At 65.5% G+C, this 54,807-nt stretch carries 58 protein-coding genes and 1 tRNA gene (2 of these 59 running past the window's edge); 49 read left to right on the plus strand and 10 right to left on the minus strand.

The genetic code is table 11. From position 1 onward, the window contains the following. Positions 1 to 34 carry the 5' portion of a DUF1266 domain-containing protein gene (locus tag ACSFA7_RS27585; RefSeq protein ID WP_435502305.1) on the minus strand. 674 nt of this gene lie to the left of the window's left edge, so 34 of the gene's 708 nt are visible here — the first part of the coding sequence; its start codon is at positions 32 to 34; its stop codon lies beyond the left edge, outside the window. Between the two features lie 68 nt (positions 35 to 102). On the opposite strand from ACSFA7_RS27585, the gene ACSFA7_RS27590 reads away from it, so the two are divergent. The 23 genes from ACSFA7_RS27590 (at position 103) to ACSFA7_RS27700 (ending at position 22,984) form a co-directional block, all read left to right on the plus strand. Next, complete coding sequence (locus tag ACSFA7_RS27590; protein WP_435502306.1) at positions 103 to 798, plus strand: transposase; 696 nt, start codon at positions 103 to 105, stop codon at positions 796 to 798. Between the two features lie 184 nt (positions 799 to 982). Continuing rightward, on the plus strand, positions 983 to 5,731 hold the full coding sequence (locus ACSFA7_RS27595) for a glutamate synthase-related protein (protein WP_435502307.1): 4,749 nt from the start codon (positions 983 to 985) through the stop codon (positions 5,729 to 5,731). Positions 5,732 to 5,765: 34 nt separating this feature from the next. After that, positions 5,766 to 7,244: a glutamate synthase subunit beta gene (locus tag ACSFA7_RS27600; RefSeq protein ID WP_435502308.1), complete on the plus strand. Its 1,479-nt coding sequence runs from the start codon at positions 5,766 to 5,768 to the stop codon at positions 7,242 to 7,244. Positions 7,245 to 7,342: 98 nt separating this feature from the next. Then, entirely contained in the window at positions 7,343 to 8,170 is an 828-nt protein-coding gene (locus ACSFA7_RS27605; protein WP_435502309.1) for an ABC transporter ATP-binding protein, read from the plus strand. Further along, on the plus strand, positions 8,167 to 8,949 hold the full coding sequence (gene mlaE, locus ACSFA7_RS27610) for a lipid asymmetry maintenance ABC transporter permease subunit MlaE (RefSeq protein WP_435502310.1): 783 nt from the start codon (positions 8,167 to 8,169) through the stop codon (positions 8,947 to 8,949). Before ACSFA7_RS27605 ends, mlaE begins: the two co-directional genes overlap by 4 nt. Positions 8,950 to 8,986: 37 nt before the next feature. Next, a complete protein-coding gene (mlaD, locus tag ACSFA7_RS27615) occupies positions 8,987 to 9,481 on the plus strand; it encodes an outer membrane lipid asymmetry maintenance protein MlaD (protein ID WP_307650271.1) in 495 nt (164 codons plus the stop codon). 26 nt (positions 9,482 to 9,507) lie between these two features. Beyond that, positions 9,508 to 10,251, plus strand: a complete 744-nt coding sequence (locus ACSFA7_RS27620) for an MlaA family lipoprotein (RefSeq protein ID WP_435502311.1) — start codon at positions 9,508 to 9,510, stop codon at positions 10,249 to 10,251. Between the two features lie 170 nt (positions 10,252 to 10,421). Beyond that, entirely contained in the window at positions 10,422 to 11,081 is a 660-nt protein-coding gene (locus ACSFA7_RS27625; RefSeq protein ID WP_435502312.1) for an MlaC/ttg2D family ABC transporter substrate-binding protein, read from the plus strand. 15 nt (positions 11,082 to 11,096) lie between these two features. Further along, the gene (locus ACSFA7_RS27630) at positions 11,097 to 11,372 is read left to right on the plus strand and encodes an STAS domain-containing protein (RefSeq protein ID WP_435502313.1); all 276 of its coding nucleotides are present in this window, start codon (positions 11,097 to 11,099) and stop codon (positions 11,370 to 11,372) included. 33 nt (positions 11,373 to 11,405) lie between these two features. Then, complete coding sequence (locus ACSFA7_RS27635) at positions 11,406 to 12,353, plus strand: ABC transporter ATP-binding protein (RefSeq protein WP_435502314.1); 948 nt, start codon at positions 11,406 to 11,408, stop codon at positions 12,351 to 12,353. A 5-nt stretch (positions 12,354 to 12,358) separates the two neighbouring features. Then, the gene (locus ACSFA7_RS27640) at positions 12,359 to 13,114 is read left to right on the plus strand and encodes an ABC transporter permease (RefSeq protein ID WP_435502357.1); all 756 of its coding nucleotides are present in this window, start codon (positions 12,359 to 12,361) and stop codon (positions 13,112 to 13,114) included. A gap of 17 nt (positions 13,115 to 13,131) precedes the next feature. Further along, on the plus strand, positions 13,132 to 13,374 hold the full coding sequence (locus tag ACSFA7_RS27645) for a BolA family protein (protein WP_013539709.1): 243 nt from the start codon (positions 13,132 to 13,134) through the stop codon (positions 13,372 to 13,374). Positions 13,375 to 13,413: 39 nt separating this feature from the next. Then, the gene (murA, locus tag ACSFA7_RS27650; RefSeq protein WP_435502315.1) at positions 13,414 to 14,703 is read left to right on the plus strand and encodes a UDP-N-acetylglucosamine 1-carboxyvinyltransferase; all 1,290 of its coding nucleotides are present in this window, start codon (positions 13,414 to 13,416) and stop codon (positions 14,701 to 14,703) included. Beyond that, positions 14,700 to 15,344 (plus strand): ATP phosphoribosyltransferase, encoded by a 645-nt coding sequence (hisG, locus tag ACSFA7_RS27655; protein WP_176660395.1) that lies wholly within the window; start codon positions 14,700 to 14,702, stop codon positions 15,342 to 15,344. Before murA ends, hisG begins: the two co-directional genes overlap by 4 nt. Further along, a complete protein-coding gene (hisD, locus tag ACSFA7_RS27660; protein ID WP_435502316.1) occupies positions 15,341 to 16,711 on the plus strand; it encodes a histidinol dehydrogenase in 1,371 nt (456 codons plus the stop codon). Before hisG ends, hisD begins: the two co-directional genes overlap by 4 nt. A 37-nt stretch (positions 16,712 to 16,748) precedes the next feature. Beyond that, complete coding sequence (locus tag ACSFA7_RS27665; protein ID WP_435502317.1) at positions 16,749 to 17,573, plus strand: hypothetical protein; 825 nt, start codon at positions 16,749 to 16,751, stop codon at positions 17,571 to 17,573. Between the two features lie 5 nt (positions 17,574 to 17,578). Then, positions 17,579 to 17,938, plus strand: coding sequence for a hypothetical protein (locus tag ACSFA7_RS27670; RefSeq protein ID WP_435502318.1), 360 nt, complete (start codon positions 17,579 to 17,581; stop codon positions 17,936 to 17,938). A gap of 7 nt (positions 17,939 to 17,945) precedes the next feature. Then, the gene (locus ACSFA7_RS27675; protein WP_435502319.1) at positions 17,946 to 18,617 is read left to right on the plus strand and encodes a suppressor of fused domain protein; all 672 of its coding nucleotides are present in this window, start codon (positions 17,946 to 17,948) and stop codon (positions 18,615 to 18,617) included. After that, positions 18,610 to 19,692 carry a histidinol-phosphate transaminase gene (gene hisC, locus ACSFA7_RS27680; RefSeq protein ID WP_435502320.1) on the plus strand — a complete coding sequence of 361 codons (1,083 nt, stop codon included), beginning with the start codon at positions 18,610 to 18,612 and terminating at the stop codon, positions 19,690 to 19,692. The genes ACSFA7_RS27675 and hisC overlap by 8 nt, the downstream gene beginning before the upstream one ends. Then, a complete protein-coding gene (gene hisB, locus ACSFA7_RS27685; RefSeq protein WP_013539717.1) occupies positions 19,689 to 20,297 on the plus strand; it encodes an imidazoleglycerol-phosphate dehydratase HisB in 609 nt (202 codons plus the stop codon). The genes hisC and hisB overlap by 4 nt, the downstream gene beginning before the upstream one ends. A 19-nt stretch (positions 20,298 to 20,316) precedes the next feature. After that, the gene (hisH, locus tag ACSFA7_RS27690) at positions 20,317 to 20,976 is read left to right on the plus strand and encodes an imidazole glycerol phosphate synthase subunit HisH (RefSeq protein WP_435502321.1); all 660 of its coding nucleotides are present in this window, start codon (positions 20,317 to 20,319) and stop codon (positions 20,974 to 20,976) included. A 63-nt stretch (positions 20,977 to 21,039) separates the two neighbouring features. After that, entirely contained in the window at positions 21,040 to 21,783 is a 744-nt protein-coding gene (hisA, locus tag ACSFA7_RS27695) for a 1-(5-phosphoribosyl)-5-[(5-phosphoribosylamino)methylideneamino]imidazole-4-carboxamide isomerase (RefSeq protein ID WP_435502322.1), read from the plus strand. 19 nt (positions 21,784 to 21,802) lie between these two features. Beyond that, positions 21,803 to 22,984 (plus strand): AAA family ATPase, encoded by a 1,182-nt coding sequence (locus ACSFA7_RS27700; protein ID WP_435502323.1) that lies wholly within the window; start codon positions 21,803 to 21,805, stop codon positions 22,982 to 22,984. 13 nt (positions 22,985 to 22,997) lie between these two features. Here ACSFA7_RS27700 and ACSFA7_RS27705 read toward each other — a convergent pair whose 3' ends face one another. Together ACSFA7_RS27705 and ACSFA7_RS27710 are read right to left on the minus strand one after the other, a co-directional pair. Further along, positions 22,998 to 23,903 (minus strand): amino acid ABC transporter substrate-binding protein, encoded by a 906-nt coding sequence (locus tag ACSFA7_RS27705; protein ID WP_435502324.1) that lies wholly within the window; start codon positions 23,901 to 23,903, stop codon positions 22,998 to 23,000. 8 nt (positions 23,904 to 23,911) lie between these two features. Continuing rightward, positions 23,912 to 25,219 carry a dicarboxylate/amino acid:cation symporter gene (locus ACSFA7_RS27710; RefSeq protein WP_435502325.1) on the minus strand — a complete coding sequence of 436 codons (1,308 nt, stop codon included), beginning with the start codon at positions 25,217 to 25,219 and terminating at the stop codon, positions 23,912 to 23,914. Between the two features lie 128 nt (positions 25,220 to 25,347). On the opposite strand from ACSFA7_RS27710, the gene ACSFA7_RS27715 reads away from it, so the two are divergent. The 9 genes from ACSFA7_RS27715 (at position 25,348) to tatC (ending at position 30,221) form a co-directional block, all read left to right on the plus strand. Next, the gene (locus tag ACSFA7_RS27715) at positions 25,348 to 26,184 is read left to right on the plus strand and encodes a D-hexose-6-phosphate mutarotase (RefSeq protein ID WP_435502326.1); all 837 of its coding nucleotides are present in this window, start codon (positions 25,348 to 25,350) and stop codon (positions 26,182 to 26,184) included. A 22-nt stretch (positions 26,185 to 26,206) separates the two neighbouring features. Then, a complete protein-coding gene (gene hisF / locus ACSFA7_RS27720) occupies positions 26,207 to 26,992 on the plus strand; it encodes an imidazole glycerol phosphate synthase subunit HisF (RefSeq protein ID WP_093439779.1) in 786 nt (261 codons plus the stop codon). Between the two features lie 32 nt (positions 26,993 to 27,024). Further along, positions 27,025 to 27,414 (plus strand): phosphoribosyl-AMP cyclohydrolase, encoded by a 390-nt coding sequence (hisI, locus tag ACSFA7_RS27725; protein ID WP_435502327.1) that lies wholly within the window; start codon positions 27,025 to 27,027, stop codon positions 27,412 to 27,414. Between the two features lie 8 nt (positions 27,415 to 27,422). Next, positions 27,423 to 27,803, plus strand: coding sequence for a phosphoribosyl-ATP diphosphatase (locus tag ACSFA7_RS27730; protein ID WP_176660566.1), 381 nt, complete (start codon positions 27,423 to 27,425; stop codon positions 27,801 to 27,803). Positions 27,804 to 27,814: 11 nt separating this feature from the next. After that, complete coding sequence (locus ACSFA7_RS27735) at positions 27,815 to 28,204, plus strand: DUF4870 family protein (RefSeq protein ID WP_206177525.1); 390 nt, start codon at positions 27,815 to 27,817, stop codon at positions 28,202 to 28,204. Next, positions 28,194 to 28,553 carry a histidine triad nucleotide-binding protein gene (locus tag ACSFA7_RS27740; RefSeq protein ID WP_206177526.1) on the plus strand — a complete coding sequence of 120 codons (360 nt, stop codon included), beginning with the start codon at positions 28,194 to 28,196 and terminating at the stop codon, positions 28,551 to 28,553. The genes ACSFA7_RS27735 and ACSFA7_RS27740 overlap by 11 nt, the downstream gene beginning before the upstream one ends. A 65-nt stretch (positions 28,554 to 28,618) precedes the next feature. Then, positions 28,619 to 28,870, plus strand: coding sequence for a Sec-independent protein translocase subunit TatA (gene tatA, locus ACSFA7_RS27745; RefSeq protein WP_042579106.1), 252 nt, complete (start codon positions 28,619 to 28,621; stop codon positions 28,868 to 28,870). A gap of 13 nt (positions 28,871 to 28,883) precedes the next feature. Further along, positions 28,884 to 29,342: a Sec-independent protein translocase protein TatB gene (tatB, locus tag ACSFA7_RS27750; protein WP_198788828.1), complete on the plus strand. Its 459-nt coding sequence runs from the start codon at positions 28,884 to 28,886 to the stop codon at positions 29,340 to 29,342. Between the two features lie 66 nt (positions 29,343 to 29,408). Beyond that, complete coding sequence (gene tatC, locus ACSFA7_RS27755; RefSeq protein WP_435502328.1) at positions 29,409 to 30,221, plus strand: twin-arginine translocase subunit TatC; 813 nt, start codon at positions 29,409 to 29,411, stop codon at positions 30,219 to 30,221. A gap of 6 nt (positions 30,222 to 30,227) precedes the next feature. Here the strand turns inward: tatC and ACSFA7_RS27760 are convergent, their stop codons facing one another. Next, positions 30,228 to 31,388 carry a S1C family serine protease gene (locus ACSFA7_RS27760; RefSeq protein WP_435502329.1) on the minus strand — a complete coding sequence of 387 codons (1,161 nt, stop codon included), beginning with the start codon at positions 31,386 to 31,388 and terminating at the stop codon, positions 30,228 to 30,230. A 294-nt stretch (positions 31,389 to 31,682) separates the two neighbouring features. Between ACSFA7_RS27760 and ACSFA7_RS27765 the strand changes: the two genes are divergently transcribed. Genes ACSFA7_RS27765 through pdxA form a run of 3 tightly spaced genes read left to right on the plus strand, consistent with a single transcriptional unit; the run spans position 31,683 to position 34,842 of the window. After that, positions 31,683 to 33,035 (plus strand): MFS transporter, encoded by a 1,353-nt coding sequence (locus ACSFA7_RS27765; protein WP_435502330.1) that lies wholly within the window; start codon positions 31,683 to 31,685, stop codon positions 33,033 to 33,035. After that, positions 33,032 to 33,805, plus strand: a complete 774-nt coding sequence (locus tag ACSFA7_RS27770) for a Nif3-like dinuclear metal center hexameric protein (RefSeq protein WP_435502331.1) — start codon at positions 33,032 to 33,034, stop codon at positions 33,803 to 33,805. The genes ACSFA7_RS27765 and ACSFA7_RS27770 overlap by 4 nt, the downstream gene beginning before the upstream one ends. Then, positions 33,802 to 34,842, plus strand: a complete 1,041-nt coding sequence (gene pdxA, locus ACSFA7_RS27775; protein WP_435502332.1) for a 4-hydroxythreonine-4-phosphate dehydrogenase PdxA — start codon at positions 33,802 to 33,804, stop codon at positions 34,840 to 34,842. The genes ACSFA7_RS27770 and pdxA overlap by 4 nt, the downstream gene beginning before the upstream one ends. Here pdxA and mscL read toward each other — a convergent pair. Further along, complete coding sequence (gene mscL, locus ACSFA7_RS27780) at positions 34,839 to 35,270, minus strand: large conductance mechanosensitive channel protein MscL (RefSeq protein ID WP_435502333.1); 432 nt, start codon at positions 35,268 to 35,270, stop codon at positions 34,839 to 34,841. The two genes, pdxA and mscL, sit on opposite strands and share 4 nt — an antisense overlap. A gap of 536 nt (positions 35,271 to 35,806) precedes the next feature. Between mscL and ACSFA7_RS27785 the strand changes: the two genes are divergently transcribed. The 9 genes from ACSFA7_RS27785 (at position 35,807) to ACSFA7_RS27825 (ending at position 43,374) form a co-directional block, all read left to right on the plus strand. Further along, entirely contained in the window at positions 35,807 to 36,526 is a 720-nt protein-coding gene (locus ACSFA7_RS27785; RefSeq protein WP_435502334.1) for a response regulator transcription factor, read from the plus strand. Positions 36,527 to 36,706: 180 nt separating this feature from the next. Further along, positions 36,707 to 37,324, plus strand: coding sequence for a ubiquinol-cytochrome c reductase iron-sulfur subunit (petA, locus tag ACSFA7_RS27790; protein WP_435502335.1), 618 nt, complete (start codon positions 36,707 to 36,709; stop codon positions 37,322 to 37,324). 14 nt (positions 37,325 to 37,338) lie between these two features. Continuing rightward, complete coding sequence (locus tag ACSFA7_RS27795) at positions 37,339 to 38,775, plus strand: cytochrome b (protein ID WP_280810220.1); 1,437 nt, start codon at positions 37,339 to 37,341, stop codon at positions 38,773 to 38,775. Positions 38,776 to 38,812: 37 nt separating this feature from the next. Next, positions 38,813 to 39,598 (plus strand): cytochrome c1, encoded by a 786-nt coding sequence (locus ACSFA7_RS27800; protein WP_435502336.1) that lies wholly within the window; start codon positions 38,813 to 38,815, stop codon positions 39,596 to 39,598. Between the two features lie 97 nt (positions 39,599 to 39,695). Then, complete coding sequence (locus ACSFA7_RS27805; RefSeq protein WP_042579119.1) at positions 39,696 to 40,307, plus strand: glutathione S-transferase N-terminal domain-containing protein; 612 nt, start codon at positions 39,696 to 39,698, stop codon at positions 40,305 to 40,307. Positions 40,308 to 40,346: 39 nt separating this feature from the next. After that, positions 40,347 to 40,910, plus strand: a complete 564-nt coding sequence (locus ACSFA7_RS27810) for a ClpXP protease specificity-enhancing factor (RefSeq protein WP_435502337.1) — start codon at positions 40,347 to 40,349, stop codon at positions 40,908 to 40,910. 45 nt (positions 40,911 to 40,955) lie between these two features. Continuing rightward, positions 40,956 to 41,031: transfer RNA gene (locus tag ACSFA7_RS27815), tRNA-Thr, on the plus strand. 257 nt (positions 41,032 to 41,288) lie between these two features. Next, on the plus strand, positions 41,289 to 41,933 hold the full coding sequence (locus tag ACSFA7_RS27820; protein ID WP_435502338.1) for a response regulator transcription factor: 645 nt from the start codon (positions 41,289 to 41,291) through the stop codon (positions 41,931 to 41,933). After that, a complete protein-coding gene (locus tag ACSFA7_RS27825; protein WP_435502339.1) occupies positions 41,920 to 43,374 on the plus strand; it encodes a sensor histidine kinase in 1,455 nt (484 codons plus the stop codon). The genes ACSFA7_RS27820 and ACSFA7_RS27825 overlap by 14 nt, the downstream gene beginning before the upstream one ends. A 762-nt stretch (positions 43,375 to 44,136) precedes the next feature. On the opposite strand, the gene recJ is transcribed toward ACSFA7_RS27825, so the two are convergent. Continuing rightward, on the minus strand, positions 44,137 to 45,858 hold the full coding sequence (gene recJ / locus ACSFA7_RS27830) for a single-stranded-DNA-specific exonuclease RecJ (protein WP_435502340.1): 1,722 nt from the start codon (positions 45,856 to 45,858) through the stop codon (positions 44,137 to 44,139). Further along, a complete protein-coding gene (locus ACSFA7_RS27835; RefSeq protein WP_435502341.1) occupies positions 45,855 to 46,820 on the minus strand; it encodes a hypothetical protein in 966 nt (321 codons plus the stop codon). The genes recJ and ACSFA7_RS27835 overlap by 4 nt, the downstream gene beginning before the upstream one ends. A 145-nt stretch (positions 46,821 to 46,965) precedes the next feature. Here ACSFA7_RS27835 and ACSFA7_RS27840 point away from each other — a divergent pair, with 145 nt between their 5' ends. Continuing rightward, positions 46,966 to 48,222, plus strand: a complete 1,257-nt coding sequence (locus ACSFA7_RS27840; protein WP_042581755.1) for a lipoprotein-releasing ABC transporter permease subunit — start codon at positions 46,966 to 46,968, stop codon at positions 48,220 to 48,222. Continuing rightward, complete coding sequence (lolD, locus tag ACSFA7_RS27845) at positions 48,215 to 48,892, plus strand: lipoprotein-releasing ABC transporter ATP-binding protein LolD (protein ID WP_435502342.1); 678 nt, start codon at positions 48,215 to 48,217, stop codon at positions 48,890 to 48,892. The genes ACSFA7_RS27840 and lolD overlap by 8 nt, the downstream gene beginning before the upstream one ends. Before the next feature lie 126 nt (positions 48,893 to 49,018). On the opposite strand, the gene ACSFA7_RS27850 is transcribed toward lolD, so the two are convergent. After that, complete coding sequence (locus ACSFA7_RS27850) at positions 49,019 to 49,792, minus strand: sigma-70 family RNA polymerase sigma factor (RefSeq protein ID WP_435502343.1); 774 nt, start codon at positions 49,790 to 49,792, stop codon at positions 49,019 to 49,021. Positions 49,793 to 49,877: 85 nt separating this feature from the next. Between ACSFA7_RS27850 and ACSFA7_RS27855 the strand changes: the two genes are divergently transcribed. After that, the gene (locus tag ACSFA7_RS27855; protein WP_435502344.1) at positions 49,878 to 50,471 is read left to right on the plus strand and encodes an ATP-dependent Clp protease proteolytic subunit; all 594 of its coding nucleotides are present in this window, start codon (positions 49,878 to 49,880) and stop codon (positions 50,469 to 50,471) included. A 12-nt stretch (positions 50,472 to 50,483) separates the two neighbouring features. On the opposite strand, the gene ACSFA7_RS27860 is transcribed toward ACSFA7_RS27855, so the two are convergent. Then, entirely contained in the window at positions 50,484 to 52,316 is a 1,833-nt protein-coding gene (locus ACSFA7_RS27860) for an amidase (protein WP_435502345.1), read from the minus strand. A 141-nt stretch (positions 52,317 to 52,457) separates the two neighbouring features. On the opposite strand from ACSFA7_RS27860, the gene ACSFA7_RS27865 reads away from it, so the two are divergent. Next, entirely contained in the window at positions 52,458 to 52,832 is a 375-nt protein-coding gene (locus ACSFA7_RS27865) for an ankyrin repeat domain-containing protein (RefSeq protein WP_435502346.1), read from the plus strand. Here the strand turns inward: ACSFA7_RS27865 and ACSFA7_RS27870 are convergent, their stop codons facing one another. Then, on the minus strand, positions 52,833 to 53,222 hold the full coding sequence (locus tag ACSFA7_RS27870; protein WP_176660431.1) for a RidA family protein: 390 nt from the start codon (positions 53,220 to 53,222) through the stop codon (positions 52,833 to 52,835). A 192-nt stretch (positions 53,223 to 53,414) separates the two neighbouring features. On the opposite strand from ACSFA7_RS27870, the gene ACSFA7_RS27875 reads away from it, so the two are divergent. Then, on the plus strand, positions 53,415 to 54,807 hold the 5' portion of the coding sequence (locus ACSFA7_RS27875; RefSeq protein WP_435502347.1) for an ABC transporter substrate-binding protein. The gene runs 191 nt beyond the window's last position; only the first 1,393 of its 1,584 coding nucleotides appear in the window; the start codon lies at positions 53,415 to 53,417; its stop codon lies beyond the right edge, outside the window.

Genomic DNA, 54,807 nt, shown 5'->3' on the forward strand with positions numbered 1-54,807 from the left:
CCGAGTCGACCAGTTCCTTGAAAAACTTGAACATTCATCCCTCCCTGGGTGCGTTGGTAAACGGGCCGCTTAGGATACAAGCCTCGCGCGTCACTTCATTCCATGGCCCGACTCCCCCGTCTCACGCTGGCCGACATGCCGCACCACGTGATCCAGCGCGGCAACAACCGCCAGCCGATCTTTGTCGATCGCGCGGACCACGAGAAGCTGCTCGGCCTCCTGGCCGACAACGCCACGCGCTTCGGCATCGCGCTGCACGCCTATGTGCTGATGGACAACCATTTCCACCTGCTGGCCACGCCCAACAGCACGACCGGCCTGCCGCAGTTCATGCAGTCGGTGGGGCGCAGCTATGTGCGCTACTTCAATGACCGCCACGGCCGCAGCGGCACATTGTGGGAGGGGCGCTACAGGTCGACGTTGATCCAGACCGATCGCTATCTGATGACCTGCATGGCCTACATCGACCTCAACCCGGTGCGCGCCGGCATGGCGGTGGATGCCCGCGACTACCGGTGGTCGAGCCACGGACATTACGCAGGCCTGCGGCACGACAAGCTGCTGACGCCGCATCCGCTGTACTGGGAGCTCGGCAACACGCCGTTCGCGCGCGAGGCGGCATATGTCGAGTTGGTGCGCGCCGGGGTCCGGGCGGCTGATCAGAACGCGCTGACCGAGGCCACCTTGCGGGGCTGGGCGGCGGGCGACGGGGATTTTTTGGACTCGTTGCAGAAATCGACCGAGCGTCGCGTGGTCAAGGCCAAGGCTGGCCGACCCCCTTCCACCTCCAATTCCTGAGCTGAAAGCGCCGGCGCTCCCTTATGCCGTCTGCCGCTTTTGCTACATTTTTTGATATGTCCCTAATTTAATTCCGATAAGAAAACTCGACTTTTAATAAGAATCTGACCCCTATTAAAGTGTTTGGCATTCTTTGTGCATCGCAATATGCTCCCTTTCCCTGCGAAAACTGAAGGAGTGCGCCATGACGACGGCTGCCGAGATCAAACATCTCCAAAAACACGGTCTGTATTCCGGTGCCGATGAGCACGATGCCTGCGGCGTCGGCTTCGTGGCCCACATCAAGGGCGAAAAAAGCCACGCCATCGTGCTGCAGGGCTTGAAGATCCTCGAAAACCTTGACCATCGCGGCGCAGTGGGCGCTGACAAGCTGATGGGCGACGGCGCCGGCATCCTGATCCAGCTGCCCGATCACCTCTACCGCGAAGAGATGGCCAAGCAGGGCGTCACGCTGCCCCCGCCGGGCGAATACGGCGTCGGCATGATCTTCCTGCCCAAGGAACACGCTTCCCGCGAAGCCTGCGAACAGGAAATGGAACGCGCCATCAAGGCCGAAGGCCAGGTGCTGCTGGGCTGGCGCGACGTGCCGGTCAACCGCGACATGCCCATGTCGCCCACCGTCCGCGAAAAGGAACCGCTGCTGCGCCAGGTCTTCATCGGCCGCGGCAACGACGTGATCGTGCAGGACGCGCTGGAACGCAAGCTCTATGTGATCCGCAAGACCGCCAGCGCCAACATCCAGCGCCTGAAGCTCAAGCACAGCAAGGAATACTACGTTCCGAGCATGTCCAGCCGCACCGTGGTCTACAAGGGCCTGCTGCTGGCCGATCAAGTCGGCACCTACTACCTGGACCTGCAGGACAAGCGCTGCGTCTCGGCCCTGGGCCTGGTGCACCAGCGCTTCTCGACCAACACCTTCCCCGAGTGGCCGCTGGCCCACCCGTACCGCTACGTCGCCCACAACGGCGAAATCAACACGGTCAAGGGCAACTACAACTGGATGAAGGCGCGCGAAGGCGTGATGTCGTCGCCCGTGCTGGGCGCCGACCTGCAGAAGCTCTACCCGATCAGCTTTGCCGGCCAGTCCGACACCGCCACCTTCGACAACTGCCTCGAGCTCTTGACGATGGCCGGCTACCCCATCAGCCAGGCCGTGATGATGATGATCCCCGAGCCCTGGGAACAGCACGCCACCATGGACCCGCGCCGCCGCGCGTTCTATGAATACCACGCCGCCATGCTCGAGCCGTGGGACGGCCCGGCTTCCATCGTCTTCACCGACGGCCGCCAGATCGGCGCCACGCTCGACCGCAACGGCCTGCGCCCCTCGCGCTACTGCGTGACCGACGACGACCTGGTCATCATGGCGTCCGAGTCGGGCGTGCTGCCCGTGCCCGAGCAGAAGATCGTTCGCAAGTGGCGCTTGCAGCCCGGCAAGATGTTCCTGATCGACCTGGAGCAGGGCCGCATGATCGACGACGAGGAGGTCAAGGCCACCCTCGCGAACAGCAAGCCCTACAAGCAGTGGATCGAAAACCTGCGCATCAAGCTCGACAGCGTCAAGGCCGAGCCGGTCTCCGCGCCGCTCAGCCAGGTCGCGCTGCTCGACCGCCAGCAGGCCTTCGGCTACACCCAGGAAGACATCAAGTTCCTGATGAGCCCGATGGCGCAGGCCGGCGAGGAAGGCATCGGTTCCATGGGCAACGACAGCCCGTTGGCCGTGCTCTCCAACAAGAACAAGCCGCTCTACAACTACTTCAAGCAGTTGTTCGCGCAGGTGACGAACCCGCCGATCGACCCGATCCGCGAAGCCATCGTGATGTCGCTGGTGTCGTTCATCGGCCCCAAGCCCAACCTGCTGGACATCAACCAGGTCAACCCGCCGATGCGGCTCGAGGTGAGCCAGCCGATCCTCGACTTCGCCGACATGGCGAAGCTGCGCGACATCGGCAAGTACACGCAGGGCAAGTTCAAGAGCTATGCGCTCGACATCACCTACCCGCTCGCCTGGGGCGACGAGGGCGTCGAAGCCAAGCTCGCGTCGCTGTGCGCAGAAGCGGTCGACGCCATCAAGGGCGGCCACAACATCCTGATCGTGAGCGACCGTGGCGTGAGCCCGACGCAAGTCGCGATTCCGGCCGTGCTGGCCCTCTCGGCCGTCCACCAGTACCTGGTCCGTGAAGGCCTGCGCACCACGGCTGGCCTGGTCGTCGAAACCGGTTCGGCCCGCGAAGTGCATCACTTCGGCGTGCTCGCCGGCTACGGTGCGGAAGCCGTGCACCCCTACCTCGCGATGGAAACCCTGGCGGCCATGCACGCCGACCTGCCGGGCGACCTGAGCGCCGACAAGGCGGTCTACAACTACGTCAAGGCCATCGGCAAGGGCCTGTCGAAGATCATGTCGAAGATGGGTGTCAGCACCTACATGAGCTACTGCGGCGCGCAGCTCTTCGAAGCCATCGGCCTGAACACCGAGACGGTGAACAAGTACTTCACCGGCACGGCCAGCCGCGTGGAAGGCATCGGCGTCTTCGAGATCGCCGAGGAAGCCATCCGCATGCACAAGGCCGCGTTCAGCGACGACCCGGTGCTCGCCAACATGCTGGACGCCGGCGGCGAGTACGCCTGGCGCACCCGCGGCGAAGAGCACATGTGGACGCCCGACGCCATCGCCAAGCTGCAGCACAGCACGCGCTCCAACAACTGGAACACGTACAAGGAATACGCGCAGCTCATCAACGACCAGAACCGCCGCCACCTCACGCTGCGCGGCCTGTTCGAGTTCAAGATCGATCCGGCCAAGGCCATTCCGGTGGACGAGGTCGAAGCGGCTTCCGAAATCGTCAAGCGCTTCGCCACTGGCGCGATGTCGCTCGGCTCGATCAGCACCGAGGCGCACGCCACGCTCGCGATTGCCATGAACCGCATCGGCGGCAAGAGCAACACGGGCGAGGGCGGTGAAGATCCGGCGCGCTACCGCAACGAGCTCAAGGGCATCCCGATCAAGCAGGGCGACACGCTCAAGAGCGTGATCGGCGCGGCCAACGTCGAGGTCGACCTGCCGCTGAACGACGGCGACTCGCTGCGCTCGCGCATCAAGCAGGTAGCCTCGGGCCGCTTCGGCGTCACCGCCGAGTACCTGCACTCGGCCGACCAGATCCAGATCAAGATGGCACAGGGCGCCAAGCCGGGCGAGGGCGGCCAGCTGCCCGGCGGCAAGGTCACCGAGTACATCGGCAAGCAGCGTTATGCCGTGCCGGGCGTGGGCCTCATTTCGCCGCCGCCGCACCACGACATCTACTCGATCGAGGATCTGGCGCAGCTCATCCACGACCTGAAGAACACCGCGCCGCACGCCAGCATCAGCGTGAAGCTGGTGAGCGAAATCGGCGTCGGCACGATCGCTGCGGGCGTGGCCAAGTGCAAGAGCGACCACGTCGTGATCGCCGGCCATGACGGCGGCACGGGCGCTTCGCCCTGGTCGTCGATCAAGCATGCGGGCAGCCCGTGGGAAATCGGCTTGGCCGAGACGCAGCAGACGCTGGTGCTCAACCGCCTGCGCAGCCGCATCCGCGTGCAGGCCGACGGCCAGATGAAGACCGGCCGCGACGTCGCCATCGGCGCGCTGCTGGGCGCGGACGAGTTCGGCTTCGCCACCGCGCCGCTGGTGGTCGAGGGCTGCATCATGATGCGCAAGTGCCACCTCAACACCTGCCCGGTGGGCGTGGCCACGCAGGACCCGATCCTGCGCAAGAAGTTCTCGGGCAAGCCCGAGCACGTCGTCAACTACTTCTTCTTCGTCGCGGAAGAAGTGCGCCAGATCATGGCCCAGCTGGGCATCCGCAAGTTCGACGACCTGATCGGCCGCGCCGACCTGCTGGACACCCGCAAGGGCATCGAACACTGGAAGGCCTCGGGCCTGGACTTCAGCCGCCTCTTCACACTGCCGAACGTTCCGGCCGATGTGGCTCGCTTCCATGTCGAGAACCAGGACCATGGTTTGGACAAGGCGCTCGACGTGAGGCTCATCGAGAAGTCGCGTCCCGCCATCGACAAGGGCGAGAAGGTGCAGTTCATCGAGGTGGCGCGCAACGTCAACCGCTCGGTGGGCGCGATGCTTTCGGGCGCGCTGACCAAGGTGCATCCGCAAGGGCTGCCCGACGATTCGATCCGCATCCAACTTGAAGGCACGGGCGGCCAGTCTTTCGGCGCATTCCTGGCACGCGGCATCACGCTGTACCTGATCGGCGATGCCAACGACTACACCGGCAAGGGCCTCTCGGGCGGCCGCGTGGTGGTGCGACCCAGCCTGGACTTCCGCGGCGAAGCGGTGCGCAACACCATCGTCGGCAACACCGCGTTGTACGGCGCGACCACCGGCGAGGCGTATCTCTGCGGCGTGGCCGGCGAACGTTTCGCTGTGCGCCTCTCGGGTGCCACGGCGGTGATCGAAGGCACGGGCGACCATGGCTGCGAATACATGACCGGCGGTACGGTGGCCGTGCTCGGCAAGACCGGCCGCAACTTCGCGGCCGGCATGAGCGGCGGCGTGGCCTTCGTTTACGACGAGGACGGCCAGTTCGCCACGCGCTGCAACCTCTCGATGGTGTCGCTCGACAAGGTGCTGACCTCCGCCGAACAAACCGCCAGCGTGCACCGCAAGATCTGGCACGGCGGCGAGACCGACGAAGCCCAGCTCAAGAAGCTGCTCGAAGAGCACCACCGCTGGACCGGCAGCAAGCGCGCGCGCGAACTGCTCGACAACTGGGCCGTGTCGCGCACCAAGTTCGTCAAGGTGTTCCCGAACGAATACAAGCGAGCGCTCGCCGAACTGCACGACCGCAAGGTCGAGCTGACCAGCAGCGGCAACAACGCGCATGTGGGCCTGGAGCCGCACGCGCTGGTCGCCCCGGCCACGACGGCTGCGGTTTGAGCGGCAACGAAAACGAAGAACAGAGGAAAGCACGATGGGAAAGATCACCGGCTTCATGGAGCATGAGCGCATCGAGGAGGGCTACAAGCCCGTCGACGAGCGCGTCAAGCATTACAAGGAATTCGTTGTCGGCCTGACGCCCGAGCAGGCCAAGGTGCAGGGCGCGCGCTGCATGGACTGCGGCACGCCGTTCTGCAACAGCGGCTGCCCGGTCAACAACATCATTCCGGACTTCAACGACCTCGTGTACCGCAACGACTGGCAGAACGCCTTTGCGGTGCTCGACTCGACCAACAACTTCCCCGAGTTCACCGGCCGCATCTGCCCCGCACCCTGCGAGGCGGCCTGCGTGCTCAACGTGAACGACGACGCGATCGGCATCAAGTCGATCGAGCACGCGATCATCGACCGCGCCTGGGACGAAGGCTGGGTCGCACCACGCGTGGCCAAGCACAAGACCGGCAAGAAGGTGGCGGTGGTGGGCGCAGGCCCGGCCGGCATGGCGGCGGCGCAGCAACTGGCACGCGCCGGCCACGAGGTGACGCTGTTTGAGAAGAACGACCGCATCGGCGGCCTGCTGCGCTACGGCATCCCCGACTTCAAGATGGAGAAGACGCACATCGATCGCCGCGTCGAGCAGATGAAGGCAGAGGGCGTCACCTTCCGCACCGGCGTGATGATCGGCGCCGCCAAAGACCCGCTGGGCAAGGGCTCCAAGGTGACCAACCTCGCCAAGGAAACCATCACGCCCGAGCAGCTGCAGAAGGACTTCGACGCCGTGGTGCTCACCGGCGGCGCCGAGCAATCGCGCGACCTGCCGGTGCCCGGTCGCGACCTCGACGGCATCCATTTCGCGATGGAATTCCTGCCGCAGCAGAACCGCGTCAACGCGGGCGACAAGGTCAAAGGCCAGTTGCGTGCCGACGGCAAGCACGTGATCGTCATCGGCGGCGGCGACACCGGCTCCGACTGCGTGGGCACCAGCAACCGCCACGGCGCCGTGAACGTCACGCAGTTCGAGCTGATGCCCCAGCCGCCCGAGGAAGAAAACCGCCCGCTGACCTGGCCCTACTGGCCGATCAAGCTGCGCACCAGCTCCAGCCACGAAGAGGGCTGCGAGCGCGAGTTCGCCATCTCCACCAAGGAGTTCATCGGCGAAAAGGGCAAGGTCACGGGCCTCAAGACCGTTCGCGTCGAGTGGAAGGACGGCAAGATGCAGGAAGTCGCCGGCAGCGAGCAGATCCTCAAGGCCGACCTCGTGCTGCTGGCGATGGGCTTCATCAGCCCCGTGGCCACCGTGCTCGACGCTTTCGGCGTGGAGAAGGATGCACGCGGCAATGCCAAGGCCACTGTCGACTTCATCGGCGGCTATGCCACCAACGTGCCGAAGGTGTTTGCTGCAGGCGACATCCGCCGCGGCCAGTCGCTTGTGGTGTGGGCCATTCGCGAAGGCCGCCAGGCTGCACGCTCGGTGGACGAGTTCCTGATGGGATTCAGCGATTTGCCGCGCTGATTTTTGTTTCAATTTCGCGGGGCCCGTCACGGCCCCGCTATCATTCGCGGAAACCGCATGCCGGGATGCCTGAAAAGGTGCCCGGCTTTTTTATTGAGATGGACCCAGCCGCACAGCCACAATCCTTCGTAGAGTTCCGCGACGTCACGTTTGGCTACGGGGCGCGTGCGATCCTCGACGGCGTCTCTTTCGCCGTCCCGCGCGGCAAGGTCACGGCCCTGATGGGCGCCTCCGGTGGCGGCAAGACCACGGTGCTGCGATTGATCGGCGGACAGCAGCGGGCGCAGCGCGGCGAAGTGCACTTCGACGGCCACGACGTTGGCAAGTTCGACAACGCGGCGCTCTACGCGGCCCGGCGCCGCATGGGCATGCTCTTCCAGTTCGGCGCCCTGTTCACCGACATGACCGTGTTCGACAACGTGGCGTTTCCACTGCGCGAGCACACCCCCTTGTCCGAAGCGCTGGTGCGCGACGTGGTGCTCATGAAACTCGATGCGGTGGGCCTGCGCGGTGCGCGCGACCTGATGCCCAGCGAGGTGTCGGGCGGCATGGCACGGCGCGTGGCGCTGGCGCGCGCGATCGCGCTCGACCCCGATCTCGTGATGTACGACGAACCTTTCGCCGGCCTCGATCCGATTTCGCTCGGCACCGCCGCGCGGCTGATTCGCCAGCTCAACGACACGCTCGGGCTGACCAGCATCGTGGTGTCGCACGACCTCGAAGAAACCTTCCGCATCGCCGATCACGTGATCATCCTGGCCAACGGCAGCATCGCCGCGCAGGGCACGCCGGCCGAGGTGCGGGAGAGCACCGACCCGCTGGTGCACCAATTCGTGAATGCGCTGCCCGATGGGCCCGTGCGCTTCCACTATCCCGGCGTCAGCATCGAAGACGACTTCGGCAATGTCGAAGGAGGGCGTTCATGAGCTGGTGGAAGCCCGCCGATGTTGGCTTTGCCGTGCGCAGCCATCTGGCGAATCTTGGCTACGGCGCCAAGCTTTTCATGCGCCTCGTCGGTCCGGGCGCGCAGATCATGCGTCGCTTCGGCCTCGTGCGCGACCAGATCCATTTCCTGGGCAACTACTCGCTCGCGATCATCGGCGTGTCGGGCCTGTTCGTCGGCTTCGTGCTGGGGCTGCAGATGTACTACGCGCTGCAGCGCTACGGTTCTTCCGAGGCGCTCGGCCTGCTGGTCACGCTGAGCCTGGTGCGCGAGCTCGGGCCCGTGGTGGCGGCGCTGCTTTTCACCGGGCGCGCGGGCACTTCGCTCACCGCCGAGATCGGCCTCATGAAGGCCGACGAGCAATTGAGCGCGATGGAGATGATGGCGGTCGACCCGGTGCAGCGCATCCTCGCGCCACGCTTCTGGGCCGGCGTCATCACCATGCCGCTGCTGGCGGCCGTGTTCAGCGCGGTGGGCATCATGGGCGGCTACGTGGTGGGCGTGCTGATGCTGGGGGTCGATCCGGGCGCCTTCTGGGGCCAGATGCAGGGCGGCGTCGATGTGTGGCGCGACGTCGGCAACGGCGTGATCAAGAGCATCGTCTTCGGCTTCACCGTGACTTTCATTGCGCTGCTGCAGGGCTACGAGGCCCAGCCCACGCCCGAAGGCGTGTCGCGTGCAACCACGCGCACGGTCGTGACGGCATCGCTTGCGGTGCTGGGGCTGGACTTCCTGCTCACCGCCATGATGTTCAGTATCTAAAGGAGCCTCGCTCCAATCGTTCTAGAGAGTGCAAACCATGCAACGTTCCAACAACGACATCTGGGTCGGCCTGTTCGTGCTCATCGGCGCGGCCGCACTGCTGTTTCTCGCGCTGCAGTCGGCCAACCTGCTGAGTCTGAATTTCCAGAAGACCTACACGGTCACCGCGCGCTTCGACAACATTGGTGGTTTGAAGCCACAAACCGCGGTCAAGAGTGCTGGCGTGGTGGTTGGGCGTGTGGAATCCATTGCGTTCAACGACAAGGCCTTTCAGGCCGACGTGACGCTGGCACTTCAAAACCGTTACAGTTTTCCCAAGGACAGCTCGCTCAAGATCCTGACCAGTGGCCTGCTCGGCGAGCAGTACATCGGCATCGAAGCGGGCGCCGAGGAGAAGAACTTGCAAGCCGGCGACACCATCACCGCGACCCAATCGGCCGTGGTGCTGGAGAACCTGATCAGCCAGTTCCTTTACAGCAAGGCGGCCGAAGGGGGCTCGAATACGGCGCCGGGAACAGCCAACAAAAAATGACATCACGAATCTTTGCATCGAGTGCTATGAAAAGCATAGCTAATAGTGCCCGTTGGGCAATTGCCTCCGCCGCTCTGGCAATCGTTGCCGGGTGCGCCACCGGGCCCAACGTCAATCCGGCCGATCCGTTCGAGCCTTTCAATCGCGGCGTGACGCGCTTCAACGACACTGTCGACAACGCCGTCCTCGTGCCGGTGGCCACCGCTTACCAGCGCGTATTGCCTTCGATGGTGCGCTCGGGTGTGGACAACTTCTTCAACAACCTGGGCGACGTCTGGAACCTCGCCAACAACGTCGTGCAGCTGAAGCTGCAAGGCAGCGCCGAGACTTTCATGCGGCTCAATGTCAACACGTTCTTCGGGCTTGGCGGCCTGCTCGACGTGGCGACCGAGGCGGGCATTCCCCGCCACGAAGAAGATTTCGGGCAGACGCTGGGCTACTGGGGTGTGGGCGCCGGTCCTTACATCGTGCTGCCGGTGTTCGGCCCGTCGACCCTGCGCGACACCGCGGCGTTGCCGGTGGACCGCCTCGGTGACCCGGTTTCCCAGATGAACGACGTGGCCTGGCGCAATTCGCTCACCGTGCTGCATGCCGTCGACACCCGTTCGCAGTACCTGCGCGCCGGCCGCTTGCTCGGCGAAGCAGCGCTCGACAAGTATTCGTTCACGCGCGATGCATTCCTGCAGCGCCGCCGCAGCCAGGTCTACGACGGCAATCCACCGGACGACGGTGCCGGCAACAGCCCGGCCGACGACGGCGCCGGAAAGTAAGCAGAAAGCGCGGGGCGGACGATGAAGCCGCTTGCATCCGGTTGCAAGGCTTCACCTGCGCTTCAGGAACCCGGTCGGCCCCGGGCCTGTCGAATCCGTTCTTGTCGCAGCACCCCTTGCTTTGTGCGATCCGGGTGCTTCGACGATTTTTCAAATTTGAGGGACTCTCCATGAACAACAAGATCTTGCTGCAACGACGCGATGTGGGCCGACTGGTCCTGGCCGGGGCCCTGCTGCTCGGCGCCGCCACCGCCTTCGTTCGCCCCGCCTACGCTGCCGATGAGGCACCCGACGCGCTGGTCAAGCGCCTGTCGAGCGATGTGCTCGAGACGATCAAGGCCGACTCGTCGATCAAGGCCGGCGACGTCAACAAGATCATGCTGCTGGTCGACAGCAAGATCATGCCCAACGTCAACTTCCAGCGCATGACGGCTTCGGCGGTCGGCCCGGCCTGGCGCCAGGCCACCCCCGAGCAGCAAAAGCGCCTGCAGGACGAGTTCAAGGCCCTTTTGGTTCGCACCTATGCCGGTGCGCTCGACCAGGTGGTCGACCAGACCGTCACTGTGCGCCCCTTCCGCGGCTCGGCCGACGACAAGGAAGTGCTGGTCCGCACCGAGATCCAGGGCCGCGGCGAACCGGTGCAGCTCGACTACCGCCTGGAGAAGACGCCGGGCCAGGGCGCGGGGTGGAAGGTCTACAACCTGAATGTGCTGGGCGTCTGGCTGGTCGACACCTACCGCACGCAGTTCGCGCAGGAAATCAACAAGAGCGGCATCGACGGCCTGATCGCTGCGCTGGCAAGCCGCAACAAGAGCAACACCAAGAGCTGACCGGCCGACATCGCCATGCTGGTCCTGCCCACCAAGCTCACCCACGACGAGGCTCCCGCCTGCATGCGCATGCTGCAGCAGGGGCTGAAGGGCCAGACGGATTCGTCGTCCACGGTGGTCGATGCCACCGCGCTGTCCCAGTTCGATTCGTCGGCGCTGGCAGTGCTGCTCGAATGCCGCCGCGAGTCCAGCGCGCTGGGCCGCGGCTTCTCGGTCAAGGGGCTCTCGCCGCGCCTGCGCGAACTGGCCGCGCTGTACGGCATCGCGGGCCTTTTGCCCGCCGCGCCCTGAAAAAGTAACGGCCCCTTAAAATCGCGGGCTCCCATGCCCGCGATCTCATTCCAATCGGTCTCCAAGACCTACCCTCCCTCCAGACAGCAGAAAGCCCAAGGCAAACAAGGCTTGCGCGCGGTCGACGAGGTCTCTTTCCAGATCGAGCCGGGCGAGTTCTTCGGCCTGCTCGGCCCCAATGGCGCGGGCAAGACCACGCTGATCAGCATGCTCGCGGGCCTGTCGCGGCCCACGTCCGGCGCCATCAGCGTGCATGGCTTCGACGTGCAGCGCGACTACGCCGAGGCGCGCCGCCAGCTGGGCATCGTGCCGCAGGAGCTGGTGTTCGACCCCTTCTTCAACGTGCGAGAGTCGCTCCGCATCCAGTCGGGCTACTTCGGCATCAAGAACAACGACGACTGGATCGACGAGCTGCTGCACAGCCTGGGCCTCGCCGACAAGGCCACGGCCAACATGCGGCAGCTCTCGGGAGGCATGAAGCGCCGCGTGCTGGTGGCGCAGGCGCTGGTGCACAAGCCGCCCGTCATCGTGCTGGACGAGCCCACCGCCGGCGTCGACGTCGAACTGCGCCAGACGCTCTGGCAGTTCGTTGCCAAACTCAACAAGCAGGGCAGCACCGTGCTGCTCACCACCCATTACCTGGAAGAGGCCGAGGCGTTGTGCAGCCGCATCGCGATGCTCAAGCAGGGCCGCGTGATTGCGCTCGACCGCACCAGTGAACTGCTGAAGTCGGCCGCGAGCAACGTGCTGCGCTTCAAGACCGACGCGATGCTGCCCTGGGCCATTGCCCAGCACGCGCGCATCACCGGGCGCATCGTGCAGCTGCCGGCGCAGAACGCGCATGAAGTCGAACAACTGCTGGCCGCGATCCGCGAAGCCGGCGTCGCGGTGGAAGACGTGGAAATGCGCAAGGCCGATCTGGAAGACGTGTTCATCGATCTGATGGCGGGCGAGCAGACGCCGCTGGAGGTCGCGCGATGATGGCCGTGACGGGTTGGCGCGCGCTGCTCTACAAGGAGACGCTGCGCTTCTGGAAGGTCGGCTTCCAGACGGTCGGCGCGCCGGTGCTCACCGCGCTGCTGTACTTGATGGTTTTCGGCCACGTGCTCGAAGACCACGTGAAGGTCTACGGCACGGTCGGCTACACGGCCTTCCTGGTGCCCGGCCTCGTGATGATGAGCGTGCTGCAGAACGCCTTTGCGAACAGTTCCTCCTCGATCATCCAGAGCAAGATCATGGGCAGCCTGGTGTTCGTGCTGCTCACGCCGCTGTCGCACTGGGGCTGGTTCTTTGCCTATGTGGGCTCGTCGATCATCCGCGGATTGGCCGTGGGGCTGGGCGTGTTCGTGGTCACCATCTTCTTCGCGATGCCCAATTTCGTGGCGCCGGTGTGGATCGTCGTGTTCGCGCTGCTGGGCGCTGCGATGCTGGGCACGTTGGGCCTCATCGCCGGCCTGTGGGCCGAGAAGTTCGACCAGATGGCCGTGTTCCAGAATTTCCTGATCATGCCCATGACCTTCCTGTCGGGCGTGTTCTATTCGATCGGCTCGCTGCCGCCGTTCTGGCAGACCGTGAGCCACCTGAACCCGTTCTTCTACATGATCGACGGCTTTCGCTATGGCTTCTTCGGTGTGAGCGACGCCTCGCCCTGGCTCAGCCTGGGCATCGTCGGCACCGCCTGGCTGGTGGTGAGCGCGATTGCCGTCCACCTTCTCCGTATCGGCTACAAAATCCGAGGCTGAAAGCCTCTTCCAGACCCATGACCGCCGAACAACTCCAGGCCCTGATCCAGTCCCACCTCCCCTGCGAGCACATCTCGCTGGAGGGCGACGGCCGACATTGGTACGCGACCATCGTCTCGGCCGAATTCGAGGGCAAGCGCGCCATCCAGCGCCACCAGCGGGTCTACGCCACCCTCGGTGCGAAAATGCACACCGACGAAGTGCATGCGCTCTCGATGAAAACCTACACGCCGGCCGAATGGGCGGCGGTGGAAAAGTAAATTCCGGCCCCCGGGCCACCCCATTTCGCTGGATCCTCGATGGACAAACTTCTGATTCGCGGCGGGCGCCAGCTCCGCGGCGAGGTACTCATTTCCGGCGCCAAGAACGCCGCGCTGCCCGAGCTGTGCGCGGCGCTGCTGACCGACCAGCCCGTGACGCTGCACAACGTGCCCCGCCTGCAGGACGTGTCGACCATGCTCAAGCTGGTGCGCAACATGGGCGTGACGGCCGAGCGCGACGACAACGGCACCGTGCAGTTGAACGCCGGCGATCTCACCAACCCCGAAGCTCCCTACGAGTTGGTGAAGACCATGCGCGCCTCGGTGCTGGCCCTCGGCCCGCTGCTCGCGCGCTTCGGCCACGCCAAGGTGTCGCTGCCGGGCGGCTGCGCCATCGGCTCGCGGCCGGTCGACCAGCACATCAAGGGCCTGCAGGCCATGGGCGCCGAGATCGTGGTCGAGCACGGCTACATGATCGCCAGCCTGCCCGCGGGCCGCACCCGCCTGAAGGGCGCGCGCATCCTGACCGACATGGTCACCGTCACCGGCACCGAGAACTTCCTCATGGCCGCCGCGCTGGCCGAGGGCGAGACGCTGCTCGAAAACGCCGCGCAGGAGCCGGAGATCGTCGATCTGGCCGAAATGCTGATCCGCATGGGCGCGAAGATCGAAGGCCACGGCACCAGCCACATCCGCATCCAGGGCGTCGAGAAGCTGCACGGCTGCGAGCACGCCGTGGTGGCCGATCGCATCGAGGCCGGCACCTTCCTCTGCGCCGTCGCGGCCACGGGCGGCGACGTGTTCCTGCGCCATGCCCGCGCCGACCACATGGACGCGGTGATCGACAAGCTGCGCGACGCCGGCTGCACGGTCGCGCGGGAAGAGGGCGGCGTGCGCATCAGCTCCAAGGCCCCGGCCAGCGAGCACCTGAAGGCGCAGAGTTTCAGCACCACCGAATACCCGGGCTTTCCGACCGACATGCAGGCCCAGTTCATGGCGCTGAACGTGATCGCGCGCGGCGCCTCGATGGTCACCGAGACCATCTTCGAGAACCGCTTCATGCATGTGAACGAGATGGTTCGCCTCGGCGCGACCATTCATGTCGAAGGCAAGGTGGCGATGGTCGAGGGCGTGCAGCAACTGTCGGGCGCCACCGTGATGGCCACCGACCTGCGCGCCTCCGCCAGCCTGGTGATCGCCGGCCTCGTGGCCGAGGGCGAGACGCTGGTCGACCGCATCTATCACCTGGATCGCGGCTACGACCGCATGGAAGCCAAGCTGCGCGGCCTGGGCGCCGACATCGAACGTGTGACCGGAGCCGCCGCATGATCACCCTGGCACTCTCCAAAGGCCGCATCTTCGAAGAGACGATGCCTCTCCTGGCCGCCGCCGGCATCGAGGTCACCGAAGACCCCGAGAAGTCGCGCAAGCTGATTCTCGAAACCACCCGCCCCGACGTGCGCGTGGTGCTGGTGCGTGCTTCCGACGTGCCCACCTATGTGCAGTACGGCGGCGCCGACCTCGGCGTGACCGGCCTCGACGTGCTGCTGGAAAACGGCAACCAGGGCATGTACCAGCCGCTGGACCTGCGCATCGCGGCCTGCCGCCTGAGCGTGGCCGTGCGCGCGGACTACGACTACGCCTCGGCCGTGCGCCAGGGGTCGCGCCTGCGCGTGGCGACCAAGTACGTCGGCCTCTCGCGCGAATTCTTCGCGAGCAAGGGCGTGCACGTGGACCTGATCAAGCTCTACGGCAGCATGGAGCTCGCGCCGCTCACCGGACTGGCCGACGCGATCGTCGACCTGGTTTCCACCGGCAACACGCTCAAGGCCAACCACCTCGTCGAGGTCGAACGCATCATGGACATCAGCGCCCGCCTCGTCGTCAACCAGGCCGCGCTCAAGCTCAAGCGCGAGCCGATCCGCCGCATCATCGACGCCTTCGCGTCAGCCATTCCTCCCGCCAAATGACTCTGAAAGCAGCCCCCGCCCGTCTCTCCACGACTTCAGCCAGCTTCGATGCTGAATTCAAGGCGCGGCTGCATTGGTCCGCGGATGCGGATGCGGCTATCGAAAAAGTGGTGGCCGACATCCTGGCCGATGTGCAGAAGCGTGGCGACGAGGCGGTGCTGGAGTACACGCGCCGCTTCGACGGCCTGGGCGCTGCCGCCGTTTCCGAACTCGAATTGACGCAAGCCGATTTCAAGGAAGCTTTCGACTCGCTGCCCCAAGACCAACGCGATGCGCTGCAAGCCGCGGCCCAACGTGTGCGCAGCTATCACGAGGCACAGAAGAAGGCCAGCGGCGAAAGCTGGAGCTATCGCGACGCCGACGGCACGCTGCTCGGCCAGAAGGTCACGCCGCTGGACCGCGTCGGCATCTACGTGCCCGGCGGCAAGGCGGCCTATCCGTCCAGCTTGCTGATGAACGCGATCCCGGCGCATGTGGCCGGCGTTGGCGAAATCATCATGGTCGTGCCGACGCCTGTGAAGGGCAGCGTCGCGACGGGCGGCGCAGGCGGGCAATCGTCTACGAAGGGCGAGCGCAACGTGCTGGTGCTGGCCGCCGCCTACGTGGCGGGCGTCACCCGCGCCTTCACCATCGGCGGCGCGCAGGCCGTGGCCGCGCTCGCCTACGGCACTGCCACCATCCCCGCGGTCGACAAGATCACCGGCCCCGGGAACGCCTACGTGGCCGCCGCCAAGCGCCGCGTGTTCGGCACCGTGGGCATCGACATGATCGCGGGCCCGAGCGAGATCCTCGTGCTGGCCGACGGCACCACGCCGCCCGAGTGGGTGGCGATGGACCTGTTCAGCCAGGCCGAGCACGACGAGCTGGCGCAGAGCATCCTGCTGTGCCCCGACGCGGCTTACATCGATCGCGTGCAGGCCGAGATCGATCGCCTTCTGCCCACGATGCCGCGCGCGGAAATCATCGCCGCCTCGCTCAACGGCCGTGGCGCGCTGATCCACACGAAGAGCATGGAAGAGGCCTGCGAGATCAGCAACCGCATCGCGCCCGAGCACCTTGAAGTGAGCAGCAGCGAACCGAACCGCTGGGAGCCTCTGCTGCGCCACGCCGGTGCGATCTTCCTCGGCGCCTTCACCAGCGAGAGCCTGGGCGACTACTGTGCCGGCCCGAACCACGTGCTGCCCACGAGCGGCACGGCGCGCTTCTCGAGCCCGCTGGGCGTCTACGACTTCCAGAAGCGCTCCAGCCTTATCGAGGTGAGCGAAGCCGGTGCGCAAGTGCTCGGCCCGATCGCCGTCACGCTGGCCGAGGGCGAGGGCCTGCAGGCGCACGCCGAAGCGGCACGGATGCGCCTGCGTAAGATCTGAGGCTCCAACAACCCCGTTTCAGGGAGGAGCACGCCAGATGATTCAACGTCTCTATCGTTCGCGATTTTTCCGCTTCGCCACCGGCCTCGTGGCAGGCGCCGCCTTGCTGGCCGCCTGCACGATGCCGCAGAACCGCGCCGAGTCGGTCGCGACAACCGCGACGCCCGGCGCCGCAGCCCCGGCGCCCGCGCCGGCCCAACTCGGCACGCAGTGGGGCGAGGGCATCGAGTCGAAGACCCGCACCGTCGAGGCCAAGCGGCTGTCCGGGCAGCCCGACGACGTGGCTTCCATCGGCTACAACGAAGCCTCCGCCGTGCGCCGCGACGTGGGCAACAACCCCGAGCGCCGGCTCAACCTGCAACTGGCCCAGGGCGACGTCGAATGGTCGGTGCTCGACGAGAGCAACCGCCCGCTGCCGCTGCAGCGCTCGCGCCGAGGCGACGACATGTTCCGCCTCGCAGGCATCGAAGGCGCGCGCTACACGCTGCGCTTTCGCAACCTGAGCGACCGCAGCTACGAAGTGATCGCCACCGTCGACGGCCTCGATGTGCTCAGCGGCAAGCCCGGCAGCCTGCGCAACGGCGGCTACGTGCTGCGCCCGCAGGAGACGCTGAACATCGAGGGCTTCCGCAAGAGTCAGAGCGAGGTCGCGGCCTTCCGCTTCGCCACGCCGGGCCGTGCCTACGCGGCGAACACCGAGGCTGGCGATGTGCGCAATATCGGCGTGATCGGCGCCGCGCTGTTCGAACTCGAGCAGCCCCAGGTACCGCGCCGTCCGCGCCGCGATGCCACGCCGCCGCAGCCCAGCGCCTTCCCGGCCGACGGCGGCAGCTACGCGCCGCCGCCGCGCTACCGCAAGTAAATGCCATGAAGCGCACCGCCTGTCTGTCGATGCTCGTGTTCGCGCTTGCGGCCGGCGTCGGTGCGCAGGCCATGACCATCCGCGAGTTCCACACGCTCGAGGTCAAGGAAAAGAAAGAGGGCAAGGCCTACGCGAGCTACTACCTCGTGGGCGTGCTCGAAGGCCTGCGCGAAGCGAGCGACGCGGCGCGGCGCACCGGCCAGAAGCCGCTCTTCTGCGTCGATGGCCGCCGGCTCGAACCCTCGATGGCGCGCTCGCTCTTCCAGGCCGAGCTCAAGCGCAATGCCGAGCTCTACGAGGCCGACATGCCGGTGCAACTGGTGCTGTCGACCGCCTTGCAGAACAGCTTCCGGTGTGCGTCCTGATTGCCCCATGTTCGCGAAACTGAAAAAGGCCCTGATGGGTGGCGCCGCCGATGCAATGCCCACGCGCGCCCAGTTGCGCCTGCAGGCCATGCTCGACGCGCTGGAAGACGAGCCCGAGCAGACCTTCCTGGACAGCGCCGACGCCGAGCACCGCGTCGACATCCACGCCTTCGGCCGTAACTTCGTCGAAGACTGCGACGCTGATGGCAGCGACGACGAGGGCTACGTGCTCGTCACCAACGGCATGAGCGACCGCCTCATGCCAGCGCCGCCCGGTGGCGTGCCCGAGGGGATGACGCGCGCAGCCGAGCTGGTCTGGTACGTGCGCAACCTGAACCCCGAATACATCTCGAACCTGCGCTGGCTCGCCAAGCTGCCGGCCTTCGACCGCTTTTTCCTCGCCAGCGGCCATCGCGTGCCGATGCCCGAACCGCCGCTGTCGTTCTGCGGGTTCCAGACCTTCTTTTTTCTCACGCCGATCTACGGTCCCGACGCGCGCATGCTCTCAGGCGTCACGGTCGATGAAGGCGAGGCCATCGCCACGCTGACCGTCAACCTCATCTCCGAAGCCGAATACGCGCTGGTCAAGCGCGAGGGCGGCTTTGGCGAACTGCTCGACCTGTTCGACGCCAACGACCACCCGATGGTCTTCGACCCCCAGCGAATCTCCTATGTCTGACTCTCTCCCCGCGCTCCAGCGCATCCGCGCCGACGTGCGCGCCATGCACGCCTACGCCGTGCAGGACGCGCGCGGCTTCATCAAGCTCGACGCGATGGAAAACCCCTTCGGCCTGCCGCCCGCGCTGCAGGCCGAGCTCGGCGCGCGGCTCGGCGCGCTGGCGCTCAACCGCTACCCGGGCGACCGCGGCGCCGACCTGCAGCGCGCGCTGGCCGCGCATGCGCAGATGCCCGAAGGGTTCAGCCTGATGTTGGGCAATGGCTCGGACGAACTGATCTCGCTGCTGGCCATCGCCTGCGACCAGCCCGGCGCCACCGTGCTCGCGCCCGTGCCCGGCTTCGTCATGTACGCCATGAGCGCCCAGTTGCAGGGCCTGCGCTTCGTGGGTGTGCCGCTCACGGCCGACTTCGAGCTCGACGAGGCCGCCATGCTGGCCGCCATCGCGCGCGAGAAGCCCGCCATCGTGTACCTCGCCTACCCGAACAACCCGACCGCCAATCTCTGGGACGACGCGGTCGTCGAGAAGATCCTCGAAGCCCAGGGCGCGCAGGGCGGCCTGGTGGTGATCGACGAGGCCTACCAGCCCTTCGCCGCCCGCAGCTACATCGACCGGCTCGCGAAGCACGGCCATGTGCTGCTGATGCGCACCCTCAGCAAATTCGGCCTGGCCGGTATCCGCCTGGGCTTTCTCATGGGGCCGGCCGCGCTGGTCGCCGAGATCGACAAGGTGCGTCCGCCCTACAACATCAGCGTGCTCAACTGCGAGTGCGCGCTGTTCGCGCTGGAGCACACCGAGGTGTTCGAGGCGCAGGCCCGGCAGATCCGCGAGGAGCGCGAGCGCCTGATGACTGGCCTGGGCCGGCTGCCGGGCGTGAAGACCTGGCCGAGCGACGCCAACATGATCCTTTTGCGTGTTCCCGATGCCGCCAAGACCTTCGAGGGCATGAAGGCTCAGGGGGTCCTGGTGAAGAACGTTTCTAAAATGCACGAACTGCTGGCAAATTGCCTGCGCCTGACCGTCGGAACGGCCGACGAGAATGCGCGGATGCTGGCGGCACTCGAAGCCTCACTATGACCACCCCACAGAGCACCGACCGCACCGCGTCGGTCACCCGCAACACCGCCGAGACGAAGATCACCGTCAGCGTGAACCTCGACGGCACCGGCAAGGCGAAGCTCGCCACCGGCATCGGCTTCTTCGACCACATGCTCGACCAGATCGCCCGCCACGGGCTGATCGACCTCGACATCGACTGCCAGGGCGACCTGCACATCGACGGCCACCACACGGTGGAAGACGTGGGCATCACGCTGGGGCAGGCCGTGGCCCAGGCCATCGGCGACAAGAAGGGCATCCGCCGCTACGGCCATGCCTACGTGCCGCTGGACGAAGCGCTCAGCCGCGTGGTCATCGACTTCTCGGGCCGCCCGGGCCTCGTGATGCATGTGCCCTTCACCAGCGGAATGATCGGCACCTTCGACAGCCAGCTCACCTACGAGTTCTTCCAGGGTTTCGTGAACCACGCCTTCGTCACGCTGCACATCGACAACCTCAAGGGCGTGAACGCGCACCACCAATGCGAGACCGTGTTCAAGGCCTTCGCCCGTGCGATGCGCGGCGCGCTGGAGCTGGACCCGCGTTCCGTGGGCGTCATCCCATCGACCAAGGGTTCGCTCTGAAATCCATCGGCGAACAGCTATGAAATCTGTAGCAACGAATTCCGTCGCGGTCGTCGACTACGGCATGGGCAACCTGCACTCGGTGTCGCAGGCCGTGCGCCATGCAGCCGACCAGGTGGGCGTGGAGGTGTTCGTCACTTCCGACCCGGACGTGGTGCGCAAGGCCACCCGCGTGGTGCTGCCGGGGCAGGGCGCAATGCCCGACTGCATGCGCGAGCTGCGCGACTCCGGTCTTCAGGAATCGGTGCTCGAAGCGGCGGCGCACAAGCCGCTCTTCGGCGTGTGCGTTGGCATGCAGATGCTGCTGTCGCGCAGCGACGAAGGCCCGACCGACGGCCTTGGCCTCATACCGGGTGAGGTCATCAAGTTCGAACTGGCCGGCCGCCTGCAGGCCGACGGCAGCCGTTTCAAGGTGCCGCAGATGGGCTGGAACCAGGTGCGCCAGGCCCAGCCGCACGCGGTGTGGGCGGGCATTCCCGACCAGAGTTACTTCTACTTCGTGCACAGCTTCTACGCGCGGCCGGCCGACGCCCGGCACAGCGTGGGCGAGGCCGATTACGGCGCGAGCTTTACCGCAGCCATCGCACGCGATAACATTTTTGCCACCCAGTTCCACCCGGAGAAGAGTGCGGACCACGGGCTGCAGCTCTATCGCAACTTCCTCCACTGGAATCCCTGAACCATTTTTTCCGACCGGGCCGAACCTTCCACAGCCCGGCTTTCGCTCACTCGCGTCACTTCCATGCTCCTCATTCCCGCCATTGATCTCAAAGACGGCCACTGCGTTCGCCTCAAACAGGGCGACATGGACCAGTCCACCATCTTCAGCGAAGACCCCGCCGCCATGGCCCGCAAGTGGGTCGAGTCCGGCGCACGGCGGCTGCACCTGGTCGATCTGAATGGCGCCTTCGCCGGCAAGCCGCAGAACCATGCGGCGATCAAGGCGATCCTGAAGGAAGTCGGCGACGACATCCCGGTGCAGCTGGGCGGCGGCATTCGCGACCTGGACACCATCGAGCGCTACATCGACGACGGCCTGCGCTACGTGATCATCGGTACCGCCGCGGTCAAGAACCCGGGGTTCCTCAAGGACGCCTGCAGCGCCTTCGGCGGTCACATCATCGTGGGCCTGGATGCCAAGGACGGCAAGGTCGCCACCGACGGCTGGAGCAAGCTCACCGGCCACGAGGTGGCCGACCTCGGCAAGAAGTTCGAGGACTACGGCGTCGAATCGATCATCTACACCGACATCGGCCGCGACGGCATGCTCTCGGGCATCAACATCGACGCCACCGTCAAGCTCGCGCAGGCGCTGACGATCCCGGTGATCGCTTCGGGCGGTCTCTCGAACATGGCCGACATCGACCAGCTCTGCGCGGTCGAGTTCGAAGGCGTGGAGGGCGTGATCTGCGGACGCGCCATCTACTCGGGCGACCTCGACTTCGCCGCCGCCCAGGCGCGCGCGGACGAGCTGGCCGGCGCCTGACGCCTTCCTTGCGCAGCGCGTGCTCTCCGCGCTCGCCATTGCCAACTACCGGTCGCTGCGCCAGCTGACGGTGCCGCTCGGCCGCCTCACGGTGGTGACGGGCGCCAACGGCAGCGGCAAGTCGAGCGTGTACCGGGCGATGCGGCTCCTGGCCGATATCGCCAACGGCGGAGTGATCCGCTCGCTGGTGCGCGAGGGCGGGCTGTCTTCCACACTGTGGGCCGGGCCCGAGCGCTTCTCGGCAGCGATGCTGCGGGGCGAAATGCCGGTGCAGGGCACGAGGCGCAACGAGCCCGTCGCTCTGAAGCTGGGGTTTGCCGGTAGCGAATCCGACGAGTTCGGTTACGCCATCGATATTGGCCTGCCGCCGCCGTCGCCGCCCATGCCGCCCACGGCTTTCTCGCACGATCCTGAAATCAAGCACGAGGTGATCTGGAGCGGCCCGCTGCTGCGACCCGCGACGCAACTGGTCGACCGCAAGGGTGCCGCGTTACGCCTGCGCGAAGGCAAGAGTTGGCAGGCCGTCGGTCACCCCATTCCGGCGTTCGCCAGCATGATGACCGAGTACGCAGATCCGCAGGCGGCCCCCGAGATGCTCACGCTGCGCGAGCAGATGCGTTCATGGCGTTTCTACGATCATTTCCGTTCGGACGCAGATGCTCCTGCACGCCAGCCACAGTTGGGCACCTACACCCCGGTGCTCGCCAACGACGGTTCCGACCTGGCCGCCGCACTGCAGACCATCCGCGAGATCGGCGACGACGAAGCGCTCGACCGCGCCGTGGACGATGCCTTTCCGGGTGCTCGCGTCGAAGTGCGCGTTGTCGACGACCGCTTCGAGACGTTGATGCACCAGCACGGCCTGCTGCGCCCGCTGACGGCGGCAGAACTCTCGGATGGCACGCTGCGCTACCTGCTCTGGATCGCTGCGCTGCTCACGCCAAGGCCGCCGGCGCTGCTGGTGCTCAACGAGCCCGAGACCAGCCTGCACCCCGATCTGCTGCCCGCGTTGGGCCGGTTGATCGCCCGGGCCGCACGCGAGTCGCAGGTGATCGTGGTGTCGCACGCCGCGCGCCTGATCGCAGCGCTGGACGACAGCGACGGCGTGCAGCACGTGGTGCTCGAAAAGCAGTTCGGCGAAACCCGCATCGCCAATCTCGACATGAGCGAAATCCCGCGCTGGGAGTGGCCAGCGCGATAGGGAAGCGCCGGGATTACTCGGCCTTCACCGACATCGTCTGGATGATCGTCTCGAGCTGCGCGCTCATCGGCAGGTTGATGCTCTCGCCCGAAGGGAGCTTGCGCAGGAACCAGCGCTTGTACTGTCGCTCGATCTCGCCGTCTTCGGCCAGCACCTGGAAGGTGTCGTTGACCACCTTGGCCAGTTGCGCGTCGCCCTTGCGGTACATGATCCCGTAGGGGTCGTAGGAGAGGAAGTCGCCCACCACCTCGTAGTCGGCCTTGGCGGCGTCCTGCGCGATGAGGCCGTAGAGCAGCACGTCGTCGGTGGCGAAGGCATCGGCCTGGCCGCTCTTCACGAGCCCGAACGATTCCGCATGGTCGCGCGCCACCTGCAGGTTGATGCCGAGCTTGAACTTCTCCGACAGGTCGCGCAGCGTCTTCTCGTTGGTGGTGCCGGCGGTCACGGCCACCTTCTTGCCGGCCAGGTCGCGGAACGACTTGATCGGCGCGCCCTTCTTCACCAGCACCTTGGTGCCCGAGACGAACATCGTGGGCGAGAAGCTCACCCGCTTCTGGCGTTCCAGGTTGTTGGTGGTGGAGCCGCACTCCAGGTCGACCTTGCCGCTGGCGACCGCGTCGATGCGCGAATCGGAGGTGACGGGCACCCACTTGATCGTGAGGCTCTTGTTGACCGTGTCCTCGATGGCCGTGACCAGCGCGCGGCAGAGTTCGATCGAATAGCCGATCGGCTCCTTGCGCGCATTGAGGTACGAGAAAGGCACCGACGACTCGCGGTAGCCGATGGTGATGGCGCCCGATTCGCGCGCCTTGGCGAGCGTGCCGGTGAGCTGCTCCTGGGCCTGCGCCGGTGCGACGGCGAGCGCGGCAACCGCCAGCAGTCCGGTGAGCAGAACCGACAGCGTGGCCTTGAGTTTCATGGCGCGCCTCACGCGTGGGCCGGGTGGGCGAGGGTGGCGTTGGCTTCCTCGTCGAGCGCCTTGGCATTGACCTCGGCATCGCTCTCGGAAAGCAGCTCGCCCTCCCACTTGGCGACCACCGCGGTGGCGATGGAATTGCCCACCGCGTTGGTGGCCGAGCGGCCCATGTCGAGGAAGGTGTCCACGCCCAGGATCAGCAGCAGGCCGGCCTCGGGAATGTCGAAGTGGTTCAGCGTGGCGGCAATCACCACCAGTGAGGCGCGCGGCACGCCGGCCATGCCCTTGGAGGTGAGCATCAGGATCAGCAGCATGGTGATCTGCGTGCTGATCGGCATGTGGATGTTGTAGGCCTGCGCGATGAAAAGCACGGCGAAGGTGCAGTACATCATCGAGCCGTCCAGGTTGAACGAGTAGCCCATCGGCATCACGAAGCTGGAGATCTTGCGCTTCACGCCGAAACGGTCGAGCGCCTGCAGGATCTTGGGGTACGCCGCTTCGGAACTCGCCGTGGCGAAGGAGAGCAGGAAGGCTTCCTTGATGAGCACCAGCAGCTTGAACACGCGCGGCCCGAGGAAGAGGAAGCCGGCCAGGATCAGCACGCCCCACAGCACGAAGAGGCCCAGGTAGAAGTCGCCCATGAACACCGCGAACTTCAGGAGGATGCCCAGGCCGTTGACGGCCACGGTGGCGGCCATGGCGGCCAGCACTGCGAGAGGCGCGAGCTTCATCACGTAGCCGGTGATCTTGAGCATCGCGTGCGAGAGCTCCTCGATGGCCGCCACCAGCGTCTTGGCCTTGTCGCCGAGCGAGGCGAGCGCCACGCCGAAGAACATCGAGAACACCACGATCTGCAGGATCTCGTTGTTGGCCATGGCTTCGACGAACGACTTGGGCACCGTGTGGCTCACGAAGTCTTTCAGCGTGAACTTGGAGGTGGCCAGGTTGGCCGAGGCGCCGATGTCGGGCAGCGGCAGACCCAGGTTCTCGCCGGGCTTGAGAAGATTGGCCATGACCAGGCCGATGACCAGCGAGATCAGCGAAGCGGTGAGGAACCAGCCGATGGCCTTGCCGAACACGCGGCCCACCGACTTGGCATCGCCCATGTGGGCGATGCCCACCACCAGCGTGGAGAACACCAGCGGGCCGATCAGCATCTTGATCAGGCGAAGGAACACGTCCGAGACGATGGAGACGTAGTCCGCGATTTCCTTGGCGGCCTTCTTGTCCGGAAAGCTCGTGAAGATCATGTAGCCCACGACGATCCCGAGCACCATGGCGATCAGGATCCAGGCTGCCATCGGTAGCTTTTTCTTCATGCGATTCCCCTTCGGAGGTGTAAGTGTTTTTTTGGAGGGACACAGGGTATCCAAGAAGGCCCCGGCCGCGCAATGGCCCTGGATGCCGATTCCGTGCCATGGCACGGGCGCTGCCTACAATTCCTCACATGGAAATCACCCTGATCGACTTTCGCGGCCAGCCCGCGGTCCGAGCCCTTGGTGCGGACGGCAGTACGTTGACCGTGGCCCTGCACGGCGCGCAAGTGCTCTCGTGGACCACGGCCGATGGAAGGGAAAGGTTCTTCATCAGCCCCCGCGCCGTGTTCGACGGCAAGACCGCGATCCGCGCTGGCGTGCCCCTATGTTGCCCGCAATTCAACATGCGCGGGATGCTGCCCAAGCATGGTTTCATGCGCAACTTGCCTTGGGAGCCGCAGGCCTCCGGCACCGAGCCCGGGACCCTGGCGTTCCGGCTGCGCGACAACGAGGCCACTCGGGCACTCTGGCCGCACGCATTCGATGCACGACTCGAGGTCACCCTGGCTCCTGGTCAGTTGCGCATCGTGCTCACGCTGACCAACATCGACCATGCGCCCTGGGCCTTTGCCGCTGCGCTGCATTCCTATCTTCACGTCGACGACATCGCCCAGGTGCGGCTCGAAGGTCTCGAAGGCGCCAATCGCTGGGATTCGCTGCGCAACGACCGTCATGTGGAGACGTCTGCCGCATTGCAGTTCGATGCCGAGTTCGACAGCGTCTACGCCGCCCCTGCCCAACCGCTGCGATTGGTGCAACCGAGCGGCACGCTCGAGATCTCGCAAAGCGCGAGCTGTACCGAAACCGTGGTGTGGAACCCGGGCGCCGAACTCTGCGCCGAGCTGCCCGACATGCCCGCCGACGGCTACCGAAACATGCTCTGCGTCGAGGCGGCCCGCATCGACGAACAAGTGACGCTGGCGCCCGGCGCCCAATGGCAGGGCTGGCAACAGCTCACCGTTCTCTGATTTCCTTCCGGTTCAATTTCCCATGCTTGCCAAACGCATCATTCCCTGCCTCGACGTCACCGGCGGTCGTGTCGTCAAGGGCGTCAACTTCCTCGAACTGCGCGATGCCGGCGACCCGGTCGAGATCGCCGCGCGCTACAACGCGCAGGGCGCCGACGAGCTCACCTTCCTGGACATCACCGCCACCAGCGACGGCCGCGACCTGATCCTGCCGATCATCGAGGCGGTGGCTTCGCAGGTCTTCATTCCGCTCACGGTCGGCGGAGGCGTGCGCACGGTGGCCGATGTGCGCCGGCTCCTCAATGCGGGCGCGGACAAGACCAGCTTCAACTCGGCCGCCATCGCCGATCCGCAGGTGATCAACGATGCGTCGCAGAAGTACGGCTCGCAGTGCATCGTGGTGGCCATCGATGCCAAGCGCCGCACGCCCGAAGAAGCCGCCACGCGCGGCCCGGGCTGGGACGTCTACAGCCACGGCGGCCGCAAGAACACCGGCCTCGACGCCGTGCAGTGGGCCACCGAGATGGCGCGCCGCGGCGCGGGCGAAATCCTGCTGACCAGCATGGACCGCGACGGCACCAAGAGCGGCTTCGACCTCGAACTCACCCGCGCGGTGAGCGACGCGGTCAGCGTGCCGGTGATCGCCTCGGGCGGCGTCGGCAACCTGGACGACCTGGCCGATGGCATCCAGACCGGCGGCGCCGATGCGGTGCTGGCGGCCAGCATCTTTCACTACGGCGAGCACACCGTGGGCGAGGCGAAAGCCCGTATGGCCGCACGGGGCATCCCGGTGCGAATCGACCGCTGAGGGGTCTTTGCCCCATCCCCGACAATACCCCGATGAACTGGCTCGATGAAGTGAAGTGGGACGTGAACGGCCTGGTGCCCGTGATCGCGCAGGAACAAGGCAGCAACGATGTGCTGATGTTCGCCTGGATGAACCGCGAGGCGCTCGAGAAGACCGCCGAGCTGGGCCGCGCGGTGTATTTCAGCCGCTCGCGCAACAAGCTGTGGTTCAAGGGCGAGGAATCGGGCCACGTGCAGACGGTGCACGAGATCCGCATGGACTGCGACAACGACGTGGTGCTGCTCAAGGTCACCCAACTGGGCCACGAGCCCGGCATCGCCTGCCACACCGGCCGCCACAGCTGCTTCTTCAGCAAATACGAGAAGGGCCAGTGGACCGTGGTCGAGCCGGTCTTGAAAGACCCGGAATCGATCTACAAATGACCGGCACCGTGAACAACACCTCCAACACTTCCGATGGCCTCGCACGCCTGGCCGCGGTCATCGAGACCCGCCTGCCCGCGAACGGCGGCGACCCCGAGAAGAGCTACGTCGCGCGCCTCCTGCACAAGGGCCCCGACGCCTTCTTGAAGAAGATCGGCGAGGAAGCCACCGAGGTCGTGATGGCCGCCAAGGACGCCGACCACGGCGGCGATCGCTCGAAAATAGTGAACGAAGTGGCCGACCTGTGGTTCCACACCATGGTGGCGCTCGCGCACTACGGTTTCTCGCCGGCCGAGGTCGTCGCGGAGCTTGAGCGCCGCGAAGGCACCAGCGGCATCGAGGAAAAGGCCCTGCGCAAGGTGCAGGCCCGCGAGGCATCCAACGATTGAAAGGACATCCCATGGCCAACGACATCGTGAACGTGGAACCCGACGACTCGCTCAAGACCTGGGGCTGGGTGAGCTACATCCTGCACCTGATCGTGGCCATCGGCGCGGTCGTGCCGGGGGCGCAGGCCTCCATTGCCATCCTGCTCGTGGCGCTGGTGATCGACTTCGTCAAGCGCGACGACGCGGCCGGCACCTGGCAGGCTTCGCACTTCAGCTGGCGCATCCGCTCGGTGCTCTGGGCGGGCCTGCTGTACATCCTGACCTCGTGGCTCTTCCTGCTGCTCTATTTCCCCGGCTGGATCGCCTGGGGGCTGATTTCGCTGTGGTTCCTGTACCGGATCGTGAAAGGCATGATCCGCATGAACGACAACCGCCCGATGGAACCCAAAGATGTCATCTGATCCGAACTGCATTTTCTGCAAGATCGTCGAAGGCAAGATCCCTTCGCGCAAGGTCTACGAAGACGAGGACCTGTTCGGTTTCCATGACATCGCGCCCTGGGCGCCGGTGCATTTCATGCTGGTGCCCAAGAAGCACATCGCCTCGATGGCGCAGCTCACGCCCGACGACGCCGCGCTCATGGGCAAGATCATGACCCTGGCGCCCAAGCTGGCGCTGGAGCAGGGCTGCAGGCCCTATCCGGACGGCGGCTACCGCGTCGTCGTCAACACCGGCACCGAGGGCGGGCAGGAGGTTCACCATCTCCATGTGCACGTCATGGGCGGTCCCCGGCCATGGCTTCGCGGCTGACTTTCATTAAGCCAAACTGTCACATTCACCCCGACTAAAATCGGACACATTCTTAGGAGTCTTCCATGGGTTCTTTTTCTATCTGGCACTGGCTGATCGTGCTGCTCGTCGTGGTCATGATCTTCGGCACCAAGAAGCTGCGGAACATGGGTTCTGACCTTGGTGGCGCCGTCAAGGGCTTCAAGGACGGCATGAAGGATGCCAACGGCAATCCCACCACCGACGCATCGGCGGCTTCCGCCCCCGCCGCGCAAGTGACCGGCCAACCGGCCAACAGCGACAAGACGATCGACGTCGAAGCGCGCCAGAAGTCCTGAGCGCGGACCGCACGTGCTCGACCTCGGCATTGAGAAGCTGGCGCTGATCGGCGTCGTGGCGCTGATCGTCATCGGGCCGGAGAAGCTGCCGCGCGTGGCCCGCACGGTCGGCACCCTGCTCGGCAAGGCGCAGCGCTACGTGAACGACGTCAAGGCTGAAGTCAACCGCTCGATGGAGCTCGATGAACTCCGCAAGATGAAGACCACCGTGGAGGATGCGGCCCGCGACGTCGAGCACAACATCCACACCGGTGCGAGCGAGTTCGAAAAGCAGTTCTCCGGCTCCGGCGAAACGCTCTCGGCCCTGGCCGAACCCGAGGCCCCGGTGCCCGAATACAAGCACCCCCGCAAGAACTGGCGCCTGAAGCAGGGCGCCACGCCGAATTGGTACAAGGCGCGCAACGGCGTGCGTACCAAGGCGTTGTCGGGCGCGGCGCGGGTTGCCCGTTTCCGCCCGCACAAGATCAACTAGCGCTTCAACACCCCCGCGTTTCTCGCTTGCCGCACGCCGGCCGAAGCCACGCTTTTTTCTTTCCCCATGGCCGATTCCGACGACAAGAACAAAGACAAAGAAGACGAGCTGGCGGGCACCGAGCAGCCGTTCGTGCAGCACCTGGTCGAGCTTCGCGACCGGCTGCTCTACTGCGTCTACGGCCTGGTGATCGCGGGCATCCTGCTGTCGATCTGGCCCGGCCCGGGCGGCCTCATCGACCTGATCGCGATGCCGATCCGTGCGCACATGCCGCCGGATGCCAAACTGATCGCCATCGGCGTGTTCTCGCCGTTCTTCGTGCCGCTCAAGGTGCTGATGATGACGGCCGTCCTGCTGGCACTGCCATGGCTCATGTACCAGGCCTGGATGTTCGTGGCGCCCGGCCTCTACAGCCACGAGAAGCGCTTTGCGCTGCCGCTGATCTTCTTCGGCAGCCTGCTGGCTTACACGGGCATCGCCTTCGTGCAGTTCTTCGTGCTGGACAAGATGTTCAGCTTCATCCAGAAATTCACGCCCGCCGCGGTGGCGGCCACGCCCGACATCTCGTCGTACGTCGAGGCCATCCTGTCGCTCTACATCGCATTCGGCGTCGCTTTCCAGGTGCCGATCGTGGTGATGCTGCTGGTGCGCTTCGAGATGGTGACGATCGAGAAGCTGAAGTCCTTCCGCGGCTACTTCATCGTGGTGGCCTTCGTGGTGGCCGCGGTGCTGACGCCGCCCGACGTGGTCTCGCAGCTCGCGCTGGCGGTGCCGATGTGCCTGCTGTACGAGGTGGGCATCATCGGGGCGCGCTACTTTGCGCAGGGCAAGAAGAAGCCAGAGGAAGAAGAAAACGCCGATTCCTCGGCGTCTTCCTGATCCCGGTTATTCCTGCTGGTTCGGCACTTGCCGGACCGGGCTCTTCGGCCTGAGCCCCGGTGTCACGTCCAGTTCCATCTTGTCGCTGCCGCGTTGCAGTGCAAAGCGCGCCGTGTCGCCGGGCTTGAGCCCGGCCACGGCGGTCAGCAGGGACTGCACGCTGTCGGTCTTCTTCTCGCCCACCGAGGTGATCACGTCGCCCGGCCGGATGCCGGCCTTGGCGGCGGGGCCGTTCTGCAGCACGCCGGTGATGATCACGCCCGCATCCGCCTTCACGCCGAAGGTCTCGGCCAGTTCAGGCGACAGGTCGTTCGGCTCGACGCCGATCCAGCCGCGGCGCACCTGGCCTTCCTTCACGATGCCTTCCAGCACGATCTTGGCCATCGACACCGGAATGGCGAAGCCGATGCCCATGCTGCCGCCCGAGCGCGAGTAGATCGCGGTGTTGATGCCCTGCAGGTTGCCGTTGACGTCGATCAGCGCGCCGCCCGAGTTGCCGGGGTTGATGGCCGCGTCGGTCTGGATGAAGTTCTCGAAGTTGTTGATGCCCAGCTGGTTGCGGCCCAGCGCCGAGACAATGCCGCTGGTCACGGTCTGTCCCACGCCGAAGGGGTTGCCGATGGCCAGCACCTGGTCGCCCACCAGCAGTTCGTCGGAGTTGCCCAGGACGATCACCGGGAGCTTGTCGAGCTCGATCTTGAGCACGGCCAGGTCGGTGTCGGGGTCGGTGCCGATCACCTTGCCGCGCGCGTGGCGGCTGTCGTTCAGGGTGACTTCGATTTCATCGGCGCCCTCGACCACGTGGTTGTTGGTGAGGATGTAGCCGTCGGTGCTCACGATCACGCCGCTGCCCAGGCCCACCTGGGGCTGGTCGGCCTGGTCGCCGAAGAAGAAGCGGAACCAGGGGTCGTTGCTGCGCGGATGGCGCTGCGCCGCCTTGCTGGTGTTGATGCTCACCACCGCCGGCGAGGCCTTCTTGGCCGCCGCGCTGAGGCTGCCGACGGCGGGCACGCTAGGGGCGCCGGCCGGCGCCTCGACGATCGACACCACGCCACCGAGCGAGGTCGAGCGCTTGTTGATCCACTCGGGCTTGAGCGTCGCGACGACGAAATAGGCCGCCAGCAGGACGGTAACGGCTTGGGCAAAGAGCAGCCAGGTGCGTTTCATGAAAACTTGATGAAAAGACGGTTGAAGACGCCGTCGGGGGCGTCGCTGCGTGCGATTGTCCCTCAATGGGGTTGACGATAGACCGCGCCGCGCGGTCGAGATTGGCAAGGCTCGGCTGCGTGAATACGGGATAACCCCTAGCATCGCGAAGCGATCCCACCCGGCTTCCACCTTTTCAGGCCTCCGCATTGCCCACCCGGCGGATGCGGCCAGGCATTTTCTCGGCGCGCGATTTTCCGTTTCCCACCCGGTTCCACGGCCCCGGCGCGCGCGGTCACGATTTTTCTGCCAGCCATGACTTCAGAAGCAACCCTCGCGGACGGCGCCAAGCCCGCTCCGACCCGCACGCTCGACGCGCGCGACTACAAGACCCTCGCCCTCTCGGCGCTCGGCGGAACGCTGGAGTTCTACGACTTCGTCATCTACGTCTTCTTCGCCACGGTGCTGGGCGGGCTGTTCTTCCCCGCCGACATGCCCGACTGGCTGCGGCAACTGCAGACCTTCGGCATCTTCGCGGCCGGTTACCTGGCGCGCCCTGTGGGCGGCATCGTCATCGCGCATTTCGGCGACCTCCTGGGCCGCAAGCGCATGTTCACGCTGTCGATCTTCTTGATGGCTGCGCCCACGCTGGTGATCGGCCTCCTGCCCACCTACGCGAGCATCGGCGTGGCGGCGCCCCTTTTGCTGCTGGCGATGCGCGTGCTGCAGGGCGCGGCCATCGGTGGCGAAATGCCCGGCGCCTGGGTGTTCGTCGGCGAGCACGTGCCGGCCAAGCGCTACGGTTTCGGCATCGGCACGCTGACCTCGGGCATCACCGGCGGCATCCTGCTGGGTTCGCTGGTCGCGGTGGCCATCAACCGCCATTACTCGCCCGAGCAGGTGAGCGATTTCGCCTGGCGCATTCCCTTCATCCTGGGTGGCGTGTTCGGGCTGGTGTCGGTGTACCTGCGCCGCTTCCTTCATGAAACGCCGGTCTTCAAGGAGCTGGCCGGCCTGAAGTCGGTCGCCCGCGAGCTGCCGTTGCGCACCGTGCTGCGCGAGCACCGGCTGGCTTGCGTGTACGTCGCGCTGCAGACCTGGGTGCTGTCGGCCGCGATCGTGGTGGTGGTGCTGTACACGCCCACCTACCTGCAGAAGGTGCACCACATTCCGGCCGCGCTGGCGCTCGAGGCCAACGCGCTCGCCACGCTGACCCTGACCATCGGCTGTGTGCTGGTCGGCTGGCTGAGCGACCGCATCGGCACACGCGCTGTGATGCTCGTCGGCTGGGGCGGGCTCTTCGCCACGGCCTACCTGTTCTATACGGGGCTGCCCGGCACGCCGGCGACGCTGTTCTGGCACTACGGTCTGGTGGGCCTGTTCGTGGGCACCATCGCCACCGTGCCGATCGCGGGCGTGCGCGCCTTCCCGGCGCCGGTGCGCTTCACGGGGCTTTCGTTCGCCTACAACATGTCGTACGCGGTCTTCGGCGGGCTCACGCCGGTGATCCTCACGCTCTGGCTCCAGCACGACACGATGGCACCGGCGCACTACGTCGCGGCACTCGCAGCACTGGGCTTCCTGCTGGCCCTGTTGCCACTGGCCGCGCGCGGCCATGCCATGCGCGATGGCGTCGGGGCCCCGGGCAGCGCGACAATGTCGCGATGAGCACCACACGCCACGAACTGCTCCACGCATTCGACCTGTTGCTGGCCCCCGGGCGCTTCAAGGACTACGGACCCAACGGCCTGCAGGTCGAAGGGCGTACCGTGGTCCGCAAGATCGTCTCGGGCGTGACCGCCAGCCGCGCGCTGATCGAGGCCGCGATCCACGCCGAGGCCGATGCCATCTTCGTTCACCACGGCCTGTTCTGGCGCGGCCAGGACGGCTGCGTCACCGGCTGGATGAAGCAGCGGCTGGGCCTCCTGCTCGGCGACGACGTCAATCTCTTCGCGTACCACCTGCCGCTCGATGCGCATCCGGAACTGGGCAACAACGCGCAGCTCGGGCTGCAGCTGGGGCTCGTGGCGCATGCGGGTTCGACGGGGCGCTTCGGCGAGCAGGAGCTGGGCTTCCTCGGCGCGCGCGAGAACGGAGAGAACTTCGCCAGCGCCAAGGCGCTCGCCTCGCATGTCGAGAAAGTGCTCAGGCGCCCCGTGACCCTGCTCGATACGGCGCATCGCCCCATCAAGAACATCGCCTGGTGCACCGGTGGCGCGCAGGGCTACTTCGAGGCCGCCATCGCGGCCGGCGCCGACGCCTTCATCACCGGCGAGATCTCGGAGCCCCAGGCCCACTACGCGCGCGAGATGGGCGTGGCCTTTCTGGCCTGCGGGCACCACGCGACCGAGCGCTACGGCGCGCAGGCCGTGGCCGCGCACGTGGCGGCGCAGCTCGGGCTGAAGCACGAGTTCATCGATATCGACAACCCCGCATGAGCGGCGCAGTAGCCATTACGTTGGGCGATCCTGCGGGCATCGGCCCCGAGATCATCGCCAAGGCCTTCCGCGATGCGCCGGACGCGACCCGTGGCGCTTTCGTGGCCGGCGACGTGGCCACGCTGCGGCGTGCCTCGCAAGCGCTGGCCGGACCGGGCCAACCGGCATGGGCCGTGGCGGAGATCGAGACCGTGGCCGAAGTCGCCGGCGTTCCGCCCGGCTGCATCCCGGTGCTGCAGGTCATCGTGCCGCCAGCGAACATCGTGATGGGCCAGATCAGTGCCGAGGCCGGTCGCGCGGCGGGCGATTGCGTGGTCTGGGCCGCGCGGGCGGCGCTGCGCGGCGAAATCGCCGCCATCGTGACAGCGCCGCTGCACAAGGAGGCGCTGTCCGCCGCCGGCTTCCCGTACCCCGGCCACACCGAACTCCTGCAGGCCGAGGCGGCCGCGCATCTGGGCCGCAGCGTCGCCGACGTGCCGGTGCGCATGATGCTGGCCAACGACGAGCTGCGTACCGTGCTCGTGAGCATCCACATGTCGCTGCGCGATGCCATCGAGGCGGTGCATTTCGAGGGCGTGCTGCAGACGCTGCGCATCACGCACCGCGCGCTGTCCCATGCGCTGGGCCGCGCGCCGCGCATCGGCGTCGCCGGCCTCAATCCGCATGCGGGCGAGGGCGGCCTGTTCGGTTCGGAAGAGCGCGAGACCATCGCACCGGCCATCGCCGCCGCGCGCGCCGAAGGCATCGACGCCAACGGGCCGCACGCGCCCGACACCGTGTTCATGCGCGCGCGCGCCAAGCATGGCGTGCCCGACAGCGGCGAGTTCGACGTGGTGATCGCGATGTACCACGACCAGGGCCTGATCCCGGTCAAGTACCTCGGGGTGGAGAAGGGGGTGAATGTGACGCTGGGGTTGCCGCTGGTGCGCACCAGCCCCGATCACGGCACCGCGTTCGATATCGCGGGCACGGGGCTCGCCGATGCGTCGAGCCTCGTCGAGGCGCTTCGCATGGCGAGGACGCTGGGCAGCGCCTAAGGACGCTTGAGGCTGTCGCGGATCTCGCGCAGCAGCGTGATGTCTTCCGGCGTCGCGACGGGTGCGGCGGGCGCTGCTGCCTCGGTCTTCCGCAGCTTGTTGATCTGCTTGACCATCATGAAGATGATGAACGCCAGGATCACGAAGTTGACCGCCACGGTGATGAAACTGCCGTAGGCCAGCACCGGCACGCCGGCTTTCTTCAGGTCGGCCAGCGTGTTCGCCACACCGACAGGTGCCGTGCCCAGCACCACGTAGAGGTTCGAGAAATCGAGCTTGCCGAACACCAGGCCTATCACCGGCATGATGATGTCGGCCACCAGCGAGTCGACGATCTTGCCGAACGCCGCGCCGATGATCACACCGACTGCGAGGTCGACGACGTTGCCCTTGACGGCAAATTCCTTGAATTCACTGAGGATGCTCATGATTCAAAAGGCTGCTGGAGCTCTGCTGTTGAAGGAGTGCCGAGTATGCCCGCGATTGTTAGCCTCTCCAGAGGGCGCAGCGCAACGCCGATGTGCTTCGGCGGCAACCCTTCACGACTGCGAGCGGCGATCTGTCTGAAGCGGCGCAGTGCACCGCCTTGTCCGTGACCCGGAGATGTGTCGTTCGATCGGCGCACTTCCGATGGATCGTCGAAGGATGCAGAGCCGATGTTCGATGCGTTCCAGGTGGCCCGGTGCTACGTAACACGTACGGTCGCAGGCGCGTAACAACGGCGCCAAGAAGCCCTGACGCAGGCCATGCCCGGAGGGTGCCGCAGGCCCTGTTTTCGATGGATTCCCCAATGAAATCAAGGTGCTGCCTGCCGCGACGCCCCTGTTCCGGCCGGTGCGCTCTCTTGCGGGCATCGTTCCTGCGACACATGAGACGAAAGTCAACATTTTGAAGCTACATCGAGTAGCCAAGAGAGCGTCGCGTGGCCATCAATTTTTCCTGTCAGCCTTTGAGAACGGCGCCGATGTCGTCGGTGCCGCAACTGTCGTACCTGAGCACCTTCCACGGCGCGCTCATCGTCGAGGACGACCCCGCCGTGGCCGACCGCATGCGCCGCATCCTGGGCAACCTCGCGCCGGGCCGCCGCGTCGTGGTGGCGTCCACGCGCACCGAGGCGTGCAACCTGCTGGCCTCGCTGCCCTACGACCTCGTGCTGGTCGGCATGCGCCTGCCGCGCAGCGACGGCGTCTCGCTGATCCGTCATGTGCGCGAGACCTACCGGCACATAGAGACTGTCGCCATGTCGCCCACCGACGACCACGAACTGGTGAATGCCGCGATCTCCGCGGGTGCCGTCGGCTATCTGCTGACGGAAGCGGACGACGCCGAGCTTTCCTTCCTGTTGCGATCGATCGAGCGCGGCGGTGCGCCGATGGACTCACGGGTCGCGCGGCGCATCCTCGGGCTGATTGCCGCATCGGCGAAGACGCGGACGATCGAGCCCATCCGGACCGAGCCCCGCGCCGAACCGTCGTCTTCGTCCGCGCCGGCCCTGCTGTCGCCGCGCGAACTCAAGGTGCTGCGTTTGATCGCGCAGGGATGGAGCAACCGGCAGATCGCGGAAGCGGTCTACCTGTCGGTCAACACGATCGAATTCCACGCCAAGAGCATCTACCGCAAGCTCGCGGTCAAGTCGCGGACCCAGGCGGTCCACGAGGCGATGCAGCACGGTCTTCTGAACTGACGGCTGTCTGCCGGCCCTCGCGGCCCCCGCCGCTGGGCATGTGTGGTGCGCGTTCCACGGACGCGCTGCGCCGGCCATCGTTCGCCGGCCACGCGCATGGCAGCCATTGAATATCCCTTCGGCGCCCCGCTACAATCGCGGGTTGACCCCTGCTCCAGCGAAGAAGACAAGAGGATCCCCATGAGTGACATGACCTCCGGCTCGCCCCGGATCGACACAAGCAAGCGGACGTGGTTGATCGCGTCCAGCTGTGCCGGCGTAGCGGGTGGCGTGGCCACCGTAGTTCCATTTGTGAGCACTTTCCAGCCGTCGGAGAAGGCCAAGGCCGCCGGCGCCGCTGTCGAAGTCGACATCTCGGCGCTCAAGGTCGGCGAGAAAATGACCGTCGAATGGCGCGGCAAGCCGGTCTGGATCCTCAAGCGCACGCCGGAGCAGATCGCCGAACTCCCCAAGCTGGACGGCCAGCTGGCCGACCCGCTCTCCAAACGTCACCCCGACGAATTCACCCCCAAGTACGCGCAGAACGAGCACCGCTCGATCAAGCCCGACGTGCTGGTCGTGGTGGGCATCTGCACCCACCTGGGCTGCTCGCCGGTGGACCGCCTGCAGGCCGGACCGCAGCCCTCGCTGCCGGCCGACTGGGAAGGCGGCTTCCTCTGCCCCTGCCACGGTTCCACGTTCGACCTGGCCGGCCGCGTCTTCAAGAACAAGCCCGCGCCCGACAACCTGCCTGTGCCCCCGCACATGTACCTGTCGGACACCAAGCTCCTGATCGGTGAAGACTCCAAGAAGGCCTGAGGCAGAAGAAGAACATGGCTGAATTCCACGAAATTTCCCCCAACGCGCCCGCCGGCGCGAAGCTGCTCAACTGGGTCGACAACCGCTTCCCGCTGACCAAGCTCTGGAACGACCAGTGGGGCAAGTACTACGCGCCGAAGAACTTCAACTTCTGGTACATCTTCGGCTCGCTGGCGATGCTGGTCCTGGTGATCCAGATCGTCACCGGCATCTTCCTCGTGATGCACTACAAGCCCGACGCGAACCAGGCGTTCGCATCGGTCGAGTACATCATGCGCGACGTGCCCTGGGGCTGGCTCATCCGCTACATCCACTCGACGGGCGCCTCCGCGTTCTTCATCGTGGTGTACCTGCACATGTTCCGTGGCCTCATGTACGGCAGCTACCGCAAGCCCCGCGAGCTGATCTGGGTGTTCGGCTGCGCGATCTTCCTGTGCCTCATGGCCGAAGCCTTCATGGGCTACCTGCTGCCCTGGGGGCAAATGAGCTACTGGGGCGCCCAGGTGATCGTGAACCTGTTCGCCGCCATCCCGTTCATCGGTCCTGACCTGGCCCTGCTGATCCGCGGCGACTACGTGGTGAGCGACGCCACGCTGAACCGCTTCTTCAGCTTCCACGTGATCGCTGTGCCGCTGGTGCTGCTCGGCCTCGTGGTGGCCCACCTGATCGCGCTGCACGAAGTGGGTTCCAACAACCCCGACGGCATCGAGATCAAGGCCAACCGCGGCCCCGACGGCCACCCGCTCGACGGCATTCCGTCGCATCCGTACTACACGGTGCACGACATCTTCGGCGTGGTGGTGTTCCTCACAATCTTCTCGGCGGTGATCTTCTTCGCGCCCGAGGCCGGTGGGTACTTCCTCGAGTACAACAACTTCATCCCGGCCGATTCGCTCAAGACGCCCAACCACATCGCCCCGGTCTGGTACTTCACGCCGTTCTATTCGATGCTGCGCGCGACCACCGACGACATGGTCAACGTGTTCGCGCTGATCATCGGCCTGGCCGCGATCCTGAACTTCATCAAGGGCAAGTCGGGCACCGCGCTGAAAATCGCGATCGTCGTCGTGGCGGCCGTGGCCATCTTCCTGCTCAAGGCCTTCGACGCCAAGTTCTGGGGCGTGGTCGTGATGGGCGGCTCGGTCATCATCCTGTTCTTCCTGCCGTGGCTGGACCACAGCGAAGTCAAGTCGATCCGCTACCGTCCGAGCTGGCACAAGTATGTGTACGGCGTGTTCGTCTTCCTGTTCCTGATCCTGGGCTACCTGGGCATCCAGCCGCCTGGCGTCTGGGGCAACCTGGTCATCGGCTCCTTCGCCCTCGACATCGCCCAGACCATCTCGCAGATCGGCACGCTCTTCTACTTCGGCTTCTTCCTCTTGATGCCCTGGTGGAGCCGCAAGGGCGAATTCAAGCCCGTGCCCGAGCGCGTGGTCTTCGCTGCGCATTGAGACGAGACACGAAGTGCAAGAGCTTGAGAGAAACACGATGAAGAAAAGAATTTCCGGCTGGCTCGCGGTCATGGCTACCTTGGGTCTGGCGCTGGGGCTGACCTTCTCGGCCCCCGCATCGGCCGAATCGGGCGGTCTGGCATGGGACAAGGCACCCAACAAGACGACCGACGTGCAGGCCCTGCAGAACGGCGCCAAGCTGTTCGTCAACTACTGCCTGAACTGCCACTCGGCCGCCTTCATGCGCTACAACCGCCTGCAGGACATCGGCATCACCGAGCAGCAGATCAAGGACAACCTTCTGTTCACGACCGACAAGGTCGGCGAGACCATGAGGGCCAACATCGACGCGCGCCAGGCCAAGGACTGGTTCGGCACCACACCTCCCGACCTCACGCTGGTTGCTCGCTCGCGTGCCGGCCACGGCGGCACGGGTGCCGACTACCTCTACACCTTCCTTCGCACCTTCTACCGCGACGACACCAAGGCCACCGGCTGGAACAACCTCGTGTTCCCGAGTGTCGCCATGCCGAACCCGCTCTGGGAACTGCAGGGCGAGCGCCAGCCGGTCTACAGCAAGGTCGAGCAGCACGGTCATGAAACCGACGTGTTCACCGGCAAGTGGACGCAGGTCACCCCCGGCACCCTCACGCCAGTGCAGTACGACAATGCCGTCGGCGACCTGGTGAGCTACCTTCAGTGGATGGCCGAGCCCGCGCAGAACACCCGCATCCGCATCGGCGTCTGGGTCCTGCTGTTCCTGGCCATGTCGGTGGTTTTTGTGTGGCGACTGAACGCCTCGTACTGGAAAGACGTCAAGTAGTTCCGTCCACGCCGACCGGTCATGCCTCGTGCATCCGGTCCCACAGAGTGGGTTGCCAACGCGACCCACTCTTTTTGATTTTTAGGAGTCTCTCGCCATGATGGTCTTGTATTCAGGAACGACCTGCCCCTTTTCCCACCGCTGCCGCTTCGTTCTGTTCGAAAAGGGCATGGACTTCGAGATCCGCGACGTCGATCTCTACAACAAGCCCGAAGACATCAGCGTGATGAATCCGTACGGCCAGGTGCCGATCCTGGTCGAGCGCGACCTGATCCTGTACGAGTCGAACATCATCAACGAGTACATCGACGAGCGCTTCCCGCATCCCCAGCTGATGCCCGGCGACCCGGTCGACCGCGCCCGCGTGCGCCTGTTCCTGCTCAACTTCGAGAAGGAACTGTTCGTGCATGTCTCGACGCTCGAGAACCGCACCACCAAGGGCAACGAGAAGGCCATCGAAAAGGCGCGCTCGCACATTCGCGACCGCTTGACGCAGCTCGCACCCGTGTTCCTCAAGAACAAGTACATGCTGGGCGACAACTTCTCGATGCTCGACGTGGCCATCGCGCCGCTGCTCTGGCGCCTGGACTACTACGGCATCGACCTCAGCAAGAACGCGGCACCGCTTCTGAAGTACGCTGAACGCATCTTCTCGCGTCCGGCCTATATCGAAGCACTCACGCCTTCCGAAAAGGTCATGCGCAAGTAAGACTGCGTCCACCGTACCGTTCTTCGCTGCCTTCCTTTCATGATCAACGCGCTCGAGTCGTCCTCCACCCGCCCGTACCTCATCCGGGCGTTGTACGAATGGTGCACCGACAACGGGTTCACGCCCTATGTCGCGGTGCAGGTCGACGACACCGTCCAGGTTCCGCGCGAGTACGTGAAGAACGGCGAGATCGTGCTCAACATCAGCTTCGATGCGACCAGCTCGCTCAAGCTCGGCAACGATTTCATCGAGTTCAAGGCCCGCTTTGCGGGCAGTGCGCGCGAGATCAGCGTGCCGGTGGGGCGCGTGATCGCGATCTATGCGCGCGAGAACGGCCAGGGCATGGCGTTTCCCGCGCCGGCGCCCGCGGTCGACAACGGGGATGTACCCGCTTCGCCCACGGGTCCTGCGCGCATGCCTTTGCGTGATGCCTCGCGCGGCACCGAAGGCGATGCCGGCAAGATCGTCCACTTGGTGACGGGCGAAGAGGGCAGCGAAATGGTCGATGCAGGCCCTGCCGGCGCAACCACCGATCCCATCGACGAGCCGCCGCGCCCGCCGGCCGGTGGCGGTTCGCGGCCGTCGCTCAAGCGCGTCAAGTAGGCGCTCGCAACGGCCCACTAGAATCACGCACGCCGAAGAAATTCAGCCGCTTTAGCTCAATTGGTAGAGCACCCGCCTTGTAAGCGGAAGGTCGTCAGTTCGATTCCGACAAGCGGCACCAAACCTGAAATAACCCTCCTGGTGGTTCACCGCCCGGGGGGTTTTTCTTTGGGTGGCAGATTCGGAGAACGATGGAAGGCGTCAGTTTATAAATAAAAAGTATTCAATTCATTGGCGGAAATTGCCCGGTCCCTGGGTGTCAGGCCCCAGTTATTTTCCCCAGTTGACTTTGTAATCTTTAGTAAAGTAGCGGAATGGGCGAACCGGCCCAGGCTGATCTCCAATTCGGCAAAACTAGAAATCCCGGACAGAAAATCGATGATCAACGTCTTGTTCATAGAAGACCAACCTCTGGTGTCGGAAGCGACGGCGGAAAAGATTGCACGAAGTCCGCTCGTCGCCAATATCGATGTCTGCAACAGCGCCGAAAAGGCGCTGTTCGCTTTGAAGGCAACTCCTCACCGCTGGGGATTGATCCTGCTCGACCTGGACGTGCCCGGCGCGGTCGGCCTTTCGCTGGCCATGGAAATCAAGAAGCTGGGCAAGGAAGGGCTCACCTGCATCCTGACCGGCACCCACCGGGCGGACTACATCGCCCAGGCCAAGGCCAGCGGATTCCAGGGCTACATCCTGAAGGCCATCGAAATCAAAGAGCTCGAGGCGAGCCTGGACAAGGCCATTGCGGGCGAAAAGGTTTTTCCGCAGTTGCCTGATCTGGGCGCGGATCCGAGCGCGATCCGTCTGACCAACCGCCAATGCCAATGCCTGGAATTCGTCGGCGCGGGGCGCTCCACCAAGGAAATCGCGCGATTGCTGTCATTGCACCCGGGAACGGTCAATTACCACATCGATTCCGCCATGGAAGCACTGGGCGTCAAATCGCGCGCGCACGCGGTCCAGAAGGCATTGCAACTCGGGCTCCTGGCAGGTTTCGCCACGAGGAGCAGCGATGGGGCTGCTTGAGGAGCTTGGCCGGGGCTTCACCAACAACAAGAGCGAGCCGCTCGACGAATCGCTGATGGAAGAGCAGGGGCGGCTCTCCCGCTCCCTGATCCACGCGACGCTGGCGCACCGTCATCTGGCGGAGCGCCAATTCTTTGTCCAGCAGGTCGCTTACTGGATCACGATCTTCGGGCTTCTGGTCGCGGAGGCGAGCGCGCCAATTCTGGATTCGGCATCGATGTGGACCTGGCTCGCGGTCTCGGTGGTGACCTGGCTGATTCGCGTCGGGCTTTTCTGGCCGCTCACGCAATTGCCGCCGGCGGTCGTCAAGAAATCCCTCGGGTTGAAGCTGATCCCGATCGTCATCATCGTCATTGCCTGCCTGTACTGGATCTGGACCATCCATTTGTTCGTGGGGCCAGTGCTCACGGTGCGCGTGTTGATCATGTGCATTGGCCTCCTGAGCATCAGCGTGTCGATGACCGGCATGTGGCCGGTGACGCCCATTGCCGTGGTTCTTTACAACGGCCTGCTGTGGGGCGCTTTTTCCGCCAATCTGTATTCCAACGGCGTCGCGAGCCTGTCGGTCATCGTGGCGCTCGACATGGGTGTGCTGGCCGTGCTGTGGCTGAATATTTTCATTGCCGTTCGCCAGCTCAACGATCTGCTCGCTCGCACCCATGAAGCCAGTCAATTGGTGAATCAGCTCGAAATAGCCAACGACAAACTCGAAAGACTGAAGGACATCGCGTACAAGACGCTCGATACACGCTCGGAATTCTTTGCGGGTGCCAGCCACGACTTTCAGCAGCGCTTGCATGCCGCGAAATTGTGGGTGCTCTCCGCCAGGGCGGCCACCAAGATCAATCAATCCGCAGAATCGACGCTGGACCGCCTGGGGCAGGAAATCGATGCGCTTCAGGTCTATATCAACAGCATCCTCGAATTCGCACGAATCGAGGCGCTCGATGCCGGGGTGAAGATCCGGGCCACGGAAATTCAGTCCCTGTTTCAAAAGCTCGATCTGCATTTCGAGAAAATCGCCGAGCGCCATGGTGTGCAATTGCGATTTCGCATGGCGCGAATCACCGTGGGCACCGATGCCTCCATGCTGCTGCGCATGCTCGAAAACCTCGTTTCCAATGCGCTCAAATACACAAAAAGCGGTGTATTGGTGTGCGCCCGAAAAACGTCGAGGGGCGCAGTCATCGAAATCTGGGACCAGGGCCCCGGAATCAAGCCTGAGGCGCGGCAGCGGATTTTCGACGCCTTTCACCAGGAAGATCCCGGTGATCAAGGCCGCACCAAGGGCGTGGGCTTGGGCCTGGCCATCGTCAAGCGATTTGCCACGCGCCTCAATTACCGTATCGAGGTCAAATCCGTGATGGGCCGCGGCACACTTTTCAGAATTCTCATCCCCAGGGAATTCGTGATTGAGGCGAATACGGCCGCCAATTCCTGACAGCTCGAATTGATCGGAGAATTGCCGATGCACTTGCGCGCTCCGGTGATCTGCTTGCCGATCATTGCCATGGCTTCGTGGCATTGCACCACGGCCGGCCCCGAGGGAATACGCAGAATTCACTGGTGTTGCGCAATGGCGCGTACACGGAAGTGTTACGCCAAATGAAAAATCGAGCTTTCCACCGCGGTGCAATTGCGCCGATCGCCGCGACTGGTATTAATCATTAGTTGTTTGAAATTCAGTTTTCTCTAAAGTCCACGGCGTGCGCTTCATCGAATGGCGCAGGAGGGAACGCAATGCAGGCTGCCTCGACCGCAGATCCTGGGAGGGAGCGTGACGACTTTTTCTGTCCACGGATGGAGGAGCGATTGCTTCGATGGGGCCGGCTTGCGAATCAGGGAGGTGCTGTGAGGAGGGGGGGTGACGCTGTGGACATAGACCGGCTGCTGCTTCGGAATTCGGAGACGCTGCTTGCTCATTCCCGTGCGACGGAGGCCAGCCGCAGGGCGGAGGGCTTCCTCATGGGGTTGTGCGTGGTCGTGGCCTACAGCTGGGCGTTTGTCGTGTTGGTGTCTTTGTACGTGCAATGACTCCGGGGGAGCGCGGGTGCAACCCGTCGAACGGTGCTCCAACGAGCATTCGACCGGTTGCATCTGCCGGCTTGTGCGTGCCTGTGAAAAGGCGGCCGGCGCGACAAAACGCAGTCTCCCCCCTCCAATCAGGTAACCCGCAGGGCCCTGGTTTTTCTCTTTTTTTCTTCTAGAACTCCGCCCCCTCGACCAGAAAGCGCAGGCGCCGCACGCCCTGCCATTCGTCTGCATCGAGTCGGAACGCGAGCTTCACCTTGGGCGGCAACGGTTCGGTGTGGCTGAACCAGATCGCATCGATCGGCTGGCCCTGGTGCCTGAGCTTGAGCGCCAGGTGCTTCTCGCCCACCAGCCGCTGCGACACCACCTCCACCTCTTCGCTGAAGGTCGGCGGCGCAAAGCCCTGGCCCCACACCTCGCGGTGCAGCGTGTCCACGAGGTCGATGCGCATGTACTCGCGCGCGATCGGCCCGTCGGTCTCGATCTGGCGCGTGAGCGCCGATGCCGCCAGCCATTCGCCCGCCACTTGCGCAAGCGCCTGCTCGAAGGTCTTGAAGTGCTCGCGCGCCACCGTGCAGCCCGCCGCCATCGCATGCCCGCCGAAGCGCAGCAGCACGCCCGGATGGCGCTTGGCCACGAGGTCCAGCGCATCGCGCAGGTGAAAGCCCGGAATCGACCGGCCCGAGCCCTTGAGTTCCTGCTCCTTGCCCGGCGCACCGCTTGCGGCGAACACGAAGGTCGGCCGGTGAAAGCGGTCCTTGATGCGCGAGGCCACGATGCCGACCACGCCTTCGTGGAAGTTCGCATCGAACACGCTGATGGCCGCCGGCGGGGCCTCGATGCCTTCGCCATCCGTGGCGAAGAGCGATTCGGCCAGCAGCAGCGCCTGGTCGCGCATGCCGCCCTCGATGTCGCGCCGCTCGCGATTGATGCCGTCGAGCATGCGGGCAAGCTCGTCGGCGCGACCGGCGTCGTCGGTCAGCAGGCATTCGATGCCCAGCGTCATGTCGGCCAGCCGGCCCGCCGCATTGATGCGCGGGCCGAGGGCGAAGCCGAAGTCGAAGGTGGTGGCGGCCGAAGCCGTGCGGCCTGCGGCCTTGAAGAGCGCGGCCACGCCGGCGGGCATCGCGCCCGCGCGGATGCGGCGCAGCCCCTGTGCGACGAGGCGGCGGTTGTTGGCGTCCAGCTTCACCACGTCGGCGACGGTGCCGAGCGCGACCAGGGGCAAGAGCGCATCGAGCTTGGGCTGTGTCGTCACGTCGAACACGCCGCGTGCGCGCAACTCGGAGCGCAGCGCGAGCAGCACGTAGAACATGACGCCGACGCCCGCGATGCTCTTGCTCTCGAACTCGCAGCCGGGCTGGTTCGGGTTGACGAGCACGTCGGCGATCGGCAGTTCGGGGCCGGGCAAATGGTGGTCGGTCACCAGCACCTGCAGGCCGCGCGCTTTCGCAGCCGCCACGCCTTCGACGCTGGCAATGCCGTTGTCGACGGTGATCAGCATGTCGGCGCCGCTGTCGGCCACGCGCTCGGCAATCGGCGGCGTGAGGCCGTAACCATCCACCACGCGATCGGGCACGAGGTAGCTCACGTTCTTTGCGCCCAGCAGGCGCAAGCCCCGCACGCCGACCGCGCAGGCGGTGGCGCCGTCGCAGTCGTAGTCGGCGACGATGCACAGGCGCTTGTCGAGCGCCATCGCGTCGGCCAGCAGCACGGCGGCTTCGCGCGTGCCGCGCAGGGTGTCGGGAAGCAGCAGGCGGGCGAGGCCGTCGTCGAGCTCGTCCTTGGCCATCACGCCGCGTGCGGCAAAGAGGCGTGCGAGCAGCGGGTGCACGCCCGCCTGCTCAAGGGCCCAGACGGTGCGTGGGGGAATGTCGCGGGCGATGATCTTCACAGCGACTCCAGCACCGTGGCGGCGCGCGTGCGGTCGAACAGGCTCTTCGCCCAGCGTGCGAGGCCGCGCTGCTGCACCGTGTAGCGCTGCGCGCCACGGTCGCCGCAGAGCGTGAGCGCCACGTCGGCGCCGCGCGTGTAGTCGGCCAGCATCGAGGCGATCTCGCTCGCGTCCAGCGCCTGCCAGGCCTCGGCCCAGCCCGCGCCGTCGTCGCGCAGGGCGGCCACGCGGAGGGTGTCGCTCACGGTTGGCGCGGGGGCTGTCGGTGCGACGACGCCTTTCAAGGCGCCGGTGCCGCTGAGCCAGAAGGAGTTGATTGGCGGCACGCCGCGCGCGGCGCGGTCGTCGTTCACGCGCTGCGTGTAGAGCAGCATCTGCATCTCGTTCTGCAGGCGGCGCAGCGGCCGGGCCGAGTCGCCCAGCGGCGACCACTGCGAAATCGGATAGCCCACCGCCCGGTCGATGGAGGCGGTGGCGAGGCCGTCGAAGATGCGCGCGCGGGCGAGCCAGCGGCCCGGCGTGGGGGAGGCGTGCAGCGCGATGCCGTCTTCTTCGAAGAACGGCCGGGCGACGTCCAGCAGCGCGGCCGATTCGGCGGCGTCGATCTCGATGGCGGCCGGATCGCCCAGTGCCACATCGTCGATACCGACCTGCCAGTTGCACAGCGTGACGACGCCCCAGCCTTCACTGTCGTCGGGGGTAGCGAGGCTGGCCTGCCGGGCTTCGAGCGCGGCCCAGGGGATGCAGCCGTCGGCGGCGGAAATGCCCAGCGCCTTGGCGAGCGCCCTTTCGTGCGGAGGCGAGCGCGTGCTTTCGTCTTGTGAGTCGGTGTCGGCGAGGGCGAGCCGGGAGAGCAGGGATTCGAGGTTCGGGAGTTTGAGTGCCGGCAATGCCGCGCGGCACGCCGGGGAACCGCGGCCGGCGAAGGGGATCAACAAGTGACGTGGGGGGTGTTCGGCCATCCCTCTATTGTCCCGGAAGCCCCCAAACGTTTCGGGATGCCACAATTCCGCCGTATATGACCTACCCCCTCGCTCCTCACTTCGTGTATTCGCTGCCCCCCAAGGGCGGGCAAATTTCCTTTGAGGCGGCTCGGCAGGAAATTTGATGCGACTCCCTTATGAACTGCAGCTCGGCTGGCGCTACACGCGCGCAGGCCGGGCGACGCGGCGCAACGGCTTCATCTCCTTCATCTCCGGTGTGTCGATGCTTGGCATCGCATTGGGCGTGGCGGCGTTGATCATTGTGCTCAGTGTGATGAACGGCTTCCAGAAAGAGGTGCGCGACCGCATGCTCGGCGTGGTGTCGCACATCGAGATCTTCTCGCGCGACGGCCAGGCGCTGCAGAGCCTGGACGAAATCATGGCCGCCGCGCGCAAGAACCCCGAGGTCATCGGCGCGGCCCCCTTCATCAACACGCAGGCGCTGATCGCGCGCGGCGAGGACATGAAGGGCGCGATCGTCCGGGGCATCGACCCCAAGCTCGAACCCGAGGTCACCGACACCGGCGGCATCGCAAGCAAGGGCACCTTCGACAAGCTGGTGCCGGGCGAATTCGGCATCGTGCTGGGCATCGAGCTTGCGCGCTCGATGTTCGTGCAGCCGGGCGACAAGGTCACGCTGGTGGCACCGGGCGGCCAGGTCACGCCGGCTGGCGTGGTGCCGCGACTGAAGCAGTTCACCGTGGTGGGCACTTTCGATTCGGGCCACTACGAGTACGACTCGGCGCTCGCGATGGTGCACGAGCAGGACGCGGCCAAGGTGTTCCGCCTCGAAGGCCCGACCGGTATTCGCCTCAAGCTCAAGGACCTGAACGAGGCCCGCGACGTGGCCGACCAGCTGGCCGTGAGCCTGCCGGGCGAATTCCTGATCCGCGACTGGACGCGCCAGAACAAGACCTGGTTCGCGGCCGTGCAGGTCGAGAAACGCATGATGTTCATCATCCTCACGCTGATCGTGGCGGTGGCGGCCTTCAACCTCGTCTCCACGCTCGTGATGACGGTGACCGACAAGCGCGCTGACATCGCCATCCTGCGCACGCTGGGCAGCTCGCCGCGCAGCATCATGGGCATCTTCGTGGTGCAGGGCGCGATGGTGGGCGTGATCGGCACCGTGGCGGGCCTCCTGCTGGGCCTGGGCATCGCCTACAACATCGACGTGATCGTGCCCTTCCTCGAACAGCTCTTCCACGCGAGCTTCCTGCCCAAGGACATCTACCTGATCAGCAAGATGCCGAGCGACCCGCAGCAAAGCGACATCATGCCCATCGCGATCATTTCCCTCATCCTCGCGTTCCTTGCAACGCTGTACCCGAGCTGGCGCGCCAGCCGGGTGAACCCTGCCGAGGCATTGCGCTATGAGTGAAGTGGTATTGAAGGCGCGTGGCCTCACCAAGCGATTCCAGGAAGGGCGCATCGACCTCACCGTGCTGCACGGCGTGGACCTCGACGTGCATGCCGGCGAAACGCTGGCCATCGTCGGTGCTTCGGGCTCGGGCAAGAGCACGCTGCTGCACCTGATGGGCGGACTCGATTCACCGACCGCGGGCAAGGTCGAGCTGCTGGGCAAGGACATCGCGCATGCGGATGCCGCGGAGCAGGGGCGGCTGCGCAACCAGCACCTTGGCTTCGTCTACCAGTTCCATCACCTGCTGCCCGAATTCAGTGCGCTCGACAACGTGGCGATGCCGCTGAAGATCCGCCGCGTCGAATCGTCGCAGGCTGCACAGGCGGCCGCGAAGATCCTTGGCAGTGTCGGGTTGGGCGAGCGTCTTCATCACCGTCCGGCCGAGTTGTCGGGCGGCGAGCGCCAGCGCGTGGCGATCGCGCGGGCGCTGGTCACGCAGCCCGCTTGCGTGCTGGCCGACGAGCCGACGGGCAACCTGGACCGCAGCACGGCCGACACGGTGTTCGAGCTGATGCTCGACCTGGCGCATCGGCATGGCACGGCCTTCGTGATGGTCACGCACGACCAGGAGCTGGCCAAGCGCTGCGATCGCGTGCTGCAGTTGGTGGCGGGGCGCTTGGCGGGCTGAGCTTTTTATCTTTCTCCCTCCCCCTCTGGGGGAGGGCAGGGGTGGGGGCTCAGCGGCATTCAACGCCATGCAGCCTTAGAGGCCGCGCGTGCCCCCATTCCAACCTTCCCCCAGAGGGGGAAGGAGCTAATGCAACGCTTCTTCGGTCTGTGGCGCATCCAGCGGCAGCACGCACAGCACCTTCCCGCCCAGGGTCAGCACGAGGCCGAGCCGTCCGCCGATCTGCATCACCTGGCACACCACACGCGGCGCACCGGAGCTGGGTGCCGTTGCAGCCGACATGGCAAGCGCACGCGCCGGTGGCTGCCGCAGCATCGCGAACAGGGTTCGCGCATCGCAGTCATGCAGTGCCTGCCGGTACGCATGGAAGACCGCTTCCGGTCCTCCATCTTCCGTGTCCTTGGGGTCCTGCCTCAGCCGCAGCAATGCGCGATGCAGTTGCTGCCGGCACGCCGCCTCGGTCTTGCCACTGGCCTCGGCGATTTCCTTGAAGCTGGCTTCGAACACCTCGCGCAGCAGCACCGCGGCGCCATCGGCGGGGCTCAGTCGCGCGGCGAGCAGCCGCAAGGCCTGTTCGACCTCTTGCGCCAGTGCGGCGTTGGCTTCGATGGAAGCGGCCTCGGGCGCAGGCTCCAGCGCCTGTGCATCCTGAAGCCAGCGCTGCATCCAGTTGCGCCGTCGCAAGCGGTCGATGGCCAGGTGCTGCATGACGGTGGTCAGCCAGGCTTGCGCGGCGTCGAGCGCGGGCCTGTCGCCTTCCCTGACTTCCTCGAGGGCGCGCAGGTAGGTGTCCTGCACCAGGTCTTCGGCCTCGGCCGTGTTGCCGAGCAGGCGTGCGGCGGCACGGACGAGCCGGCTGCGATGCGCCGGAAACTGCGACAGGTAGCGTTCATCGAGCATCGGCGCAGCTTGCCATAGGCCGGAATGTCACGAAACTGTGGGCTTGTTCGTCAAGACAGTTCAACCACAGGAGTGCTTCTTCATCATGGAAACCGACGACGACACCAAGCCCGCGGCCACGGCCGAGCCGCGCAACTCCTACCTGGAGGAGAAGGCGTTCAAATCGCGCACGCTCTTGATCTTCGGCAGCATCACCGACGCGGTGGCCGCCGACGTGACGCGCCGGCTCATCGCGCTGGACGCGGACAACCAGCAGCCCATCGACATCCTCGTGAGCTCGCCAGGCGGGCACCTGGAGTCGGGCGATGCGATCCACGACATCGTGCGTTTCATCGGCGCGCCGGTGAACATGATCGGCACCGGCTGGGTCGGCAGCGCCGCCACGCACCTGTTCCTGGCGGCCCCGCGCGAGCGGCGCGTGTGCCTGCCGAACACGCGCTTTTTGATCCACCAGCCCAGCGGCGGTGCGGGCGGGCAGGCGACCGACATCGCCATTCAAGCGCAGGAAATCATCAAGGCCCGCCAGCGCATCGCGCACGAGATTGCGCGCGAGACCGGCAAGCCCATCGACGTGGTGCTGGCCGACATCGAGCGCGACCGCTGGCTCTCGGCCGAGGAGGCGGTGGCGTACGGGCTGGTCTCGCGGATCATCCAGCGCAAGACCGAGCTGCGGACCTGAGCCTCCTGCCGCTCAAACGCCGGGCGGCTGCTTCAGCTCCGGTGCCAACGGGCTGGGGATTCGCGCCGCGGTGGTGTTCTGCCAGCCGTAGGCCAGCCGGAACAGCGTGGGCTCGGCGAATGCACGACCGATCATCTCGAAGGTCACCGGTTCGACCGAGCTCGACGCATCGGTGGCCTTCGCGAAGCCGGCCGGGAACGCCAGGGCCGGAAAGCCGGTGAAGGGGCTCAGGCGGTTGTTGGAGCCCGAGTTGACGCTGGTGCTGTTGAAGCCCTGCAGCACCGGATAGACCAGCACGTCGTACGGCGTTCCCAGGCTCGCGCTGGTGACGAAGTCGACGTTGTCGAGCGCCGCCGTCACGCGCGGAATCACATAGTCGTCGCGCGGCTTCAGGTTGTTCTGGTACGTCGGGTTGGATTCCTTGTTGGTGCCCGAGGCGATGTACGAGCGGAAGTTGGCCACGCGCGTGGGTTCCAGCGTGTCCATGGCGATCGCCACATCCTCGGTCGTGCGCGGATGGCCATCCGCCGTCGAGGTCCATCCGCCGAGGTATTCGGTGAGGTTGTCGCGGAACTCGTAGGACGACAGGCTCGCATAGCCGGTCAGGATCGTCGCCCGGTCGGGGATCTGCACATCCTCGACCACCGCGCCCGCGGCCTTCATCTGGTCGAGTGCCGCGTTCAGCGTGTCCAGGAAGCGCTGGTTGGCCGCGGTCGCGGTCGGGAACATGGCGCGCACGACGCCGATGCGTGCGCCCTTCAAGCCATCGGCCTTCAGCGACGCGGCGTAGGTGGCGGGCTGCAGCGTCATCGATGCGTAGGCGGCGGCACTGGCCACCAACGGGGCATCCCAGGCCTTGGCGATGCGCTGGCCGCTGCCGGGCGCGGCGTCGAAGCCGGCCATGGCGTCTAGCACCAGTGCGCAGTCCTGCACCTGGCGGCACAGGGGGCCGGCGGTGTCCTGGCCATGGGCCAGCGGCACGATGCCGTCCTGGCTCACGAGCCGCAAGGTCGGGCGCAGGCCGTAGAGGCCTTCGACTGCCGATGGCACACGCACAGAGCCGCCGGTGTCGGTGCCCAGCCCCAGCATCGCCAGGCTCGCGGCGATGGAAGTGCCGGTGCCGGACGACGAGCCGCCCGCGCTGTTGGCCGGGATGTAGGCATTCCTGGTCTTGCCGCCGACCGACGAACTGCCCGTGAAGCCGAAGGCGAATTCGTCGAGGTTGGCCTTGCCGATGACGATGCCGCCGGCCTCGCGGATCTTGCGCAGGATGTAGGCGTCGTCGGGCGGCTGGTTGTTTGCCAGCACGAGCGAGCCGGCCGTGGTCTTCATGTCGTAGGTGTCGATGTTGTCCTTCGCAAGCACCGTCACGCAATGCATCGGGCCGATCATCTGGCCGGTCTTGAAGAACTGTCGGTCGAGTTCGTCGGCCCGCGTGAGCGCCGCCGGGTTGACGGCGATCACGCTGTGCAGGCCGGGGCTGTCGGGGTATGCGGCCGATGCATCGGCATCGAAGGCCGCGATGCGATCGAGGTAGCCCTGCACGACATCGCGGCAAGAGACTTCACCCTTGCGCATGGCCGCGTGAAAGCCTTCGACGGTGGCTTCGACCAGGGGGAATGGTTTGCGATCGGGCTGCAGCACCACGGCATCGCCGGGCTCCGGCGCGGGCGCGACTGGCGCAGTGCCCGTGCCGGCGGAAGGAATGAAAGAGAAGCCGCTGCTGCCGCCACCGCATGCGGCCAGCACGGCGCAGAAGACAACGCTGCAGGCGAGGCGAGTGGCGCGAGATGAAGATGAAGAGGCGAGGGCAAGGAATGTGTGGCGCACTGGCGATGGAGTCATCGGTGAATGTCGGAGTGGTTTGACACGCCGGCAACGCAGCATCCATGCCAACATGCCGTGCGGCTTTCAGCCGTGGCATGCCCTTTGCTCGAACTCTCCTGCATTCCAAGCCATTCGCGATATCGATTTCAAGGACGCGCCATGAACCCGCTCAAGACCCTGCCTATCCACGCCTTGGTGGCACTGATGGGTTGTACTGCCGCACCATGGGCCGCAGCGCAGGCACCCGCACAAGGGCAGGCGGCCGTGCCGAACATCGTGCAGGCCGCGAGCCTGGGCCAGGCGCAGGCGGTAACGGTGTTGCTCGAGAAGGGCGCCGATCCCGATGCACGCCAGGCCAACGGCCGTACCGCATTGATGGAAGCAGCGGTTCGCGGCCACTACGACACCGTGCGCACGCTGGTCATCCATGGGGCCGACAAGGCACTGAAAGACAGCAGCGGGCGCACCGCCTTCGATCTCGCGTTCGAGAAGAAACAGAGCGATGTCATCGCGCTGCTGCGCGACGCATCCTGATCAGGCCTTGGGCTTGTAAGCCACCACGTCGATCTCGACCTTCGCATCGACCATCAGCCGCGCCTCGGTGGTCGAGCGTGCCGGCTTGTTCTCGCCGAAGTAGCTCATGTAGATGCGGTTGAAGGCACCAAAGTCGCGCGCGTCGTGCAGCCACACGGTGCTCTTGCACACGTCGTCGAGCGTGGCGCCGGCCAGCGCGAGCACCTTCTTCAGGTTTTCCATCACCTGGCGCGTCTGCGCCTCGATGCCGCCCACCACGATCTCGCCGTCGGCATTGGCGGGCACCTGGCCCGACACGTAGATGAAGTCGCCCGCGCGCACGGCCGGGGAGAAGGGGCGGGCCTGACGGTCCGAGGCGACGGGCGGGGCGCCGAGGTATTCGAGGGGCATGGGAGGACTCCTGAAATGAGAGAAGTGAAAGGGAAACGGATCGCAAGTATCGATCCAATCTGAAAATCTATTTCAAAATAACCCTCGAACAAGGGTTAACACGGATGATTTGGCATGAATACTGCTTCAAAGTCCGGGCCGAAAAGAAAATTTCTTTCACAAACCCTGCCCGACCCCACGAAGGAGTTCTCCATGCCCCATGCCGCCCACGCCGGTCTTGTCCAGCGCCTGCCCAAGCTGTCGAAGCGCAGTCTGCTGGGTGCCTCCCTGCTCGCGATGCTGTGCGCCGCGCTGCCGCACCAGCAGGCGCATGCCCAGGGGCCGCGCAACTTCGCCACGCTCGCGATGGTGGCCGAGCCACAGACGCTCGACCCGATGGCCTCCACGGCCGACCTGGTCGGAACCATCATGCAGCACGTGTACGAGACGCTCTACACCTTCGATGCCAAGTGGAATGTGGTGCCGATGCTGGCCGAGACCATGCCGAAGATCTCCGCCGACGGCAAGACCTACGCCATCACATTGCGCCGCGGCGTGATGCTGCACAACGGCCGCGAACTCAACGCCGACGATGTGGTGGCGAGCCTGCAGCGCTGGATGGACCAGTCGCCGCGCGGCAAGGCCGTGGGCAAGGAAATCGAAAGCTTGAAGGCCAAGGGCCCGCTGGGCGTGGAGATCGTGCTGAAGGCGCCGTATGCGCCGCTGCTCTCGCAGCTCGCGCTGCCCAGCGGCATGGCCGCGATCATGGCCAAGGACTCGATCGCCTCGCCGCTGAAGGAGTTCGTGGGCACCGGCCCCTACAAGTTCAAGGAGCGCCGCCCCGACCAGTTCGTGCTGCTCACCCGCTTCGACAAGTACGCCGCGCGCAAGGAGCCCGCGAGCGGCTACGGCGGCAAGCGCGAAGCAGCGATTGAAGAGCTGCGCTTCGTGCCCGTGCCCAACGCCAGCACGCGCGTGGAGGGTGCGCTCGCCGGCCAGTACGACTTTGCCGACCTGCTGCCGGTCGAAGCCCTGCCGCGCCTCGAAAAGTCGGGCGGCAAGACCGTGCCGATCATGACGCCGTCGTTCGGCTTCCCCTACCTCGTGCTCAACACCAAGGAAGGCGTGGCTTCCAACCAGGCCGTGCGCCAGGCGATCCAGTCCGCGCTTGGCGAAGGCGAAATGCTCGCGGCCGGCTTCGGCGACACGCGCTTCTTCGTGGCCGAAGGCAATCACTTCCCCAAGGGCTCGCCGTTCTACTCGACGGCCGGCGTCACGCTCTACAACGAGCGCAACGCAACCAAGGCCAAGGAAGCCGCCGCCAAGGCCGGCTACAAGGGCGACCCGATCCGCGTGCTCACGAGCCGCCAGTACGACTTCCACTACAACATGTCGCTGCTGATGGCCGAGCAGCTCAAGCGCGCCGGCTTCAAGGTCGACCTGAATGTGGTCGACTGGGCCACGCTGGTGCAGCGCCGCAACGATTCGAAGCTCTGGGACATCTACGTGACCCACTCGGGCCAGTTCCCCGAGCCGATGCTCTCGCCGCCGCAACTGGGTGACGGCGCCCCCGGCTGGTGGGACACGCCCGCCAAGAAGTCGGCGC

Source organism: Variovorax trehalosi (assembly GCF_051216415.1).
In the GTDB taxonomy this organism is placed as follows: domain Bacteria; phylum Pseudomonadota; class Gammaproteobacteria; order Burkholderiales; family Burkholderiaceae_C; genus Variovorax.

Excerpts from the sequence above, each read along its gene's own strand:
- ACSFA7_RS27675 (WP_435502319.1), top strand. The coding sequence starts at position 17,946 with ATGTTCGCGAAACTGAAAAAGGCCCTGATGGGTGGCGCCGCCGATGCA.
- ACSFA7_RS27840 (WP_042581755.1), top strand. The coding sequence starts at position 46,966 with ATGCGACTCCCTTATGAACTGCAGCTCGGCTGGCGCTACACGCGCGCA.
- hisG (WP_176660395.1), top strand. The coding sequence starts at position 14,700 with ATGATCACCCTGGCACTCTCCAAAGGCCGCATCTTCGAAGAGACGATG.
- tatC (WP_435502328.1), top strand. The coding sequence starts at position 29,409 with ATGGCCGATTCCGACGACAAGAACAAAGACAAAGAAGACGAGCTGGCG.
- ACSFA7_RS27765 (WP_435502330.1), top strand. The coding sequence starts at position 31,683 with ATGACTTCAGAAGCAACCCTCGCGGACGGCGCCAAGCCCGCTCCGACC.
- ACSFA7_RS27850 (WP_435502343.1), bottom strand. The coding sequence starts at position 49,792 with ATGCTCGATGAACGCTACCTGTCGCAGTTTCCGGCGCATCGCAGCCGG.
- ACSFA7_RS27595 (WP_435502307.1), top strand. The coding sequence starts at position 983 with ATGACGACGGCTGCCGAGATCAAACATCTCCAAAAACACGGTCTGTAT.
- ACSFA7_RS27785 (WP_435502334.1), top strand. The coding sequence starts at position 35,807 with ATGTCGTCGGTGCCGCAACTGTCGTACCTGAGCACCTTCCACGGCGCG.
- ACSFA7_RS27620 (WP_435502311.1), top strand. The coding sequence starts at position 9,508 with ATGAAAAGCATAGCTAATAGTGCCCGTTGGGCAATTGCCTCCGCCGCT.
- murA (WP_435502315.1), top strand. The coding sequence starts at position 13,414 with ATGGACAAACTTCTGATTCGCGGCGGGCGCCAGCTCCGCGGCGAGGTA.
- ACSFA7_RS27810 (WP_435502337.1), top strand. The coding sequence starts at position 40,347 with ATGATCAACGCGCTCGAGTCGTCCTCCACCCGCCCGTACCTCATCCGG.
- ACSFA7_RS27835 (WP_435502341.1), bottom strand. The coding sequence starts at position 46,820 with ATGGCCGAACACCCCCCACGTCACTTGTTGATCCCCTTCGCCGGCCGC.
- ACSFA7_RS27705 (WP_435502324.1), bottom strand. The coding sequence starts at position 23,903 with ATGAAACTCAAGGCCACGCTGTCGGTTCTGCTCACCGGACTGCTGGCG.
- hisI (WP_435502327.1), top strand. The coding sequence starts at position 27,025 with ATGAACTGGCTCGATGAAGTGAAGTGGGACGTGAACGGCCTGGTGCCC.
- hisB (WP_013539717.1), top strand. The coding sequence starts at position 19,689 with ATGACCACCCCACAGAGCACCGACCGCACCGCGTCGGTCACCCGCAAC.
- ACSFA7_RS27590 (WP_435502306.1), top strand. The coding sequence starts at position 103 with ATGGCCCGACTCCCCCGTCTCACGCTGGCCGACATGCCGCACCACGTG.
- ACSFA7_RS27800 (WP_435502336.1), top strand. The coding sequence starts at position 38,813 with ATGAAGAAAAGAATTTCCGGCTGGCTCGCGGTCATGGCTACCTTGGGT.
- ACSFA7_RS27820 (WP_435502338.1), top strand. The coding sequence starts at position 41,289 with ATGATCAACGTCTTGTTCATAGAAGACCAACCTCTGGTGTCGGAAGCG.
- ACSFA7_RS27740 (WP_206177526.1), top strand. The coding sequence starts at position 28,194 with ATGTCATCTGATCCGAACTGCATTTTCTGCAAGATCGTCGAAGGCAAG.
- ACSFA7_RS27710 (WP_435502325.1), bottom strand. The coding sequence starts at position 25,219 with ATGAAGAAAAAGCTACCGATGGCAGCCTGGATCCTGATCGCCATGGTG.
- mlaE (WP_435502310.1), top strand. The coding sequence starts at position 8,167 with ATGAGCTGGTGGAAGCCCGCCGATGTTGGCTTTGCCGTGCGCAGCCAT.
- ACSFA7_RS27630 (WP_435502313.1), top strand. The coding sequence starts at position 11,097 with ATGCTGGTCCTGCCCACCAAGCTCACCCACGACGAGGCTCCCGCCTGC.
- ACSFA7_RS27605 (WP_435502309.1), top strand. The coding sequence starts at position 7,343 with ATGGACCCAGCCGCACAGCCACAATCCTTCGTAGAGTTCCGCGACGTC.
- hisA (WP_435502322.1), top strand. The coding sequence starts at position 21,040 with ATGCTCCTCATTCCCGCCATTGATCTCAAAGACGGCCACTGCGTTCGC.
- ACSFA7_RS27870 (WP_176660431.1), bottom strand. The coding sequence starts at position 53,222 with ATGCCCCTCGAATACCTCGGCGCCCCGCCCGTCGCCTCGGACCGTCAG.
- hisC (WP_435502320.1), top strand. The coding sequence starts at position 18,610 with ATGTCTGACTCTCTCCCCGCGCTCCAGCGCATCCGCGCCGACGTGCGC.
- mscL (WP_435502333.1), bottom strand. The coding sequence starts at position 35,270 with ATGAGCATCCTCAGTGAATTCAAGGAATTTGCCGTCAAGGGCAACGTC.
- hisD (WP_435502316.1), top strand. The coding sequence starts at position 15,341 with ATGACTCTGAAAGCAGCCCCCGCCCGTCTCTCCACGACTTCAGCCAGC.
- petA (WP_435502335.1), top strand. The coding sequence starts at position 36,707 with ATGAGTGACATGACCTCCGGCTCGCCCCGGATCGACACAAGCAAGCGG.
- ACSFA7_RS27600 (WP_435502308.1), top strand. The coding sequence starts at position 5,766 with ATGGGAAAGATCACCGGCTTCATGGAGCATGAGCGCATCGAGGAGGGC.
- ACSFA7_RS27865 (WP_435502346.1), top strand. The coding sequence starts at position 52,458 with ATGAACCCGCTCAAGACCCTGCCTATCCACGCCTTGGTGGCACTGATG.
- hisF (WP_093439779.1), top strand. The coding sequence starts at position 26,207 with ATGCTTGCCAAACGCATCATTCCCTGCCTCGACGTCACCGGCGGTCGT.
- ACSFA7_RS27715 (WP_435502326.1), top strand. The coding sequence starts at position 25,348 with ATGGAAATCACCCTGATCGACTTTCGCGGCCAGCCCGCGGTCCGAGCC.
- pdxA (WP_435502332.1), top strand. The coding sequence starts at position 33,802 with ATGAGCGGCGCAGTAGCCATTACGTTGGGCGATCCTGCGGGCATCGGC.
- ACSFA7_RS27825 (WP_435502339.1), top strand. The coding sequence starts at position 41,920 with ATGGGGCTGCTTGAGGAGCTTGGCCGGGGCTTCACCAACAACAAGAGC.
- ACSFA7_RS27735 (WP_206177525.1), top strand. The coding sequence starts at position 27,815 with ATGGCCAACGACATCGTGAACGTGGAACCCGACGACTCGCTCAAGACC.
- ACSFA7_RS27625 (WP_435502312.1), top strand. The coding sequence starts at position 10,422 with ATGAACAACAAGATCTTGCTGCAACGACGCGATGTGGGCCGACTGGTC.
- ACSFA7_RS27855 (WP_435502344.1), top strand. The coding sequence starts at position 49,878 with ATGGAAACCGACGACGACACCAAGCCCGCGGCCACGGCCGAGCCGCGC.
- ACSFA7_RS27805 (WP_042579119.1), top strand. The coding sequence starts at position 39,696 with ATGATGGTCTTGTATTCAGGAACGACCTGCCCCTTTTCCCACCGCTGC.
- ACSFA7_RS27770 (WP_435502331.1), top strand. The coding sequence starts at position 33,032 with ATGAGCACCACACGCCACGAACTGCTCCACGCATTCGACCTGTTGCTG.
- ACSFA7_RS27670 (WP_435502318.1), top strand. The coding sequence starts at position 17,579 with ATGAAGCGCACCGCCTGTCTGTCGATGCTCGTGTTCGCGCTTGCGGCC.
- tatA (WP_042579106.1), top strand. The coding sequence starts at position 28,619 with ATGGGTTCTTTTTCTATCTGGCACTGGCTGATCGTGCTGCTCGTCGTG.
- ACSFA7_RS27860 (WP_435502345.1), bottom strand. The coding sequence starts at position 52,316 with ATGACTCCATCGCCAGTGCGCCACACATTCCTTGCCCTCGCCTCTTCA.
- ACSFA7_RS27665 (WP_435502317.1), top strand. The coding sequence starts at position 16,749 with ATGATTCAACGTCTCTATCGTTCGCGATTTTTCCGCTTCGCCACCGGC.
- ACSFA7_RS27760 (WP_435502329.1), bottom strand. The coding sequence starts at position 31,388 with ATGAAACGCACCTGGCTGCTCTTTGCCCAAGCCGTTACCGTCCTGCTG.
- mlaD (WP_307650271.1), top strand. The coding sequence starts at position 8,987 with ATGCAACGTTCCAACAACGACATCTGGGTCGGCCTGTTCGTGCTCATC.
- ACSFA7_RS27635 (WP_435502314.1), top strand. The coding sequence starts at position 11,406 with ATGCCCGCGATCTCATTCCAATCGGTCTCCAAGACCTACCCTCCCTCC.
- hisH (WP_435502321.1), top strand. The coding sequence starts at position 20,317 with ATGAAATCTGTAGCAACGAATTCCGTCGCGGTCGTCGACTACGGCATG.
- lolD (WP_435502342.1), top strand. The coding sequence starts at position 48,215 with ATGAGTGAAGTGGTATTGAAGGCGCGTGGCCTCACCAAGCGATTCCAG.
- ACSFA7_RS27795 (WP_280810220.1), top strand. The coding sequence starts at position 37,339 with ATGGCTGAATTCCACGAAATTTCCCCCAACGCGCCCGCCGGCGCGAAG.
- ACSFA7_RS27645 (WP_013539709.1), top strand. The coding sequence starts at position 13,132 with ATGACCGCCGAACAACTCCAGGCCCTGATCCAGTCCCACCTCCCCTGC.